Genomic DNA, 57,671 nt, shown 5'->3' on the forward strand with positions numbered 1-57,671 from the left:
CATGAAAACGGTAGTTTGTGTATGATTTTTGTTTGGCGACTAAACCATATCACTTACTACCGTTTTTGTTTTTAGTTCCCGCTAATCCGCGATGAACCTTTTTTATAGCTGGGCCACTAAAACACCTAAAAAGCCAGTACGCCTTTAGTGTCTACTTTCACGGTCACTGGCATACCAACTTCTAGCGCTTCCGACGAAGTCGCCAGTAGCTTTTGCCCATTGGCTTCAATCACATAGCGACAATGGTCACCCATGAATTGCTGCTCCAATACCGACAAATTACTGTCTGTATCGTGGCTCGCGACAATGTGCTGAGGTCGTAGTAACAGCGCACACTCAGAGCCAACATCAATCTCCGTTTGCGCTTTTGCTTCCACTAAGCCCAAGCTGGTTTCGAATTCATTATCTGAGATACGCTGAGCATTTAAGTAACTACCACCACCTAAGAAATCGGCAACAAACTTGCTCGACGGGTGGAAGTAAAGCTCAGATGCCGAACCATATTGCTCAATCACACCATGGTTCATTACGGCCATTTTATCCGCAAAGGCAAACGCTTCTTCACGACTGTGAGTAACAAAAATAGCGGTTACGCCCTGCTTCTTAAAGATCTTGCGGATCTGAGAAATCAACTCATGACGAACTTGGGTATCAATGTTCGAGAACGGTTCATCAAGTAGCAATAAATCAGGCTTATAAGCCAAAGAGCGAGCAATAGCGACACGTTGCTGCTGCCCACCAGACAACTGATGAGGATAGCGCTCACCATATTGATCAAGGTGAACCAGTTCTAGCATCTCTTTCACTTTTGCTTTCTTGTCTTGCTCTGACATATCACGCAGCCCAAATGCCACGTTCTGATTGACGGTAAGGTGCGGAAACAGCGCATAATCTTGGAAGATCATGCCGATGTTACGTTGCTCTGGTGGTAGCCAATTCTTACCATCATCAATAGTCTGACAGTTAAGATTCATTACCCCATGACTCAACGGAAGTAATCCAGCAATCGCCTTTAGTAAGGTTGTTTTACCACAGCCACTAGCGCCAAGTAGACATACGATCTCGCCATGTTCAACTTCAAGAGAAAGTGACTCGAGAACCGTTTGAGACTCATACTTACAAGTCAGATCTTTAATAGATAATGCACAGCTCATTAGTTTTTTTGCTCCAAAGAACGGTTGACGATGATCAATGGGATTAGACCCACCAGTACAAGTAACACAGCAGGCATCGCAGCCAGCTCTAGATGCTCGTCTGAGGCATAGTTATAAACATAGGTAGCTAGAGTTTCAAAGTTAAACGGACGCAGCAATAGCGCTGCATTCAACTCTTTCATCGATTCGATAAACACCAATAGTCCTGCAATCAAAGCACCACGCTTAATCAGAGGCAAATGCACTCGGCGTAACATCTGGTTAGTGTTACAACCCATGGTCTTTGAAGCCATATCCAAAGACGGCGACACTTTACTTAGGCTACTTTCCACACTGCCGATAGCAACCGCAGAAAAACGCACTACCATCGCAAAAATAAGCGCGAACATAGAGCCAGAGAAGATCAGCCCCGGACGTCCCCACTCCATCACTTTCGCAATATCATTAATTAAGTGGTCCATGAACAAAACCGGCACCATCACACCAATTGCCAACACGGTGCCAGGTACGGCATAACCCATAGAAGCAAGACGCATGTATGCCTGACTTCTCTTACCTGGGCTTACTCGCTGATTAAAGTTCACAATGAGAGCAATGATCACACCGATGATCGCAGCCACAATAGAAACATATAAGCTGTTAACCGCGTATTCTCTAAATTCTGGAGTCCAGCTTTGACCGAAGTATTTATAAGCATAAATAATTAACTGACCAAGCGGGAACAAGAATGCGACGCAGACTAGCCCCCAACACCAAAACATTGCTAGCCATTTTTTCCAACCAGACAGGTCATAACGAAAATCTTCACTACTACTGAATTGATTTTGAAATAGCTTCTGTTTACGGCGACTGTATCGCTCCGAGCTTAACAATAGAATCACGATAACCAACATGATTGCCGATATTTTCGCTGCCGCGGTCAAGCTTGAGTAGCCTAACCAGGTATCATAAACCGCCGTTGTTAAGGTGTTCACCGCAAAGTAGCTGACCGTGCCGAAGTCACCGATGGTTTCCATGGCAACAAGTGATAAACCGACAGCCATTGATGGGCGCACAAGCGGCAAAGAGATGCGGCGGAAGCTTTCCCAGGGTGAGCATTTCAATAATCTAGCGGATTGGAGTAGAGAGACGTTCTGCTCCATGAATGCAGCACGGCACAACAGGTATACATAAGGGTATAGAACAAGTGACAGAACAATAATTGCGCCAGACAAGGTTCTAATGTCCGGGAACCAATACTCCCCAGGCCCCCAGCCAGTTAGGTCGCGAAGCAGAATCTGCACAGGCCCGGCGAAGTCAAACCAATCGGTAAAGATGTATCCAACAATATAAGCTGGCATTGCGAGTGGCAAAACTAATGCCCACTGCAACACTTTCTCACCCGGCAAGCGACACATCGCCATGATCCAAGCTGAGGGGATACCAAATAGCAGCGACAAGAACATGGTTCCTATCACTAAAACGACAGTGTTATAAGCGTAAGTCGGCATCACTGTGGACATCAAATGAGAAAACAGCTCATTTGTTTCACCTACAGCGGTGGTGAATATCGCTAAGATCGGAAAAACCAGTAGTAAAGCTATCAAACCACTACTGGTGTTCCATAAATAATTCTTTTCTTTCATCGCCTAATTACAACAAGGCTTAATGAAACACAAATGCAGTTGCAAATACATCTCATGCCCTTTTAGTGGTGGGGGTTATTTATACCCATATACGGTAATGACTTCAAGGAGCTGTGCTAATAACTCTCAAGATCAAACGAGAGCTTTGTTTCAAAAAGTGACTTAACTAAAAACAAAACAACCTCAAGTACCCAAAACGGCAACTTGAGGTTGTTAAATCTAATATTGGCCGAAGCCTATATTAATAATTACAGGTCGAATTTAACTTCGTCTAGAAGCTTGATTGCAGCTTCGTGGTGATCTGCAATTTGGTCTAGAGAGATAGTATCTGCTTTGAATTCTCCCCAAGAAGCTACTAGCTCAGAAGGTTTAACATCAGCTTTAACTGGGTATTCGTAGTTTACTTCTGCGTACATACCTTGTGCTGTGTTACCAGATAGGAATTCCATTAGCTTAACTGCGTTCTCTTTGTTTGGAGAGTACTTAGCCATTGCCATACCAGAGATGTTTACGTGAGTGCCTGTCGTCTCTTGGTTAGGGAAGTTAATGTAAACAGCGTCAGCCCAAGCTTTTTGCTCTTTATCGTTAACCATCTTACCTAGGTAGTAGCTGTTACCAAGAGAAACGTCACATAGACCTTCTTTGATAGCTTTAACTTGTGCACGGTCGTTACCTTGAGGCTTACGAGCTAGGTTTGCTTTTACGCCTTCTAACCACTCTTTAGTTTCCGCTTCACCTTTGTGAGCAATCATAGAAGATACTAGAGAAACGTTGTATGGGTGCTTACCGCTACGAGTACAGATTTTACCTTTGAATTCAGGCTTCGCTAGATCAGCGTAAGTGAAGTCTTCACCTAGACGGCCAACGCGGTCACGTGAAGAGTAAACGCTACGAGTACGTGTTGTTAGAGCAAACCACTCGTTGTCTGTATCTTGGTATTGAGCCGGGATGTTCTTTTCTAGAACGTCGCTGTTTACCGCTTGAACTAAGCCTTTTTCAGTTAGCTCAGATAGACGGCTGATATCAACTGTTAATACCACGTCTGCAGGGCTGTATTCACCCTCTTGAGCTAGCTTTTCTGCCAAACCTTTCTTAGCAAACTTAACATTTACCTCAATACCCGTCTCCTTTGTGAACTCATCGAACATTGGCTCAACAAGGAAAGGTTGGCGGTAAGAGTATACGTTTACTTCTTCTGCAGCCATTGCTGCTGGTGCGATAGTGCTGCACGCAAGAGCTGAAAGAGTTAGCAGTTTTTTCATGGTAAAATCCTTTATATCGAAATGATAATCTATATCAGTTGCGTTATTATATTCATCAATAACACAATTACAATGATATCCGACAAAAAAATTGTTCGCTCTGCGCCATCAGTCTCGCACTTTTGTAACAATCTATTTCAAAGTGACCGCTTATTCTTGCGAAGAGTTGCCGGCTAGCTCGGTTTATCTAAATCAATCAAAACTACTCGACCATTAATAACAAAACCCCACAACCAATGGCTATGGGGTTTTCTTTGTCCTGCCTAACCCGTTCAGGTTAGACAAATACTATTGATTATTTTACTGATACAAACTCTGGGTAAGCGCCAACACCACAATCGTGCATGTCCATACCTTCTAGCTCTTCGTCTTCACTTACACGGATACCGATTGTTGCTTTAAGTACAGCCCATACCGCCAGGCTCGCACCGAATACCCAAGCAAAGATTACTGCTGCACCGAATAGTTGAGCACCGAATGTAGCGTCTGCATTGCTTAGTGGCACAGCCATTAGACCGAAGAAACCACACACACCGTGCACTGAGATTGCACCTACTGGATCATCAATCTTAGCTTTATCTAGAGCGATGATGCTGAATACAACCAATGCGCCAGATACCGAACCAATTGCTACTGCAAATAGAGGTGATGGTGATAGAGGGTCTGCAGTGATTGCTACTAGGCCAGCCAACGCACCGTTAAGAATCATGGTTAGGTCCGCTTTACCCCAGGTTGTCTTACATACTAGTAGTGCTGCGATTGCACCCGCTGCTGCTGCTGCGTTGGTGTTAAGGAAAATTTGACCCACTGCTGTTGCGTTCTCAAAATCTGAAACCATCAGTTGAGAGCCGCCGTTGAAACCGAACCAACCAAACCAAAGGATGAACGTACCTAATGTAGCAAGTGGCATGTTTGAACCAGGAATTGGGTAGATTTCACCATTTTTACCGTATTTACCTTTACGAGCACCAAGTAATAGAACACCCGCTAACGCTGCTGCTGCACCCGCCATGTGTACGATACCTGAGCCTGCGAAATCACTGAAGCCTGCTTCTGATAAGAAACCACCGCCCCAAGTCCAGTAACCTTCCATTGGGTAAATAAATGCAGTTAGTACTACAGAGAAGATTAGGAATGACCAAAGCTTCATACGTTCAGCTACTGCACCTGATACCACAGACATTGCGGTTGCAACGAATACTACCTGGAAGAAGAAGTCTGATTCTAAAGAGTGGTCGGCGCCTTCACCTTGAGTACCAATCAGAGTACCGAATGATGGTAACCAACCGCCTTCGCCGTTATCGACATACATAATGTTGTAACCAACGACTAAGAACGCAGTACATGCAATCGCGTACAAGCAGATGTTCTTAGTTAAAATCTCTGTGGTGTTCTTTGAACGAACTAGGCCAGCTTCTAACATTGCGAAGCCTGCTGCCATCCACATTACCAACGCACCTGAAATGAGGAAGAAAAAAGTGTCTAGTGCGTAACGTAGTTCCGTTACTGTTGTTGTAAGTTCCATATTAAAGTCTCCAGTCCTTGTAATTCTTTAAAGTGCTTCTGCATCCATTTCACCAGTACGGATTCGTACAGCTTGGCTTAGGTCATACACAAAAATCTTACCGTCACCGATTTTGCCTGTGTGTGCCGCTTGGCTGATCGCTTCAACAACTCGGTCAACGTTTTCAGCTTGAGTAGCAATCTCTAGCTTCACCTTTGGAAGGAAGTCGACTTGGTATTCCGCACCACGGTATAATTCAGTGTGTCCTTTCTGACGACCAAAGCCTTTCACTTCAGAGACCGTCATACCTTCAATACCCACATCAGACAGCGCTTCACGTACGTCATCTAATTTGAATGGCTTAACAATGGCATTTATTAGTTTCATATTCGTTCCTTAAATTCTTCACTAATTCCGTTAATTCTCTTATTACAATCCAAGTTGTGTGCCAAAAAGTTAACTTGTTGATTTTTAATAAGATGAAGATAATTAAGCACTAATAAAAAAAAGGCCGCACCAATTTGGTGCGACCTTTTCACTATCTTAATGCGTAACTCTATTATTGCTCCAGTTTTGGGCAACGGAGTCTTAAGCACTGTTATAACAACGGCTAGTACCCTAGAAACTCAACCCAGCGCTCGATTAGCAACTCGAAGTCGTCAATTCCACAGCTTGCTTGGCTCTCGCAGTTGTAAAAGTCGAACTCACTGCCCTCTTCCATTTCTTGCTCATGACCTAACACGTTTTCTTGAATCGTTACTTCATCTTCATTGATCGCTAGGCTAATCTCTTTGCCAAGCAGCGTCACTTCATTGCTCAGATCCTGTCGTGATTGCTCGATAAGCGCCATCACATGATCTAATTTCTGCTTATCTTTACCGATCTCTTCTTGTAACCAGCGGCCTACGATTTCATGTCCCATGCTGCATTTCACGTAGTACTCACCCATCAGAGTGTTTCTTGTAAATTCGAATTCCATAGTGGCTCCACGCAGTAACTGCAGACAGGGTTAAAAATGAGGCGAGAGTATATAGCGAAGTAATCAATAGATCGAGCTACTCATCCCCCAACATTCAGACATAAAAAAACGCCTTCTACGAATAGAAGGCGTTTAATCAATTATTTAGCCAGTCAGCGATTAAGCTGGTTCTTGGAAAATAACCGTGTCCGCTTTCTCCGTGTACTGACCCATTTTATGGAAGTTCAGGTAACGGTATGTGTCTGCAGCCGTTGCATTGATCTTATCCGCGTACTCTAGGTACTCTTCTTTCGTTGGAATACGACCAAGAATCGCACCAACCGCAGAAAGTTCAGCAGATGCTAGGTAAACGTTAGCACCTGTACCCAAACGGTTCGGGAAGTTACGAGTAGACGTAGACATTACTGTCGACTTGTCTGCAACACGCGCTTGGTTACCCATACATAGTGAACAACCCGGAGTTTCGATACGAACCCCAGCACGACCGAAGATACCGTAGTAGCCTTCTTCTGTTAGCTGGTCTTTATCCATCTTAGTTGGCGGAGCCACCCATAGACGAGTGCTTAGCGAGCCGTTGAACTCTTCAAGCATCTTACCTGCAGCACGGAAGTGACCAATGTTGGTCATACAAGAACCGATGAACACTTCTTGGATCTCTGTGCCTTGAACGTCAGAAAGAAGACGAGCATCATCTGGATCGTTTGGTGCACATAGGATTGGCTGATCGATGTCAGCAAGGTCGATTTCGATAACGTGAGCGTATTCCGCGTCTGAATCAGCAGACAGCAACTCAGGGTTCGCTAGCCACTCTTCCATTGCTGTAATACGACGCTCGATAGTACGAACATCACCGTAGCCTTCAGCGATCATCCACTTAAGCATAACGATGTTTGAGTTCAGATACTCTTCGATAGACTCTTGAGACAGCTTAACAGTACAACCTGCCGCTGAACGCTCAGCAGACGCATCAGAAAGCTCGAATGCTTGCTCAACAGATAGGTGTTCAACACCTTCGATTTCTAGTACGCGACCAGAGAATTCGTTGATCTTACCTGCTTTCTCTACGGTTAGCAGGCCTTGCTTAATGCCGTATAGAGGAATCGCATGTACTAGGTCACGTAGCGTGATACCTGGCTGCATTTCACCTTTAAAGCGAACCAAGATAGATTCAGGCATATCAAGAGGCATAACACCTGTTGCTGCCGCGAATGCAACTAGACCAGAACCCGCAGGGAATGAGATCCCTAGAGGGAAACGAGTATGCGAGTCACCACCTGTACCTACAGTATCAGGAAGAAGCATACGGTTTAGCCATGAGTGGATAACACCATCACCAGGACGTAGTGAAACACCGGCACGGTTCATGATGAAATCAGGTAGCGTATGGTGCGTGTTAACATCAACTGGTTTCGGGTATGCCGATGTATGACAGAAAGACTGCATCACTAGGTCAGCAGAGAAGCCAAGACAAGCAAGGTCTTTAAGCTCATCACGCGTCATAGGGCCAGTAGTATCTTGAGAACCTACTGTCGTCATCTTAGGCTCACAGTATTGACCCGCGCGAACGCCTTCAACACCACATGCTTTACCAACCATCTTCTGAGCTAGTGTGTAGCCTTTATCAGATGCAGATGGATCAACAGGCTTAGCGAATAAGTCTGTTTCTTCTAGACCAAGAGAAGCACGAGCACGACCTGTTAAACCACGACCGATGATAAGTGGGATACGACCACCAGCACGAACTTCATCCAGCAATACTTTGCTTAGTTCGAAGCTAGAGATCTCTTCACCGTTTTTACGTACAACACCTTCATATGGGAAAATATCGATAACATCGCCCATGTTCATGTTTTGAACGTCTAATTCAATCGGAAGTGCGCCTGAATCTTCCATCGTGTTGTAGAAGATTGGAGCAATTTTACCACCAAGACAAACACCGCCAGTGCGCTTGTTTGGTACGAACGGGATATCTTCACCCATGAACCAAAGTACTGAGTTTGTCGCAGACTTACGAGAAGAACCTGTACCAACAACATCACCTACGTAAGCAAGCTGAATGCCGTCTTTTTGCAGTTCTTCGATTTGAGCGATTGGGCCAACCGTACCTGGTTGATCTGGGTTGATGCCATCACGTTCCATCTTCAGCATCGCTTTTGCGTGTACTGGAATATCTGGGCGAGACCATGCATCAGGTGCTGGAGATAGGTCATCGGTGTTCGTTTCACCAGTGACTTTGAATACTTTTACAGTGATCTTATCAGCGACTTTATCTTTCGCTGTGAACCATTCTGCATCAGCCCAAGATTGAAGAACTTGTTGCGCTGATTCATTGCCAGCTTTTGCTTTCTCTTCTACGTCGTAGAACGCATCAAACATCAGTAGAGTGTGAGACAGTGCTTTCACAGCGATTGGAGCAAGCTCAGCATCATCAAGTAGAGATACTAGAGATTCGATGTTGTAACCACCTTGCATAGTACCAAGCAATTCTGCAGCTTTTGCTTTGCTTACTAGTGGAGATGCTACTTCACCTTTAGTGATAGCCGTTAGGAAGCCCGCTTTTACATAGGCAGCTTCATCTACGCCCGGTGGAATGCGGTTTTCTAGTAGGTCAAGAATGGTTTCTTCTTCACCTTGAGGTGGATTCTTCAGAAGTTCAACTAGGCCAGCTACCTGCTCAGCATCTAGTGGTTTAGGAACAACTCCTTCGGCAGCACGTTCTTCGACGTGTTTACGGTAGGCTTCAAGCACGACTTTTTTCCTCTCATTGCGGTTCACTTCTCACCTTCATAATTGTTAGTAAAATAAAGAAGTGAACATCCTTGGAAACTTGGCTCTCCATTGCCATTTTTGTCATTCAATTTGTATTGATGAGCGGCGTCATAGAGGCCAAACTGTGGGCGGTAGAATAGCAAATTTAACGTTAAATTAAAATCTTATCATTTTGACCAACATAGCAAGTTAAGACGAAAGTCCCACTATTTTTGCCTATTTAAGCAGTTAAATAACGACTCCGCGCATGATTATTTGTAAGACGTACCAACAATCAAGTAAACCGAATCGTAGTTATCTTCCGTACGTCCATAAGCTAATATGATTGGTCCTATCGGGGAATCAACACCGGCAAAAACCGAGCCTGCGGTGTACATCGGCGCTTCATTAAGCTTCAAATCATTGTTCGACCAAACGCCACCATGCTCGATAGATGCGCCCACGTAGAACGGTGATTCAAAGAGACCGAAATCATTTTCAAACCACTTATAACGATAAATCAGACTGGTGTACGCCAAGTTCTGACCGATTAAGCTGTTTCTCGGGATACCAGACAGGTTTAAGAAGCCGCCGAGCTCTCTAGGATCAATAGGAAAGACTGAGTTCTTGCTCTCTACAATGCCATAATCGACTTTTCCGACTAAAGTATGTCTTTCATAGCTTTGCGCTGCCATGAAATTGGCTGAAAACTCATAAACGGTATCACTCTCTGAGGTTAACTCTGTGTCGTTGATCTCCGTATCGTTTTGAAAATCGTCATGAGAGACAAGGTATTCCAAATCGACGAAATAACCTTCGGTTGGCAAACTGAAGTTATCTAAGGTGTCCAATCGATAACTAATAAAACCACCAATACGTGAGTAGCCGCCACTCCCCAATGAAGGTAACGAAGCGACTTCTACGTCACCGTTAGTATAGCGAGCACCAAACTTTAGCTCTTGCCACAGAGTAGGCTGATAACCTAACGCTAATTCACCGATGTATTCACTGTATGTCATTGGGAAATAATCGTTAGTTACATCGAGTGTCGGCTCTTCAATTTCATCAATATCGACAGGTAAGTTTCGATTTTGCTTACTGTAGACAATCGAAGCAGAGGTAAATAATTTCTGACTTGAGAAAAACGGCGAGTAAAGCTCCGCCTCAATTCGCTTATCTGTTCCCATCTCAACATTTGTTCTTAATTCAGCACCATGTGAGTTGATATCGGTAAAATTGGCCGAGACACCAATAGAATATTGACTTGTCGTAGAAAAATCGTCTTCGAGGAAGAATCGAAAGTTGAGGTAATTAGGTCCCCAAGACTTTTCATCCACATTAACCGTAAGTTGATCTTCACCATCTACGTTTTCGAACTCATAAGTCACCAACTCAAAACGATCCAACGCATAAAGATCTTGTACCTTTGCCTCGATTTCGCTGGTTTTGAGAACCTTGCCAGAATGAAGGTTCAAACGGTTTTCGAGCAGCTTATCTGAGTAGTGCGTATTGTTATTGATCATCACTTTATCAACCACGGTTTTATCACCATGCTTCAGCTGCCTGCGAGCTTTTTGTTTGTCTTCGATATAGTGTTGGTAATCAGCATTCGAGAGCGACAACTTAGAAAGCTCAACAGAGTGCTGCTTCGCTGCCTCGTAACCGGCTTCGTAAGCTGATGGCATTTTATCGAACTCGGTCGTTTCCATTTGCCCAACATCAGGCTGGAGGAATACATCGTTGTCTTTGAGTGTCTCGGCTTGTTCCTGGGTACTACGTTGAACAAGGTAATTGGAAAGTTGGTCTGCTGCGGCTAAAAAGGTCGTGAAGTCCTCTTTGCCTTTGTAGTTGGTACTGATATCGACTGCAATAATGATATCTGCGCCCATCGCCCTTGCGACATCAACGGGCATATTGTTGGTTACGCCACCATCAACCAGCATTCGACCATCGACTTCATAAGGAGGCAGAGCACCAGGTACCGACATACTCGCCATCATGGCATCGACAAGGTGGCCGTGGTCAATCACGACTTCTTCAAGTTCAATAATGTCGGTTGCGACGGAGCGATAAGGAATGGCAAGATCATCGAAAGAGTCGAGTGGCGACAAGTTACCTGTGGTTTCACGCAGAATACGCAGCATATTCTGGCCTTGTACCACGCCTTTTCTGGCTTTGATTTCTCCCCAACCTAAACCAAGATCGGTATTCAGTTGGTAGCGGTCTTCATACTCTTTATCTCTTACACGACGATCGCTACGATTTACACGGTCTCGGTAACCGCGATTCCAATCCACCGTATAGATAAAGCTTTCAATCTCGTCTGCGCTCATCCCTGTCGCATAAAGACCACCAACGTATGAACCCATGCTGGTACCGGTAATGTAATCAACCGGGATTTGCATCTCTTCGAGCGCTTTAAGTACGCCAATATGGGCAGCACCTTTTGCACCGCCGCCCGCTAAAACAACAGCAACCGTTGGCCTCTTATGAGCTTGTTCAAGTTCCACATGCTCGGATGAATCAATCTGTGCCGCAGTCGCTGCGAACAGTTGAAAACTGATCACAGTACCGACCATACCTAAGCAGCTCACTAACCAACGAGAAATCATTATTTAAACTGTCCTTGTCATTGTTTTCTGTTATGACTTTACCATTGAAAAAGCTTCTTTAGCCACTGTTTTGGTTGACTTTCACAGCTCTTTTTAATGTTTCCATTTTCATCCCAAACCGGCAATTTAACTGCGCCATCACAGTCAAACTCCAACGCACCGTCAGACGTACGAGTGAAGCTCGCGGTTGCGATTCCGGTTGGCCATGGCAGTAGTAGCTGTTCAGGCGTTCTCTGCTTCAAGTAATCAGCGTAGACACGCAATGCACCACTAGAACCAGTAAGCTTTGTCGGTTTATTGTCATCACGTCCAAGCCAGATGGTTGTTACTTCGCGCCCATCAACACCCACAAACCAACTATCGCGGCTGTCATTACTGGTACCTGTTTTACCGGCCAGCCCTGCCCATGCAAACTGGTTCTGTAGGAATCGCCCCGTCCCTTCCGATACACCACGTTTCATTGCGTAAGTGGTTAGCCAAGCGGCTTGCTGATCAACGCGCTGCGATACTCGAGGGATTGATTGGTATAAAACCTCACCGTCACTATCAACCACTGAGCGGAGCGCAGACAAAGGTGCGATACGGCCAGAGTTAGTGATCGTCTGGAACATCTGAGACACTTGGAATGGTGTCAGAGAGAACGCCCCCAAAAACATCGATGGTACTGGGCGAATTTCATTTTTATCGACACCCAGTTTACCTATGGTATCGGAGACCTTATCAATGCCTAACTGCATCCCTAGACGCACAGTTGGTACGTTATAAGACTTAGACAGTGCCACATATAAAGGCACTTCTCCGCGGAACTTACGGTCGAAGTTTCTCGGGCTCCATACGCTGCCCTTACTGCCTTTCAAGCTGAGTGGTGTATCCATCAAAGTCGTCGCAAGCGTGTACTTTTCTGGCTGCTCAAGTGCGGTTAAATAAACCGCCGGTTTCACCAAAGAACCGATAGGACGGCTTGCATTCAAGGCACGGTTAAAGCCGTCATAACCAGTACGCTTACCACCGACCATTGCACGGATTTCACCAGTGTTTCTATCTACCGCGATCGCTGCTGCCTCTAATTTATCACCTGCCGTTTTCGATAGTTCAGGCACCTTGCGAGCAATCGACTTCTCTAGCTTGTCTTGCGAAACCGGATCCAAAGAGGTGAAGACACGTATCCCTTTCTTAGCTTGGAACCTATCACCAACATACTTTTTCAGCTCGATATTGACCTGTTGGAAATAAGCAGGCTGACGGCTGGCAATGCGCGGATTGTCTTGGATATCCAAATCACGGCTTGCTGCTTCTTCATATTGTCTTGGGGTCAAAATATCTTGTTGCATCAACAAACGCAGAACCAGATCGCGTCGAGTTTTAGCGCGCTCAGGGTAGCGAACCGGGTTGTAATACGATGGTCCTTTCACCATGCCCACCAGCAAGGCTAACTGATCAATACGCAGTTCTTGAATCGGTTGGCCGAAGTACAAGCGCGAAGCCAAACCAAAGCCGTGAATCGCTTCACCGCCATTTTGACCAAGATAAACCTCGTTTAAGTAAGCCTCTAAAATACGGTCTTTGCTGTAGCGATGATCCAAGATAAGCGCGATATAAGCCTCACGAATCTTACGCCAAAGCGTACGTTCACTAGATAGGAACAGGTTTTTCGCGAGCTGCTGTGTCAGCGTACTACCACCTTGTACAGTGCGCCCAGCCTTGACGTTAACCACCATCGCACGAGCAATCGCTAGAGGTGAAACACCATCGTGCTGATAGAAGTTTCTATCTTCCGTCGCGAGCAAGGCATCAACCATCACCTCTGGAAATTGGTTACGTTTTAAGAACAGACGTTGTTCATCGTTACTTTTCTCAAGCATGCCCAACATCTTAGGTTCGACACGCAAATACCCCATGTCGCCTTTCTTCTCTAGCGACTGAATACGAGTTAACTCATTACCATTGAAGTGCAGCATCACGTGACGATCAGCTTCCGGCCCGTCGACAAACTCGAACGGACGACGAATCATCTCAATTTTAGTTGATGAAGATGAATACTCACCAGGATGACGAGGGGAGCTCACCTTACGATAATTCAGCACATCCAGTTCATTCTTCACCTGAACAAGGCTGACCTGAGTACCTGGAGATAAATCCAACACACGCGCATAAACAACCGTTGGTAAATCAAACAGCTGGCCTTCAAAGCGCTGCTTCACCACAGAGTCAAGATAGATACCAACAAACAATAGCAATGCAGCCAGTGCTAGGCCCGCTTTCCACGCGATGCCCCACAAGATCTTTAACCAACCTCTGTTACCTGCCTTTTTCGCTTTTGATTTACCTTTCTTGGCCGTCGCTCTCGGCTTTCTTGGTTTAGCTTTGGTCGCTGGTGACTTCTTTGCTGGCGCTTTTTTAGGTGGTGCCTTTTTTGGCGTTAACATTTTGGTCATCATCGGTTCAACTGTCGTTTGGTTTTAGTGGTTGCAACATGGTTAGCAGGGTCATCAGGCCAAGGGTGTTTTGGGTAACGACCTTTCATCTCTTTTTGCACTTCTTTGTACGCGCCAGCCCAAAAGCCAGCTAAATCCTGAGTAATTTGTAATGGGCGCTGTGCAGGAGAAAGTAATTCAAGCACAACCTTTTTACGCCCTAGGGCTATCAATGGTGAGTCTTGTTCACCAAAGACCTCTTGCATTCGAACCGAGATCACGGGTTCAGATTGATACTGGTATCGGATCGCTTTTTTACTGCCTGTAGGCATCAGATAATGTGTTGGCAGCCACTGGTCAATCTCTTGATTCAGAGGCCAACCGAGATACGCCGACAGTGCCTGCTCAATCGAAACGTTTGCCAGCCCTTTCGCAGATTTAACGCCGTTCAAATACGGCGATAACCAAGTATCAAGATGTTCTACTAGGCTCGCGTCATCCATCGCAGGCCAATCATGTTCTGGCATCCAAAGCTGAGCGCAACGCACGCGTTCAACAAGTTGCTTCGCCGTTGGCGTCCAATGTAAACGGTCCAGTCCACATCGAGCGATGTAATTCAACAGCGCTTGGCTAATCTGACTTACGTCCGGCTCAGGTAAAGTCTTAGTGCTGATAACCAGCTTACCCAAAGCAACTCGCTGCTCGGCAACTAATTTGCCACGTTTTTCATCCCAGTCGGCATAATCAGAACAAACAAAAAGCTTAGGAAACGCGTCTTCTAACTGTGCAATATCAACGGGTGTCGCTAAGAAGATCTGACTAGCACGCCCAGTACTACGCATCAAATCAATCACCACGATATACTCATTGCCTGCCAACGGATCATCATCGCGCACCTCTGCGCCGTGACCATTTGCTAGCAGAAAAGCATTGCTGTTAGCACTTCTCGCTTGAGCTATTCGATCTGGGAATGCAAAACAAAGCACCAATGGTAGCAATGATTCGTCAAGTTGTGACAAATCTAAGTGATGATTCAGTTTGCTAGCGAGATTTTTCGCTCGCTGCATCACAACGCTATTTTTCGTGTGCTTTCTCTGCTTTAGCCTATGTAGCGAATGCTGAATATCCGAGACATTGCGCTCTGGCTCTTCCAACAACGCAGCGGCAACAATAGCAACATTCAACATGGCTTGGCTGCCCTGCTGCGCTTTGATCAGCATACTGGCGATACGCGGCTCAATACCTAATCGCTGCGCTTGCTTACCTAACGAAGTAAACTGACCATGGGGGTCTAATAGCTCAAGGCTTTGCAACAATTGCCTAGCTTGCTCTATAGAGGCACGTGGCGGAATATCAAGCCATTGCAGTTCATCCGCATTTGCAGCGCCCCACTGGGTCAACTCTGCCACCAGCGAGGAGAGGTCTGAGTGGAGAATTTCAGGCTCAGGTACAGCGGGTTGCTGTATTAACTGCGTTTCGCTGTACAAGCGAACACACAGACCTTCTTCAATTCGCCCTGCACGACCTGCGCGCTGCTCAGCGGAAGACTGTGAGATTTTGACTTGCTCGAGCTTAGTGATACCAGTTTTCAAATCAAACTTAGCGACTCTTTCAAGCCCTGAGTCCACCACTAATCGAATACCTTCGATAGTCAAAGAGGTTTCAGCGATATTGGTAGCCAATACCACTTTGCGGCGTCCTTTCTCCGATGGTGCAATCGCCTTCTGTTGCTGAGAAAAGTTAAGCTGCCCGTATAGAGGGCATACATCAATGTCACTGGCTAAGTTCTCTAATTGAGCTTCTACCTGCTTTATTGCAGATACTCCAGGTAAGAACGCCAATAGTGACCCCGACTCCTTCTCCATCAGAGAACGAATCACATTAGCCATTTTAGGCGCCAAGTAATCATTAGTACCCAAGGGCTGGTAACGGAATTCAACCGGAAAGGTGCGACCTTGCGACTCAACATACTTAGCCTCTGGCAACAAGGATTGCAGAGCTTGCTGGTCTAAGGTGGCCGACATCACTATCACTTTCAGATCATCACGCAGCGCTTCTTGGATCTCCAAGCTAAACGCCAGTGCCGTATCCGCATGAATACTGCGCTCATGGAATTCATCGAAGATCACCATATCGACCCCAGTCAGTTCAGGGTCAGTTTGGATCATTCTGGTCATGATCCCTTCGGTAACGATCTCTAAGCGAGTTGCACTGCTGGTTTTAGATTCGCCACGAACTCTAAAACCGATGCTCTCCCCCACCTTCTCTCCCAATTGGCTCGCTAAGTAAGCCGCAATATTTCTTGCAGCCAACCGCCTTGGTTCAAGCATGATGATTTTGCCTTGAACGGCTTTGGTCTTAACTAACTGTAAAGGGAAGAATGTTGACTTACCCGCACCGGGAGCGGCCTTTAGAATAAGTTGAGTGTGTGTTTCTAAGCCAGCGAGAAGATCTGGCATCACAGCTTCTATGGGCAGTTGTGGCAATGGGAGAACCTTGTGGTGTAATGTTGGCAACATTGTACATAAAAACCTACCCGTCTAAATAAGTAATATGCAGTTCAATCCACCATTAGAGTCAGCGACTCTTATCAAACGCTACAAACGTTTCCTCACTGACATCAAACTTCCCGACGGCAGCGAGCGAACTATTCACTGTGCCAACACTGGAGCGATGACAGGATGCGCGACTCCGGGTAACACTGTGTGGTATTCAACCTCCGATAATGCAAAAAGAAAGTACCCAAACAGCTGGGAGATCTCAGAAACAGACAAAGGTCACCGGATTTGTGTAAATACTGCGCGAGCAAACCAGCTAGCAGTGGAAGCAATTGAAAATAAGACTATAGTTGAACTCTTAGGTTATAACGCGTTACGAACCGAAGTGAAGTATGGTAGCGAGAATAGTCGAATTGACATTCTGCTTGAAGATAACGAGAAGCCGCCTTGCTATATCGAAGTAAAAAGCGTCACCTTGCTCGATGAACAAGAGACCTCAACTGAGGGGCAAGGTTTTTTCCCTGATGCAGTGACAACCAGAGGCCAAAAACATCTGCGTGAACTCACAGAAATGGTCGAATCTGGAAATAGAGCCGTACTTTTATTCACTGTTTTACATTCAGGTATTGAAAAAGTGTCTGCGGCACACCATATAGACGCCAAATATTCGTTATTACTAAAACAAGCACAAGACGCTGGAGTTGAAGTGCTTTGCTACAAAGCAGAGCTCAGCAGTACTCAAATACAACTAAAACAATCTGTTGAATTTATCAATAACTAAACAAAGATGTTGAACAAATCACATTGATTGCAAGTTTGAATAAGAGTATTTGCCACCATTCGTTCTTTCTGCTATAGATACCCGCCTTAAAATTAGCTGCTTTGCAGTTGACTAGGTGTAAATAGGAGATGCTGTATGCCAGAATCTAAGAAAAAAGCGCTAGGCATCCTAGCCATCGCAGGTGTTGAACCGTACCAAGAAAAGCCAGGTGAAGAATACATGTCACCTGAGCAAACGGAACATTTTACAAAAATTTTAGCAGCTTGGCGCAACCAGCTCAGGGAAGAAGTTGATCGTACTGTGCACCACATGCAGGACGAAGCAGCGAATTTCCCAGACCCAGTTGACCGTGCTTCTCAAGAAGAAGAATTCAGCCTAGAGCTACGTAACCGTGACCGTGAGCGTCGTCTAATCAAGAAAATTGAGAAGACATTAGACAAGATCGAAGAAGATGATTTCGGCTTCTGTGATTCTTGCGGTATCGAGATTGGCATTCGTCGCCTTGAAGCTCGCCCAACTGCTGACCTTTGTATTGACTGTAAAACACTTGCAGAGATCAAAGAGAAACAGATGCAAGGTTAATGCTTGCGGATGTAAAGAAAGGGAGCTTTGGCTCCCTTTTTTGTTTGCTGCCCAAGCGAGATACCTTAGATAGCAATGAGCAGTGTTAAAACGAGTGCTAAGCAACAACAGTACTCACTGCATGCATTAAACCACATTAAACGTCTTAAGAATCGGCTACTGCGGTATCCTCTAGATTAGGTTGTTCACATATGAATTATATCGGGCGCTTTGCACCATCACCGTCAGGTCCTCTTCATTTTGGCTCACTGGTTGCCGCTCTTGGCAGCTACTTCCAGGCAAAATCTCATCAGGGGCAATGGTTAGTCCGTATGGAAGACCTGGATCCGCCAAGAGAGATGGCTGGCGCTGCAGACCTAATTCTTAAGACGCTTGAGGCATACCACCTATTTTGGGATGGTAAAGTCGTTTATCAGAGCCAACGTCACGACCTATACCAAGCGCAAATTGATCAATGGGTGGCTGACAACCAAGCCTACTACTGCCAATGCACGCGCAAACAGATAAAAGCCTTGGGTGGTTTCTATAATGGCCATTGTCGACAGGCAGGATTAACGGATACTGGCGAGCAAGCCGTGCGCTTATGTATGGATTTCCCTGTCGAGTCATTCGACGATGTCCGTCATGGCACCATTCAAATCCCTAAGGCACTGGCAGAAGAAGATTTCATCATCAAACGCCGCGATGGCTTATTTGCTTATAACTTGGCTGTGGTACTTGATGATATCAAGCAAGGCGTAACTGAGGTGGTGAGAGGCGCGGATCTCATCGAACCTACCGGCCGCCAAATCAGTCTTTATAAGACACTGAAACAAAACACAGTGAGCTACTTGCACTTGCCGTTAGCGACCGATGCGTCTGGCAATAAACTGTCAAAGCAAAACCACGCTACCGCTATTGACCTCGATAACCCTAAACCAACACTGCTCAATGCCATGCAGTTCTTAGGCTTTGAGGTTCCTAAAGCTGTTTGTGAGGCTTCAATCGATGAGATATTGGCATGGGGCTGCCAGCAATGGAACGTTGCTCAATTACCTGATAGTTTACAAAAACAACACTGCAATTAGCTCAAAACTAACGGCAAATAGTAAAAACGAAACACAAAAATGCCATAACCAACCACTGTGGTTAAGCAGACGATGTTCTCAAATGGCTCGCGCTAAGCTATTATTAGCCGCAATTAAACTCTGCACTACCACTTTGGACTAAGAGAAAAACAAAGTTGGCGATACCTACTTTGTTCTAAACTAATGAATACAAACGACAATACCCCAAGCGAACAACGCGGATTCCACGAACTAGCACTGAATATTTATACTCGCCAAGAGCACAATATTTCACGTAAGCAGATCAGCGATAACGCACTAAAAGTACTATATCGCCTGAATGGTGCGGGTTTTGACGCATTTTTAGTCGGTGGTGGTGTTCGTGATATCTTACTTGGCTCTCAACCAAAAGATTTCGATATTGCGACCAACGCTACGCCAGAGCAGATCAAGAACCTTTTCCGAAACTGCCGCCTAATCGGCCGTCGTTTCCGCTTGGCACACATCATGTTTGGTCGTGACATCATTGAGGTGGCAACTTTCCGAGGTCACCATCAAGAGCCATCTAAAAACGTATCTGCACAATCGAAAGAAGGCATGCTATTACGCGACAACGTGTACGGCAGTGTTGATGAAGATGCAGAGCGTCGCGATTTCACGATCAATGCGATGTACTACAACATTGCAGACTACAGCATCCACGATTACGCAGGTGGTGTAGAAGATTTAGAAGACAAGCTGATCCGCCTAATTGGCGATCCAGAGACACGCTACCGTGAAGACCCTGTACGTATGCTGCGTGCAATGCGTTTCTCAGCGAAGCTGGACTTTGACATTGAAGAAGACACCGCCGACCCAATTGAAGGTTTGGCGCACCTTCTAAAAGACATCCCAGCAGCACGTCTTTACGAAGAATCTCTAAAACTGCTTCAATCAGGCTACGGTTTAGAGACCTACCACCTGATGCGTGAATACAACCTATTCCAGCAGATGTTCCCAGCAGTAGCTGAGTACTTCACTGAAGATTACGACTCACCGACTGAGCAGATGCTTGATTTGGTGCTCGACTCTACCGACCTTCGTATCGAAGATGGTAAGCGAGTAAACCCAGCGTTCATGTTTGCCGCGATTCTTTGGTACCCAATGAACAAACTGGCAGACAAGCTTGTCTCTGAGCAAGGCATGGCACACTACGATGCGATCATGGAAGCGAGTAACATCATTCTGGATCAGCAAGTAAAATCCATTGCTATTCCTCGTCGCCACACAGCAACCATTCGCGAAGTTTGGCAACTGCAACTGCGATTACCTCGCCGTAACGGTAAGCGTGCCGTTCGCCTAATGGAGCTCAACAAGTTCCGCGCTGGCTACGACTTCTTAGAGATGCGTGGCGAGATTGAAGGTGGCGAGACAAAAGAGTTAGCTAAATGGTGGGAGCGCTATCAGACAGCTGGTCGCAATATGCGTCAAGCAATGGCTAACGACGTAGCGGCGCCATCAAAGTCAGGTCATCGTCGCCGTAAGACTTACCGAAACAAAAAGAGTAAGCAAGCCGAATGACAACTGCTTATATTGCGGTCGGCAGCAACCTTGCCGACCCAGTTAGCCAAGCAAATTTGGCTATCGAAACACTAAAAAGCCTACCGCGATCAACGTTTATTGCGACCTCTCAGCTATATAGTAGCACTCCAATGGGACCGCAAAATCAACCGGACTACATCAATGCGGTAGTCGCGATTAAAACCGAATTAACGCCTATTGAACTGCTTGATTGCACTCAAAAAATCGAGTTAGAGCAAGGGCGTGTCCGTAAAGACGAACGCTGGGGACCAAGAACCTTGGATCTCGACATCGTGCTGTACGGCAATGAGGTGATCGATTCAGAGCGCTTAACCGTTCCTCATTACGGAATGAAAGAACGAGAGTTTGTACTCTACCCGCTTGCTGAAATCGCACCAAGTTTACAACTCCCTGATGGGACTGAGCTGACAGAACTACTGAAAATTGTAGATAAAAACGGGCTCAATGTTTGGCAGCAATAGCCAGGCGCATTAAGGAAAACCAATGAAAAAAGTAACCATTAACGACCTGATCAAGTGTAAACGTGAAGGCCGTAAATTCGCGACGTCAACAGCTTACGATGCGAGCTTTGCTCAGTTATTCGAAAGCCAAGAGATGCCTGTTCTGCTTGTCGGTGATTCACTGGGTATGGTTCTACAAGGCCATAACGACACATTACCAGTAAGTGTTGAAGACATCGCCTACCACACTCGCTCTGTGCGTGCTGGTAGCCCGAACTGTCTTCTTATGGCTGACATGCCTTTCATGAGCTACGCGACTCCAGAGCAAGCTTGTGAGAGCGCAGCTACCTTGATGCGTGCTGGCGCGAACATGGTAAAAATCGAAGGCGGAAGCTGGTTGGTTGATACTGTGAAGATGCTAACAGAACGCGCAGTACCAGTATGTGCACACTTAGGCTTAACGCCGCAATCTGTGAACATCTTTGGTGGTTACAAGGTTCAAGGTCGCGATGACGACCAAGCGGATAAAATGGTTGCTGACGCACTAGCGCTACAAAACGCAGGTGCTCAAATCGTTCTACTTGAATGTGTACCTGCTTCATTGGCAAAACGAATTACAGAAGCTTGTCACGTACCAGTTATTGGTATCGGTGCAGGTAATGTTACCGATGGTCAGATCTTGGTTATGCATGACATGTTCGGTATTTCTGCGAACTACATGCCGAAGTTCTCTAAGAATTTCCTAGCAGAAACAGGTGACATGCGCAAAGCAGTAGCTCTATACAAAGAAGAAGTAGAGAGCGCACGCTTCCCTGATGATGCTCATACAATCGCTTAGGAGTAAGTATGCAAACTTTTGCTGAAATAGCGGCTCTTCGTGAGCAGATTAAACAGTTTAAGCGTGATGGACGTACGGTTGCTTTTGTTCCGACGATGGGAAACCTGCATGAAGGTCACCTTACTCTAGTAAAGAAGGCTCGTGAACTAGCAGACATCGTCGTGGTAAGCATCTTTGTTAACCCGATGCAGTTTGATCGTGCCGATGACCTGAACAACTACCCTCGCACGTTAGAAGCGGATCTAAGCAAACTAACGGGCGAAGGCGTTGAACTGGTATTTACACCGACACCAGAAGTGATGTACCCAGATGGCCTAGACAAACAGACGTTTGTTGAAGTACCAGGGTTATCTCACATGTTGGAAGGTGCGTCTCGTCCAGGTCATTTCCGTGGCGTAGCGACGATTGTCACTAAGCTGTTTAACATCGTTCAGCCAGATTTTGCATGCTTCGGCGAGAAAGACTTCCAGCAACTTGCTGTCATTCGCCAAATGACAACTGACTTAGCGTTAGACATTGAAATTGTAGGCGTTGCAACGGTTCGTGAAATGGACGGTTTAGCAATGAGCTCTCGCAATAGCAATCTGACTATTGATGAGCGCCAACGTGCCCCGGTTCTAGCGCGCACTATGCGTTGGATCAGCAGCGCAATTCGTGGTGGACGTGATGACTACGCATCAGTGATTGAAGATGCGACAGACCAGCTTCGCGCAGCAGATCTGCAACCAGATGAAATTTTCATTTGTGATGCTAAAACTCTGCAAGCCATCACTTCAGAATCGACTCAAGCTGTGATTCTTATGTCGGCTTTCTTAGGTAAGACGCGTCTTATCGACAACCAAGTTCTCGACTTGGTAGCGGAAACCAAAGAAGAAGTGAAAGAAGAAACCGCTGAGTAGCGTGCTGACTCTCAAATAAAAGAGACAAAAAAGGTCGATGTAGTATCGACCTTTTTCTTTACCTGCGATTCAGGGGCGCCGGAGTTAGCTGCGTAAACCGATGCCCTTAGTCACTAGGTAATGTGCAATGCCATACAGTACAACGATAAACACACCTAGTACGCCAAACGACGTCACAATACCCACATCAGACACACCCAAGAAGCCATATCTAAACGCATTCACCATGTAGACAATCGGGTTCAACTTCGACACACCCTGCCAAAACTCAGGCAGCAGGCTAATCGAGTAGAACACACCACCAAGATAAGTAAGCGGCGTCAGAATGAAGGTTGGGATAATTGAAATATCATCAAACGTACGTGCAAATACCGCGTTGATAAGGCCACCTAACGCAAATACCACCGATGTTAGGAAAACGGTCGCAATAATCACGCCCCAGTGATCAACCTGAAGGTCAACGAAGAACAGAGAAACAAAGGTCACGATAGTACCGACCAATAGGCCGCGCACCACACCACCCATCACGAAACCAGCAATGATCACGTAGTTTGGTACAGGGGCAACCAGCAGTTCTTCAATGTTCTTTTGGAATTTAGCACTAAAGAACGATGAAGCCACATTCGAGTACGAGTTAGTAATTACCGACATCATGATCAGACCCGGCACTATGTACTCCATGTAACTAAAGCCATTCATTTCACCGATTCGCGCACCAATCAGGTTACCGAAGATGATGAAATAGAGCGTCATAGTAATCGCAGGTGGAACCAACGTTTGCACCCAAATACGAGTAAAACGGTTGATCTCTTTGGTCAGCAAGCTGCGAAAAGCGGTCCAATATAGGCTGTACATATTATTTACTCCCCTCACGCACGATACTTACAAACAGTTCTTCTAGACGGTTAGCTTTGTTACGCATCGAGAGGACTTTCACATTCTGCTTACTCAACTGAGCAAAGATGGTGTTCAAACCTAGGTTCTTATCAATTTCGATCTCTAAAGAACCATTCACCAAGACTTGGTTGTTCACGCCTTCTAGCTTAGGTTCAGTCGCGCCCTCTTCAAGATCTAAAATAAAGGTCTCGGCGCTCAACTTACCCAGTAGCGCTTTCATGGTGGTGTTCTCAATCAACTCACCACGATTAATGATGCCGATGTTGCGACACAACATTTCCGCTTCTTCTAGGTAGTGCGTGGTCAAGATAATGGTAATGCCCTGCTTCTCGTTGATCTCTTTGAGGAATTCCCACATCGAGCGGCGCAGTTCAATATCGACACCTGCAGTTGGCTCATCAAGAATCAGCAGCTGTGGCTCATGCATCAATGCACGAGCAATCATCAAACGACGCTTCATACCACCAGACAAGTTACGTGCACGTTCGCCGCGTTTTTCCCACAAATCGAGTTGAGATAGGTATTTTTTCGCTCGCTCTTTTGCCAGAGATTTAGGCACACCGTAGTAACCCGCTTGCTGCAAAACGATCTGCTCAACCGTTTCAAACGGGTTGAAGTTAAACTCTTGAGGAACTAAGCCTAGGTTCTGCTTTGCCAGCTCAAGATCGGTATCAATGTCGTAGCCGAATACCTTAACCTTGCCAGAGGTTTTATTTACTAACGAAGAGATAACGCCAATGGTGGTGGACTTACCCGCACCATTTGGACCAAGTAGCGCGTAAAAGTCACCTTTTGCTACCTGTAAACTGATGCCTTTAAGTGCCTCGAAGCCACCAGCATAAGTTTTTCTTAATTGCTCAATTTCTAATGCATACATAGAGATGATTGCCATTTGCTATAAATAGTGTGGTTAGCCGGACAGGATGAAGAGAACGAAACCTGAAATGAACCAGTTGAACTAGCTCAAGATAATGTACGCGGCCATTTTGCAAACAAGTTTATCGTTGAATGACGATGAATACAAATGTCGATTAACGGTTTCGTTATAAAACTTAAAAGAACTAAGGCTGCATAAAGCCCTATATCGAATATCACAGACAAAAAAATACCGCTAAGACATTAACTTAGCGGTACTTTCCGTTATTAGAAATTCATGACCAATATTGATAACTATTGTTCAGGCACAGTGAATTAGTAAGAGTATTAAACCGATTCAAATTGGTGCTCGTCTCTCTCAACGTAGCTTGTTGCGGCCGTCAAGGCTTCATATCTGAAGCGATATGTGTTCGATTCCGGTACTAAATCAATTACGTGGAACTTCTCCAACTGTTGACGAGTGTTCTCATTCGGACACAACAAGTACACCTCACATTGAGCGTCTAGCGCATCTTTGATTGCATTCTCTAGCGCAAGACCAACCGTAACATCAATCATAGGTACATCGGTTAAGTCTAAAATCATTGCTTCGTAATCAGAAATACTTGAGTGCTGACGTGAAATCGCCTTTGAGACACTGAAGATCATCGGCCCTGATAGATAGAAGAACAAAACCTTGCCGTTGGCATTATCCAGTAGCTGACGTTCGCTGTCGGTCAATGGGATATCGTCTTCATCATCACCATCACTGATCGCCTTAACTTGTCTGGCTTGCTCACGGCTCAATCTTTCAATAATCAGAATGTTCGAGATAAATACGCCCAATCCAACCGCGATGATCAGGTCAACAAATACGGTTAGCAGCATTACGCCATACATGACGCCCATGCCCGCATAACTGACCTTGTGCGCACGCTGAATGAAACTCCAATCGAGAATGTTGAAGCCTACATACATCGCAATACCCGCCAGCACAGCCATAGGGATAGGTTCTGTCAACCCACCAGCGACCAAAACCACTAACGCCAATACTAATGCTCGAATCACACCTGACAGTGGAGAGCGCGCACCCACCTGAATATTGGTTACAGTGCCCATGGTAGCACCCGCACCTGGCAATGCACCAAACAAGCCGGAAAGCATATTTGCGATACCTTGACCACGCAGCTCTTTATCAGAATCATGCTCTTTACGAGTCAATGAGTCTCCAATAACAGCGGTCAAAAGCGTATCAATACAACCTAAAGTACCAAGCACTAAAGCATCAATAACCATAGTTGTGAATTGCTCAGCGCTAATAGTAGGGATAACGAGAGAAGGCAGACCTGCTGGGATTTCACCAATACGGCGAATAGAGTCGGTATCGAAGAAAATAACGGACAAAAGAGTGACGGCTACCAACGCGACCAGTTGCGCAGGCACATACTTACGGTACTTAGCTGGGAAGCCAAACAGAATACCGAGTGTCAGTGCACCTAGAAATAGCTCACTCACTTTTAAGTTTGCTAGCGTATCAGGCAAAGCAGAGAGCGTGCCCATTACACCACCGGATGGAGCGGCATGTCCTAACAATGGAGACAGCTGCAAGATAATCAGAATAACGCCAATGCCCGACATAAATCCGGAGATCACGCTATATGGCATCAAAGTGACGTATTTTCCTAGCTTTAACGTGCCAAGTAATATCTGGAATGCACCGGCCATCATCACAACAGTAAAGGTCATTGCCATACCCGTTTCAGGATACTTCGCAACCATACTCGTCATTACGGCAGTCATGATCACCGTCATCGGGCCGGTAGGTTCAGAAATCAAACTACTCGAACCACCAAACAATGCTGCAAATAGGCCAACCATAATGGCGCCCCACAAGCCAGCTTCAGCTCCCGCGCCAGAAGCAACGCCAAATGCCAATGCTAAAGGTAATGAGATGATGGCTGTAGTTACACCGCCAAACATATCCCCTTTGAGATTGATATCCGTAAAACGACTTCCAAACAAAACACACCTTCCTGATGATGAAATGACAAACCTTATCACTTTAACAAATGTATCAAGTGTTCAGAAAGTGTTAATTCAATCACATTATTCATGTCTTATAACCGGATTATTGATAGTGGGCTAAGTTTATGATTTTCCGTACTAGAACACGTCAGATGAGTACATTTTGACGCAGTTTTTACGAGATTGAATTTGTAACATTGTGTATAGTTAAGCATCTTAATTGAGGGATGTAAGAAGCAAGATGCCAGAAATAAAACAGCTTTTTGAGAACAATTCCAAATGGTCTGAAGAAATTCGCTCTGAAAGACCTGAGTATTTTACAACGCTTGAAGAGGGTCAAAGCCCTGGTTTTCTATGGATTGGCTGCTCAGATAGCCGAGTTCCAGCCGAGCGCCTTACTGGCTTATATTCTGGAGAACTGTTTGTTCACCGAAACGTGGCCAACCAAGTGGTTCATACAGACCTAAACTGCCTATCTGTCGTTCAGTACGCAGTAGATGTGCTTAAAGTGAAACACATTATTGTCTGTGGTCACTACGGTTGTGGCGGTGTTAATGCGGCAATTGATAACCCGAAACTTGGCCTTATCAACAACTGGTTACTTCACATTCGCGATAACTACCTAAAATACCGTAAAGAGATCGAAGCGCTTCCACGTGAACAGTGGGGTGACAAGCTTTGTGAGATTAACGTCGCAGAGCAGGTTTACAACCTAGGTAACTCAACCATTATGCAAAGTGCATGGGAACGTGGTCAAGAGGTCGAGATCCACGGTGTGGTGTATGGTATTGGCGATGGCAAATTACAAGACCTTGGCGTGCGCTGCTCTAGTAACGATACTTTAGAGAACAGCCACTTAGAAGCTATCAATAAAATCTTAACGACGCCTCTTCTTAGCCAACAAGGCTAATTATCTCAATCAAAATACAAAAAGCCCGCATCAAGCGGGCTTTTTAATATATTCTGTCGGCAAGCGTAATGATTACTCTTGCGGTACAACTTTGCCAATGTATGGCAGGTGACGGTATTTTTGAGCGTAGTCGATACCAACACCAACAACGAACTCATCTGGGATTTCGAAACCAATCCACTTAGTGTCCACTTCAACTTCACGTCGTGAAGGCTTGTCTAGTAGCGTACAGATCTCGATAGATTTAGGACCACGTAAGCTCAGGATCTCTTTTACCTTAGTCAGTGTGTTACCAGTATCGATAATATCTTCTACAAGCAGAACGTCTTTACCTTGGATGTCGTCATCTAGGTCTTTCAAAATACGAACATCACGTGAGCTTTCCATGCTGTTGCCGTAGCTAGACGCGGTCATGAAATCAACTTGGTGAGTTAAATCAATAGCACGAGCAAGATCCGCCATAAAGACAAACGATCCACGTAATAAGCCAACTAAAACCAGATCTTCACTGCCTTGGTAGTGTTCCGTGATCTGTTTGCCTAGTTCGTTCACTCGATCCTGAACTTCTTGCTCAGAGATCATGACTTCAACTGTATGCTTCATACTGCTCTCATTTTGTTTGGTGATTGCGACAAGTGTAGACAGTTTTGCCATTGGTGCCGCTCAATTTGTGCGTAAGTCTAGCACTGCTCAAATACCCACACCACCTTATGGTTCCAATTTACTGTCAGATTATCAATGAAATGTGCACTTGTGCTTTGTCTGATAGTCGCCTCCTTTCACATCAATGTGGATCACGCTTTATGTATCAAGTTTGATGTAACTGTCTATTAAATAAGCTCAAAGGATTGACCATTCGCATATGCACCATTACACTCATCTTGGCTTAAATAATAATAAAATCATTAATATAAAAAATCGTTGGCAAGGAAAATAAAATGGACTCAATCTCTAAGAGACCTAGAACTAGGCTTTCACCTTTAAAAAGAAAACTTCAGCTGATGGAAATCGCGCTTGAAGTATTCTCTCGTCGCGGCATTGGCCGTGGTGGTCACGCTGACATTGCAGATATCGCTCAGGTATCAGTAGCAACAGTATTTAACTACTTCCCTACTCGTGAAGATCTGGTCGATGAAGTGCTTAATCATGTTGTCCGTCAATTCTCAAACTTCCTTTCAGACAATATCGATCTAGATATTCACGCAAAACAAAACCTACATAATATTGCGACTGAAATGGTGACACTAGTCGCTCAAGACAGCCACTGGTTGAACGTATGGTTCGAATGGAGCGCATCGACGCGTGACGAAGTATGGCCACTGTTCGTAACGACAAACCGCACTAACCAAATGTTGGTACAAAACATGTTTAGTAAAGCGATTGAGCGCGGCGAAGTGTGTGACGATCACGATCCTAAGCATCTTGCGAATCTGTTCCACGGCATCTGCTACTCGCTATTTATCCAAGCGAAACGTGTCGATACCAATGAAGAGTTGTCGACTTTAACTGACAGCTACTTGAACATGTTGTGTATCTATAAGTAGATTCGAGATTCGAGATTCGAGATTCGAGATTCGAGATTCGAGATTCGAGATTCGAGATTCGGTTAAAACTATTGAAAGGGTTGGCGTTTGCGTCAATCCTTTTTTGTTACAATCAGATAGCGGTTGGTTGAAAGAGATTCCCTACTCCTTCCTTCGTCAGTCTAGGGAATGACGGATATAAAGAACTCCTGTACTTCACCGTCGAAGAAATGAATCAGTCATTCAAGTCTGAGATTACCAACTCCCTCCTTCGTCAATCTAAGGAATGATGGCTCTAAAGAGATCCTGCACTTCACCATCGAAGAAATAAACTAGCGATTCAAGCCAGAGATTGCCTCTTTTCTCCTTCGCCAGTCTCGGGAACGAGAAGGTAATAGTGAGCTGCAGCTCGTTCACACTCAAGAATAACTAAAGGACAAACTCCAACATCTCACTCCGTCATCCTCAAGGCGAGGGACGAGCGAGTTGGGGATCTCTTTTAGTAAAATGGCTCACTAATAATGACGCATAAAAAAGCCGCTGACGAATCAGCGGCTTTTACAATCTACATATACTCAAAATAATTGGAGTTGCAGCTAAGCAACAAGTAAGTTCAGCCCTATGAGCATAGGAGTTCTATGCAATTAGGGTGAACTTACGCAGTTAACAACGCTGCGGCTTCAAGTATGAAGAGTATTTACTTCTTCTTTTTCACTGCTTTCTTATTTGGAAGGTCAGTGATTGAACCTTCGAATACTTCCGCAGCAAGACCAACAGACTCGTGTAGAGTTGGGTGAGCGTGGATAGTAAGAGCGATATCTTCTGCGTCACAACCCATTTCGATTGCTAGGCCGATTTCACCAAGAAGCTCACCACCGTTAGTACCAACAACAGCACCACCGATTACACGATGAGTATCTTTATCGAAGATCATCTTAGTCATACCATCTGCACAGTCAGAAGCGATTGCACGACCAGAAGCAGCCCAAGGGAAAGTCGCCACTTCGTAGTTTAGGCCTTCCGCTTTCGCTTCTTTCTCAGTCTTACCTACCCAAGCAACTTCTGGCTCAGTGTACGCAATTGATGGGATTACTTTAGGGTCGAAGTAGTGCTTCTTACCAGAGATAACTTCAGCAGCTACGTGACCTTCATGCACACCTTTGTGAGCAAGCATTGGTTGACCAACAACGTCACCGATCGCGTGGATGTGAGGAACGTTTGTACGCATTTGCTTATCAACGTTGATGAAGCCACGCTCGTCAACTTCGATACCTGCTTTTTCAGCATCGATAAGTGCACCGTTTGGAACACGACCGATAGCAACAAGAACAGCATCGTAGCGCTCAGCTTCAGCTGGTGCTTTCTTGCCTTCCATTGAAACGTAGATACCGTCTTCTTTCGCTTCAACTGCAGTTACTTTAGTTTCAAGCATTAGCTTGAACTTGTTCTTGATGCGCTTAGTAAAGACTTTAACGATGTCTTTATCCGCAGCAGGGATAACTTGGTCGAACATCTCAACTACGTCTACTTTAGAACCTAGAGAGTGGTAAACCGTACCCATTTCAAGACCGATGATACCACCGCCCATGATAAGCAGTTTTTCAGGAACTTCTTTCAGCTCAAGTGCATCCGTAGAATCCCAAATACGTGGGTCTTCATGTGGAATGAAAGGAAGTTTGATTGGGCGAGAACCCGCAGCGATGATTGCGTTATCGAAGTTAACTGTTGTTGCTTCACCTTCGCCTTCAACTAGGATGCTGTTAGGACCAGTGAACTTACCGAAACCGTTAACAACTGTTACGTTACGCATCTTAGCCATACCGCCAAGACCGCCAGTTAGTTGGTCTACTACTTTTTCTTTCCAGATACGGATCTTGCTGATGTCCGTTTGTGGCTCGCCGAATACAACGCCGTGCTCTGCCATCGCTTTCGCTTCTTCGATTACTTTAGAAACGTGAAGAAGAGCTTTCGATGGAATACAACCAACGTTTAGACATACACCACCAAGAGTGCTGTAACGTTCAACTAGTACTGTTTCTAGACCTAAATCCGCACAACGGAATGCAGCTGAGTAACCAGCAGGACCTGAACCAAGTACAACAACTTGGGCTTTAATTTCTTTGCTCATTGTGACCTCTTGTAGTCATTATCCCTAACAGGCTGAGTAGATGTTCTTAAAATTATTGGGCTTTCAAACAGCCAACATTTTACAGAGATGTTAACAGTGTGAAAGTAGCTTTAAGTTAGCCTGTGAGCTAGACAACACTTCCCTTTCGCTTTATGAGAAAAGCGGGAACTGTTCTCTAAAAATAGTCTTTATATAAAGAATTAAGGTGACCCGAAAGCCACCTTAATAATTACTTTCTCAATTACAGTACTAGACGACGGATGTCAGATAGTGCGCTGTTTAGGAAAGTAATGAAGCGTGCACCTTCAGCACCATCGATCACACGGTGGTCGTATGATAGAGATAGTGGAAGCTGAAGACGTGGCTGGAACTCTTTACCATTCCAAACTGGCTTAATTTCAGACTTAGATACACCTAGGATACCTACTTCTGGAGCATTTACGATTGGCGTAAATGCAGTACCGCCGATGCCACCAAGGCTCGAGATTGTGAAACAACCGCCTTGCATGTCAGCTGCAGTTAGCTTACCAGCACGTGCTTTCTTAGACACAGCCATTAGCTCTTCAGATAGCTCGTAAATGCCTTTCTTGTTCACGTCTTTGAATACAGGAACAACTAGACCGTTTGGAGTATCTACCGCGATACCTACGTTTACGTACTTCTTAAGAATGATGCTTTCGCCATCTTCAGAAAGAGAAGAGTTAAACGCTGGGAACGCTTCTAGTGCTTTAGCAACAGCTTTCATGATGAACACAAGAGGAGTGATCTTCATGCCAGTGTCTTTCTTAGCTTCGATTGCGTTCTGCTCTTTACGGAATGCTTCTAGCTCAGTGATATCTGCGTTATCCCACTGTGTAACGTGAGGGATCATTACCCAGTTACGGTGTAGGTTTGCACCAGAGATCTTCTTGATCTTAGAAAGCTTCTGAACTTCAGTTTCGCCGAACTTGCTGAAGTCAACTTTTGGCCATGGTAGTAGACCAAGAGCAGAGCCGTCACCGCCTTTGCCAGATGCCGCAGCACCAGACTCTAGACGCTTAAGTGCATCTTTAACGTAAGACTGAACGTCTTCTTTTAGTACACGGCTCTTACGACCAGTACCTTTAACTTTCGCTAGGTTTACACCGAACTCACGAGCTAGACGACGAACAACTGGAGACGCGTGTGCGTACTCACCGTTTTCTTGGAAGTCGTCTGCAGCTGCAGGAGCTGCTGCCGCTGGAGCTTCAGCTTTAGGTGCAGGTGCCGCCGTAGGAGCTGCTGCTTGTGCAGGTGCTGCAACAGGAGCTGGAGCTGCGCCTTCAACTACGAAAGTCATGATTAGAGAGCCAGTTGACACTTTGTCGCCAGCTGCAATCTTGATCTCTTTAACTGTACCAGCGAATGGTGCAGGAACTTCCATTGAAGCTTTGTCGCCTTCAACAGTAATTAGAGATTGCTCTTCTTCTACTGTATCGCCAACCGCTACCATTACTTCAGTAACTTCTACTTCGTCACCGCCGATGTCTGGAACGTTTACTTCTTTTTCAGCTGACGCTGCTGGAGCCGCTGCAACTGGTGCTGCCGCCGCTGGAGCAGGAGCAGCTGCAGGTGCTGAACCCGCAACCTCGAATACCATTACTAGAGAACCAGTAGACACTGAGTCACCAGAAGCGATCTTGATTTCTTTAACTGTACCAGCGAATGGTGCAGGAACTTCCATTGAAGCCTTGTCACCTTCAACAGTTAGAAGAGATTGCTCTTCTTCTACTGAATCACCGATAGCAACCATGATTTCAGTAACTTCTACTTCGTCGCCACCGATATCTGGAACGTGAACTTCTTTAAGCTCTGCCGCTGCTGCCGCTGCAGGAGCAGCTACTGGAGCTGCCTCTGCTGCTGGAGCAGGTGCAGCTTCAGCTGCACCCGGAGCGCCGGCCGCCTCAGCTTCGAAAATCATGATAAGAGAACCAGTAGAAACTGAATCGCCTTCAGCTACTTTGATTTCTTTAACGATACCTGCTTGAGACGCTGGAACTTCCATAGAAGCTTTGTCGCCTTCAACAGTGATCAGAGACTGTTCTTCTTCAACCTTGTCGCCAACGCTTACAAGAATCTCAGTAACTTCAACCTCATCCGCACCGATGTCAGGTACATTAATTTCGATTGCCATTGCTTATTTACCTTCTAGTTAAGCGCTGTATTAAGCGTATTGTGGGTTTGTTTTTTCAGTGTCGATATCGAATTTAGCAATTGCTTCAACAACTACAGATTTCTCGATATCACCACGTTTAGCCAGTTCAGTTAGAGCTGCAACTACGATGTAGCCAGCGTTAACTTCGAAGTGACGACGTAGGTTTGCACGGCTGTCAGAGCGGCCGAAACCATCAGTACCAAGTACTTTGTAAGACTCGCTTGGCATGTAAGCACGTACTTGCTCAGCGTAGTTCTTCATGTAGTCAGTCACTGCGATTGCAGGTTCTTTACCAAGTACAGTTGTGATGTACGGTACTTTCTCTTCAGCTTCTGGGTGAAGCATGTTGTCACGCTCTACTGCTTGGCCGTCACGAGTTAGTTCGTTGAACGACGTTACAGAGAATACGTCAGATGCTACGCCGTACTCTTCGCTTAGAATTTCAGCAGCTTTACGCGCTTCGTTCATGATAGTACCAGAGCTCATTAGTTGAACTTTGCCCTTAGCACCAGCGTGAGATTCAAGCTTGTAGATACCCTTACGAATGCCTTCTTCAGCGCCTTCTGGCATTGCTGGCATTGCGTAGTTCTCGTTCATTACTGTTAGGTAGTAGTAAACGTTCTCTTGCTCAGGGCCGTACATGCGACGGATACCGTCTTGCATGATTACTGCTAGCTCGTAAGCGAATGTTGGATCGTAAGAGATACAGTTCGGGATAGTGTTCGCTTGGATGTGCGAGTGACCATCTTCGTGCTGTAGACCTTCACCGTTCAGTGTTGTACGACCAGCTGTAGCACCTAGTAGGAAGCCGCGAGCTTGTTGGTCACCTGCTAGCCATGCCATGTCACCAATACGTTGGAAACCGAACATAGAGTAGTAGATGTAGAACGGGATCATTGGTAGGTCGTTCGTGCTGTATGAAGTTGCCGCTGCAACCCATGAAGCCATAGAACCTAGCTCATTGATACCTTCTTGAAGAACTTGACCAGATGTTGCTTCTTTGTAGTAAGAAACGATGCCTTTATCTTCAGGTGTGTATTCTTGACCGTGTGGGTTGTAGATACCAACCTGACGGAATAGACCTTCCATACCGAATGTACGAGCTTCATCACAGATGATAGGAACGATGTTCTTACCGATGTTCTTGTCTTTCAGTAGGATGTTTAGCGTACGTACGTAAGCCATAGTCGTTGAAATTTCACGCTTCTGTGCACCTAGTAGAGGAGCAAACTCTTCTAGCTCTGGTACTTTGAATTCTTGAGTGAATTTTGGCAGACGTGCTGGCGTGTAACCTTGTAGGGCTTTACGACGAGCATGTAGGTATTCGTATTCAGCAGAACCTTCTTCCAGTTTCAGGTAAGGAAGCTCAGACACTTTCTCATCAGAAAGGATGTCTTGTAGGCCTAGACGGTCACGTAGGTATTGTACGTGAGTCATGTCCATCTTCTTAACACCGTGTGCGATGTTCTTACCTTCTGCAGCTTCACCCATGCCGTAACCTTTAACTGTCTTAGCTAGGATTACTGTTGGCTTGCCACCTGTCTCTTTTGCATTGTTGAATGCAGCGAACAGTTTAGAAGAATCGTGACCACCACGCTTCAGTTCGAAGATTTGGTCGTCAGTCATGTCTGCAACTAGTGCAGCTGTTTCTGGGTACTTACCAAAGAAGTGCTCACGTACGTATGCGCCATCTTTAGATTTGAATGTCTGGTAGTCACCATCGATAGTTTCGTTCATTAGTTGAAGAAGCTTACCAGTAGTGTCTTTAGCTAGTAGAGAATCCCAGTTGCTACCCCAGATAACTTTAACAACGTTCCAACCTGCACCTTTGAATAGGCCTTCAAGTTCTTGGATGATGCTACCGTTACCCATTACAGGGCCGTCTAGACGCTGTAGGTTACAGTTGATTAGGAAACATAGGTTGTCTAGTTTCTCACGCGCAGCGAAAGAGATAGCACCACGTGATTCTGGCTCATCCATCTCACCGTCGCCTAGGAAAGCGTATACACGTTGAGCAGAAGTATCTTTAAGACCACGGCCTTCTAGGTACTTAAGGAAACGAGCTTGGTAGATCGCAGAGATCGGACCTAGACCCATAGATACCGTAGGGAACTGCCAGAATTCAGGCATTAGTTTAGGGTGCGGGTATGACGGGATACCTTTACCATCAACTTCTTGACGGAAGTTATCTAGCTGCTCTTCAGTTAGACGACCTTCAACGAATGCACGAGAGTAGATACCAGGAGAGATGTGACCTTGGTAGTAAACTAGATCGCCACCGTCCGTCTCGTTTGGAGCACGGAAGAAGTGGTTGAAACAAACTTCGTAGAACGCTGCTGCTGACTGGTAAGAAGCCATGTGACCACCTAGGTCTAGGTCTTTCTTAGAAGCACGCAATACGATCATGATTGCGTTCCAGCGAATAATCGAACGAATACGACGCTCAAGAGTTACGTCACCAGGGTAAGCTGGCTCTTGCGCTGCTGGAATTGTGTTGATGTAGTTTGTGTTGATACCTGTAGCCATATCAACGCCATCTAAACGCGCTTTATCTAGAACTTGTTCTAGTAAAAACTGTGCACGTTCTACACCTTCTTCACGTACTACTGACTCAAGAGCTTCTAACCAATCTTGAGTTTCCAGAGCATCAACGTCATGCTTCATGTCAGACATGGCGATCTATCCTTTTTGTTAGTTGGATTCTACTAAACACGTAAAAAGCCGAAGTATTACGGCTATTTACCCTGTTGAATTCGACGTAGAGAACGTTCGCGGCGCGACTCTTCCTTCGTCAAATCCAGCAATGTTTCTTCGATGTAAGCTAAATGAGAGTGTGACATTTCACGCGCCTTCTCAGGCTGGCCAGAAACGATCGCATCTACGATATTAGCTCGATGTATACTCACTTTCTCCACAACGTCTTTACGACGATGCAACAGCTTTAAATTTTCTAAGACGTTTTGTTCGAGTAACGGAGCCAAACTACGAACAATGTGCAATAACACCACATTGTGCGCTGCCTCTGTTAAAGCAATAAGAAAAGCCATCACCGCTGCAGATTCGGCTTCAATATCACCCTTCTCTTGCGCGCCGTGAATTTTTTCTTGGCAGGCTTGAATACGAGCAAAGTCTTCATCGGTTCCACGCAATGCCGCGAAGTAAGCCGAAATCCCTTCCATCGCATGACGCGATTCCAACAAGTCTAGTTGGGTTTCAGAATGGGATGACAACAAATTAAGCAAAGGATCTGAAAAGCTTTTCCAGATATTTTCGCTAACAAACGTACCTCCACCTTGACGGCGAGTAAGCAAGCGTTTTGCTTCTAAACGTTGTATCGCTTCTCGGATTGAAGGACGAGACACATCGAACTGTTTCGCCAGTTCGCGCTCAGGCGGCAGCTGCTGCCCTGGAGCCAGTGTTCCTTCCACAATCAACCTTTCTAACTCTTGTTCGATAACATCGGAGAGTTTTGGCTGACGAATCCTTTGATAAGCCATAGTTTGTTGTTCTTCTTTTTCTTCGCTGACAATTGGTAATACCAATTTTAAGTTGGGCAGAAATTAACATAATTAAAACGCCACTGTCCAGCGTAAAATTGACCTGCATCATAGAACGCAGTGTGAATTAACCACGATTTAACAAATGAAATTTAAAACAGCAACCAAATTGGTCTTACCATTTACAGCGGTAATACTTTTGGGGAGTACTCGTGCTAGAAAGTTTCAGGATAAAAATGAATTGTTTCAGAAAGATTAGTCCAAGTCGGTCAAAAATCGAACCAAGCGCACATTTGAGGGGAAATTTCTGTTCATAAGCTTTAATATCTGGGTGTTTGATAAGCTCGTCACACTCTTGATTTATTGATACCCATCAACGAACCACTTTCTTTACATTGCAACAACAAAAAATCACAAGTGGTTATGCTAAGCGTTGATTAAGCAAGGCTCTGCAATTGGCAGAGCCATAAATAGGATTAGGGATTAGAAGCGCAATTTGCCTTTAAATTTTGTCCAGTCAAAGACCAACCCAGGGTCTGTTTTGCGTAACGGTGCTATGTATTGATGGCCAGTGATACGTTCATTAGTGATCTGAGGAAAACTTGAGACCAGTGTTTCCGTTAGCTCAGTCAAGGCTTGATATTGCTGCTCTGTATAGGCAATAAAGTCACTGCCCTCTAATTCAATACCAATAGAGTAATCATTACACCTTTCACGACCGGCAAAGCTCGATTGGCCGGCATGCCAAGCCCTGTCCAGAAAAGAAACGAACTGTACTACTTCACCATCACGGCGAATCAAGCAGTGCGCAGATACCCCCATTTGATGAATCACTTTGAAAAACGGGTGCTCCGCTGGATCGAGCTTGCCCGTGAAGAACTGCTCTATATAAGGTCCGCCGAATTGCCCCGGTGGCAGGCTAATATTGTGGACCACCAGCAGAGAGATATCACCGACACTTGGCCGAGTATCAAAATACGGGGACGGAACATGCCGAGCGTTTTCGTACCATCCTTTGGAGCAGATCGTCATCTTGGTCTCGCTTTCTTTTTTTGCTAGCACAGTAGATTGTGACCTTGCCCATGGAGCAGTCACGCTAGCCTCTTTAATTTGAAGTTAAGCAAGAGTATCATTCCATTCCCACTCCCTTTCAAGATTAGATTTGCGATGAAAAACACACATAACAGCCACCAACGCCTTGACTACTTAAAAGAACAACTGCCTCTCGAGATCACTCGTGCAGTCGCAGAAACAATCAAAGAAGATCTTGGCGGTACGTTAGATCCAGCGGCTGATATTACGGCAAGTCTAATCCCAGCTGACGCGATCAACAGCGCAACCATCATCACTCGTGAACACGGCGTATTCTGTGGTAAAGCATGGGCTGATGAGGTGTTTAAGCAGCTAGGCGGTGAAGTGACTATCGAGTGGAACGTAGAAGATGGCGATAAGGTTGAACCAAACCAAACGCTTTGCACCCTAACCGGTCCAGCGCGCGCACTATTAACTGGTGAGCGTAACGCAATGAACTTCATTCAAACGCTATCTGGTTGTGCGACGGCAACCGCCATCTATACTGACAAAATCAAACACACAGAGTGCCGCCTGTTAGATACTCGCAAAACCATCCCAGGCCTACGTAGTGCACTAAAATACGCTGTGGCTTGTGGTGGCGGTTTCAACCACCGTATCGGTGTTTTCGATGCCTACCTAATCAAAGAAAACCACATCATCGCATGTGGCGGTATTGAAAAAGCTATCTCAACAGCAAAAGAGCTTAACCCGGGTAAGCCTGTTGAAGTGGAAACTGAGAGCCTAGAAGAGCTAGAGCAAGCTATCAATGCGGGCGCAGACATCATCATGCTAGACAACTTCACCACTGACATGATGCGTGAAGCTGTGAAGATCAACGCTGGCCGAGCTGCACTAGAAAACTCTGGTAACGTGACGCTAGACACTATCGCTGAGTTCGCTGAAACGGGTGTTGATTACATCTCGGTAGGCGCATTGACCAAGCACCTAAAAGCAATGGACCTATCAATGAGGTTCAAAGCGTAATTTACTGAATAGTAAATAGTTTCTATAAAGGCACTGTTGATGACAGTGCCTTTTTTATTACCTTAATTATCAGTATTTCAATGCGTTATTTAAGTTGATCGCATAAATTTGCGTGCTATATGCAACAGCTATTCAATAAATTCAAAACCACTCGCGACCACACCTGAACACCATTCCACTTCCCTATCTCGACTTCTATTCTCTCTACCATCTTGTGCTTGCACTGAAACAAACTAAAGAATGGAATGAAAAGAATGAATAACAAGAACAAAAGAACAAATCAGAAAGGTTTCACACTGATTGAATTGATGATTGTGGTGGCGATTATCGGTGTATTGTCTGCGATTGCAGTACCTGCGTACAAAAATTATGTTGCCAAAAGTGAAGTTGCATCGGCAATAGCAACAATGAAAGCTCTACTGACACCAGCTGAACTAACCTATCAAGAAAGTGGAAAATTAGCGGCTAATACGGCAGTAGATACCCTAGGTATATCAGCAGGCTCCAACGTACTAGGAACTATTAGTGTTCCTGCCGATAACGATATTAAGTTCTTATTCGGTTCAAATAGTGCAATCTCAAACGCATACATCACATATTCAAGAACATCTACAGGCTGGACATGTGCAGTAACATCAGGAGGTGTTAGCAATTTACCGACAATTGATAGTTGCTCATAAATGCTCACCAACCTCCCAACAGTTCTTCGTCAGGCTGATTTAATTAGCCTGACTCAAGAGCAAGCTGTGGCGGAACATGTACAAGCTTCAGGTATTTCAACACCTGAAGCTTTACTCGTTCTTGATCTCTTCACAGGTGACTCCCTAGCAAACAATATACAAGCCATCTTTGGCTTGCCGTTAGTTCAATTGAGCAACACCGATTATGAAGCCTTATGTGATCAACTAGGGCTACGTGAACTGATCACTAAATATCGAGCTATCCCGATTTCAGTCTCTAACTCGACGCTCACACTTGCTTCCGCCGATCCGACTGACTTACAAGCGGAAGATGATTTTCGTTTTGCAACCGGGTTGCAGATAGAACTGGCAGTCGCCAATTACTCTGAACTCGAAGGTGCAATACGCAAGTTGTACGGCCGCTCGATTTCCGGGCAAGATTCTAAGCGTAAAGAGATCACCCAAGATGAACTGGCTAACCTAGTTGAAGTGTCTGACGACGAGCTCGCGTCGATTGAAGACCTTAGTCAAGACGACTCTCCAGTTAGCCGATTTATCAATCAGATACTGGTCGATGCGGTACGTAAAGGCGCATCAGATATCCATTTTGAACCTTACGAAGAGCACTACCGTGTGCGCCTGCGTTGTGACGGTATATTGGTTGAAATCCAGCAACCCGCCTCTCACTTAAGCCGTCGTTTATCAGCGCGTTTAAAAATTCTCGCCAAACTGGATATTGCCGAGCGTCGTTTACCTCAAGATGGACGAATAAAACTGCGCCTGAATGACGAGCTTGCGGTTGATATGCGCGTCTCCACATTACCAACCTTGTGGGGCGAGAAGATCGTACTGCGGCTGCTTGATAGCAGCGCGGCTAATCTCGATATCGACAAGCTCGGGTACAGCGACGATCAAAAAGCCCTCTACCTGAATGCACTCAAACGCCCACAAGGAATGATCTTAATGACAGGCCCCACTGGCAGCGGAAAAACCGTCTCGCTTTATACCGGCCTTAGAGTATTGAACACCACAGAACGCAATATCTCCACCGCAGAAGATCCGGTAGAGATTAATCTGTGTGGTATCAACCAAGTGCAAGTAATGCCAAAGATTGGCTTTGGATTCGCTGAAGCCCTGCGCTCGTTTTTACGACAAGATCCGGATGTGGTGATGGTCGGTGAGATTCGAGATTTAGAAACCGCAGAGATCGCCATCAAAGCATCGCAAACTGGTCACTTAGTGCTTTCAACGCTCCATACCAACTCTGCGGCAGAAACCGTTACCCGACTCGCTCATATGGGGATTGAGCCCTTTAACTTAGCCTCATCATTGAGCTTGATCATTGCCCAACGACTGGCAAGACGCTTGTGCAACCAATGCAAAGTCATTGACGACTCACCAGACATCTTCCTGCGTCACTCAATACCTAGCAGCAAAACCATTTATAAGGCTAACCCACAAGGGTGTAACGAGTGCAATCAAGGCTATTCTGGGCGTGTCGGAATTTATGAAGTGATGCCATTCACCGACAAACTCAAAAATAGCCTTATCAGCAAACCGAATGCGTTGGAGGTTGAAGACCTCGCTCGCCGAGAAGGGATGCGCACACTGCAAGAGTCGGGATTAGATAAGCTACTTGAAGGCACCACCAGCTATCAAGAGCTGCAACGTGTTCTGTACCTATAATCCAGAGGGAGCTTCAATGATCAGCAAAACTAAGCAATCACAATTAAAAAGCTACCACTGGAAAGGCATCAATAGCTCCGGTAAAAAAGTATCAGGGCAAACCTTAGCGCTTACCGAATTAGAAGTACGTGAAAAGCTCAAAGATCAGCATATCCAGATAAAGAAAATCAAAAAGAAAAGCATCTCGGCACTGACGCGTTTAACCCATAGAGTTAAATCTAGAGACATCACCGTGCTGACCCGCCAGCTTGCGACCATGCTAGGAACCGGAGTCCCAATTGTACAGGCGATTAAGTTGGTCTCAGATAACCACCGCAAAGCTGAAATGAAATCTATCCTGTCACACATCTGTAAAGGTGTTGAAGCTGGTACACCTATATCCAAAGCGATGCGAACCGCAAGTCGTCACTTTGATGACCTCTATACCGATTTAGTCGCAACGGGTGAGCTCTCGGGCAACCTTGCGCAAGTATTTGAACGCCTAGCGACCTATCGTGAGAAGAGTGAACAGCTCAAGTCTAAAGTCATCAAGGCGCTCATCTATCCTGCAATGGTGGTCACTGTCGCACTCACTGTCTCCTATTTAATGCTGACCATGGTGATTCCTGAGTTTGAGTCGATGTTTTCAGGCTTTGGTGCCGACCTCCCTTGGTTTACACAGCAAGTACTAGAGCTTTCTCATTGGATGCAGGCATACAGCTTTTATACATTTGTAGGTGCAGGGTTAGCAGCCTTAGTTATCTATCAACTCTGTCAGCGTTCCTACTCGATTCGATTATCGACCAGCCGCTTGGGGTTAAGGTTTCCAATTCTAGGCGGTGTCATGGCCAAAGCCTCCATTGCCAAATTCAGTCGCACACTATCAACCAGTTTCGGTTCTGGTATCCCCATTCTCATGAGTCTAAAAACCACAGCCAAAACCGCAGGTAATTTGCACTATGAATCGGCAATCATCGAAGTACATCGCGAAACCGCTGCGGGCATTCCAATGTATATCGCAATGCGAAATACCAACGCCTTTCCTGAGATGATGTTGCAGATGGTGATGATTGGCGAAGAGTCAGGCAACCTTGATGAAATGCTCAACAAAGTCGCCTCGATTTACGAGTTTGAAGTCGACAACACCGTCGATAATTTGGGCAAAATATTAGAACCGCTGATCATTGTGTTTTTAGGATCCGTCGTAGGCGGTCTTGTGGTTGCGATGTACTTACCGATCTTTAATCTTATGAGTGTGTTAGGATAGCCAAAAGCAACTAAACACCCATGAGTAGAAACCTCTACTCATCTTGATTAAGTGGTAAAGGACACTATGGAAGTATTTCACTACTATCCTTGGCTATTCCCGGTATTAGCATTCATTTTTAGTCTTCTGATTGGCAGCTTCCTTAACGTCGTCATACATCGTTTACCTATTATGATGGAACGCGAATGGCAACAAGAGTGCTCGGAGTATTTCTCCCAATATAAAATTCCTGCGCCAGAAGGTAAGTTCAACCTCAGTGTTCCTCGCTCTACTTGCCCTAAATGTAAAACTCAATTAAGAATCGTCGACAATATTCCAGTGTTAAGCTGGTTGTTCTTGAAGGGTAAGTGTCACAGCTGTGCTAATCCAATCAGCGCTCGCTACCCTTTGGTTGAACTGCTGACTGCGACACTTTGCACAGTTGTTGCCAGTCACTTTGGTTTCAGTTTTTACGCTATTGCACTGATATTTTTCACCTTTGCGTTAATTACCGCGACTTTTATCGACCTCGACACCATGCTATTGCCTGATCAAATTACCTTGCCGTTAGTTTGGTCTGGTATCGCTTTAGCCCTATTTAATATCAGTCCAGTATCGCTTCAAGACTCAGTAGTCGGCGCTATGGCTGGCTACCTCGCGTTATGGTCCGTCTACTGGCTGTTCAAACTGCTGACAGGTAAAGAAGGCATGGGTTACGGTGACTTCAAGTTACTGGCTGCACTTGGCGCATGGCTGGGTTGGCAGCATCTACCGATGATCATCCTGCTGTCTTCGCTTGTTGGCCTGGTGTTTGGTTTGATTCAGCTGCGCTTGAAACAGCAAGGCATTGATAAAGCCTTCCCATTCGGCCCTTACCTTGCGATTGCTGGTTGGGTAAGCTTGATGTGGGGTAACGACATCATGGGTTGGTATTTCACTTCAGTATTAGGAATGTAACCATGGCAATCATTATCGGATTAAGTGGCGGTATAGCCAGTGGAAAAACGACTGTCGCTAACCTATTCAACGAACATTTTGGCATTGATATTGTCGACGCCGATATCGTGGCACGTGAAGTGGTTGCGTTAGGCAGTGATGGACTAAAACAGATTACTGCTCATTTTGGTGAAACCATCTTGCTTGAAGATGGCACACTCAATCGATCTAAACTGCGCGAGCTGATCTTCTCAGACCCAGAGCAAAAACAATGGCTCAATGATCTTCTTCATCCCATGATCCGTGACAAAATTGACAGTGACCTGTCTAAAGTCACCTCTCCCTATGGTTTATTAGTCGCACCTCTATTGGTTGAAAACCAGATGCAAGGCATGACGGATCGCGTATTAATTGTTGATGTGCCTACAGAAGTGCAAATTGAACGAACGATGAGCCGTGACAATGTTTCTAGGGAACAAGTTGCATCAATTTTGAAATCACAAGCTTCAAGAGAACAACGCTTAGCAGTTGCAGATGACGTGATTAAAAACCATACTAAAAACCAAGAACTTTTGCCGCAAATCACAGATTTACATAAAAAGTATCTGGCAATCAGTACAGTAGATGGGTCAGAATAGAACTATGTTGAATGAAGGCTTGCTCGATGATCACCCACAAATTTGAACATCCTCTAAATGAGAAAACACGCATCTACCTAAGAGTGGAATCGCTCTTGAGGCAGTTACACCTGTCTTCTACATTTTCCGATGCTCAACAGTATCAACTCTTTTTCCGCTCTATCTTCGATCTGATTGAAATCTTCGAACAGATCCAACTCAAGAGCGAACTTGCAAAAGATCTTGAGAAGCAACGTGTCACCTACAAAAGCTGGTTAGACGTTGAAGGTGTCGATCAAGAGATGCTTACGTCACTGCTCAATGACATTGGCAACATCTATCGTGATTTAATGCACGCGGAGCGTTTTGGCCAATCTCTTAAAGAAGACCGCTTCCTAAGTGCCATTCGCCAGCGTTTTAATCTGCCTGGCGGTTCATGCTGCTTTGACCTACCAGCGCTGCATTATTGGTTACACCTCCCTCTTGATAAGAGAATGAGAGATGCCAAGGCGTGGATGGATAGCCTACAGCCTCTGTATGAAGCGCTAACGCTATGGTTAAAGCTAACCCGAGAGACTGGTCACTTTAAAGAGCAAATTGCTCGCGCTGGCTTCTTCCAGAGCGATGCTGAAGAAGCGAATATCCTTCGCCTATCCATTCCGATGCAATACGGTGCCTACCCTATGATCTCAGGGCACAAAAACCGCTTTGCTGTTAAATTCATGAGTTTTGAAACAGGACAAGCCTGTACTCAAGATATCGAATTTGAGCTGGCTATCTGCACCTAATTAATTTCCTTTAGCGTTTGGCTTGAGTGAACACTTGAGCCTAAACTCTTTGTTATTACACCCTCTAATTAAGAATCACTATGTCGAACAAAATCACCATCGTTAAATGCCCTCAATGTAATACTGACGTTGAATGGGGTGAACAGAGCCCACACCGTCCGTTTTGCAGTAAGCAATGTCAGATGATTGATTTCGGTGAATGGGCAGACGAAGAGAACAGTATCGCTGGCGCACCAGATATGTCTGATAGCGATGGTTGGTCGGAAGACCAGTACTAAGATTCGAGATTCGAGATTCGAGATTCGAGATTCGAGATTCGAGATTCGAGATTCGAGATTCGAGATTCGGAAAAATGATTGAAGGGTTGGCGTTTTGCGTCAATCCTTTTTTATTGCCGACAGTTTGGTGTTTGCCAAAAGAGGTTCCCTACTCCTTCGTCAGTCTAGCGAATGACGGTAACTTTAGTGCTCGGTTCACTCCGTCACTTCCATGAATAAGGAACAGGCTAGCCCGGAGCTAATATTTCCAAGCCAAATACATAACATCACAGACCAAATGCAGACCAGTGTACTTCGTCGCATACAGAATTCATGCCCCAGTCCTCTTATAGCGAGCCCTTTAGTTTTATGTACTAATTCGTACATCAAACCTCCCGTCATCCCCAAGAGTGAGGTACGAACGAGTTGGGGATCTCTTACTTTCAAAGGTCTAAATAGCAGGCACAAAAAAGCGGAGCCAAATGGCTCCGCTTTTATCGATAGAATGCAAAAAGAATTACTTCTTAGCAAGCTTCTCTTTAATACGAGCAGACTTACCAGAACGCTCACGTAGGTAGTACAACTTGGCACGACGTACTGCACCACGGCGTTTAACTTCGATGCTATCAACCATTGGAGAGTGAGTTTGGAACGCACGCTCTACACCTTCACCGTTCGAGATCTTACGAACTGTGAATGCAGAGTGAAGACCACGGTTACGAATAGCGATTACTACGCCTTCGAAAGCCTGTAGACGCTCACGGTCACCTTCTTTTACCTTAACCTGAACTACAACAGTGTCACCTGGTGCGAATTTAGGAAGGTCTGATTTTAGTTGCTCTTCTTCAAGAGCCTTAATGATGTTGCTCATTTGTATAAATTCCTAGAATAAACTGATACTAAATTTAATAGGTTACTGCTTGCTTTTCGTTAAGAGCGTTGCTCTTTAATGAATTCAGCCAGTAATTGTTCCTGTTCGTCAGTCAGAGCTAGGTTTTCCAGGAGTTCTGGTCTTCTTAGCCAAGTTCGGCCCAACGATTGTTTTAATCGCCAGCGACGAATGTCCTTATGGTTTCCAGACTTGAGTACCGAAGGCACCTCTTTGTCGTCTAGCACCTCAGGGCGCGTATAGTGAGGGCAATCTAGCAAACCATTTGCAAAAGAATCTTCTTCTGCTGATGCGAAATCTCCAAGTACACCCGGTACAAACCGAGAGACTGAATCAATCAGCGTCATGGCTGGCAGTTCACCACCCGTCATCACAAAATCCCCAATCGACCATTCTTCGTCGACTTCAGATTGAATGATGCGCTCATCTACCCCTTCGTAGCGACCACAAATAAGAAGTAAATTCTCGTTTGTTGCCAGCTCTTCAACACCTTTCTGGTCGAGTTTACGACCTTGAGGTGAAAGGTAGATAACTTTCGTCTTTCCCGGTGATGCTTGTTTGGCAGTTTGAATAGCGTCGCGCAAAGGCTGAACCATCATCAACATGCCAGGACCACCACCGTAAGGTCTATCATCAACAGTGCGATGTTTATCATGAGTGAAATCACGAGGATTCCATGTCTCAATAGATAAAAGACCTTTCTTTACCGCTTGACCCGTTACTCCAAAATCAGTAACTGAACGGAACATTTCAGGAAATAGGCTAATTACGCCAACCCACATGTGTTCTCTCGCTCTATGATTTTAAAGTTAGAATCCAGGATCCCAGTCAACTTCGATCCGTTGAGCTTCGCGATCAACTTTCTTGATCACTTGCTCTTCAAGGTACGGTACTAACCGTTCCTTTTGTCCGAAAGCATCCTTAAGATTTGCTTTGATTACTAGAACATCGTTTGAGCCAGTTTCTAGCATGTCGGTAACGACACCTAGATCGTAACCTTTAGTGGTTACAACTTGCATACCAAACAATTCACGCCAGTAGAATTCCTCTTCTGACAATTCAGGTAATGAAGCAGGGTCTATTGCGATTTCAAAGTTAGTCAGTACATGAGCGTCCTCGCGAACCTCAAAACCTTCCAGCTTACACACCATACCTTTGTTATGGCGCTTCCAGCTTTCTACTTTGAATTCAACCCACTTCCCCTTTTGGTTAACGTACCAAGGAGAGTAATCAAATATGCTTTCAGCGTTGTCTGTGTAGGAAAAAACTTTAAGCCAGCCACGAATGCCATAGGTAGCACCAAACTTGCCCATAACAATTTTTTCGTCTTGCTTGCTCATCGTTTCTTTACCCTTCATCGACATAAGCTATTTCTCTTTTAAAAAGAATTAAGCCGCTTTTTGAGCGTCTTTAACTAGCTTAGCTACACGATCAGATAGAGATGCGCCTTGACCAACCCAGTGGTTAACGCGATCTAGGTCTAGACGTAGACCTTCTTCTTGACCTTGAGCAGTAGGGTTAAAGAAACCTACTTTCTCGATGAAACGGCCAGTTGCAGCGTTACGGCTATCCGCAACTACGATTTGATAGAATGGACGCTTCTTAGCGCCGTGACGTGCCAAACGAATGGTTACCATGTCGTCCTCTTTGCTTTCTTAATAAAATAATTAACCCCAATAACCATTTATCACTAAACAGCTTGGGGTCTCGTGCCAAATTAAAGCCCCGGAATTTTACTCTTATTCCGGGGCAATGCAAGGGGTTTAGCTATTTTTTCACCAACATAGTGCCTGTATACTTTCTGTGACACAGATAACACTATGAAAAGTAAAGGTGCTACAGGTTACATTAGGCGATTATCGACCAAACGGGTTGAAGCCGCCGCCCATACCACCCATGCCACCGCCGCCCATCATGCCTTGCATGTTGCGCATCATGCCTTTCATGCCACCTTTCTGCATTTTCTTCATCATTTTCTGCATTTGAGTGAACTGCTTAAGCATACGGTTTACATCTTGTACCTGTGTACCAGAACCAGCGGCAATACGTTTTTTACGTGAGCCTTTGATTAGCTCAGGGCGTTGACGCTCTTTCATGGTCATAGAGTTGATGATCGCTTCCATCTGCTTGAACATCTTGTCATCAACTTTATCTTTCACGTTGTCTGGTAGCTGAGACATGCCTGGAAGTTTATCCATCATGCCCATCATGCCGCCCATGTTTTGCATCTGTCCTAGCTGTTCACGGAAGTCTTCAAGGTCAAAACCTTTCTTCTCTTTGAACTTCTTAGCCAGCTTCTCTGCTTTCTCGGTATCAACGTTTTTCTGTAGGTCTTCAATAAGCGACAGAACGTCACCCATACCTAAGATACGAGAAGCAACACGATCAGGGTGGAATGGTTCTAGTGCGTCAGTTTTCTCACCAACACCTAAGAATTTGATTGGCTTGCCTGTGATATGACGAACAGACAGCGCCGCACCACCACGCGCATCACCATCAACTTTCGTTAAGATAACACCGGTTAGTGGAAGCGCATCACCAAAGGCTTTTGCCGTATTCGCCGCATCTTGACCTGTCATAGCATCAACAACGAATAGAGTTTCAACTGGGTTGATTGCCGTATGAAGCTCTTGGATCTCGCCCATCATCTCTTCATCAATCGCTAAACGACCCGCGGTATCGACAAGTAGCACGTCGTAGAATTTCTTCTTCGCGTGGTCGATTGCAGCGTTAGCAATATCAATCGGCTTCTGGTCAGCCGAAGATGGGAAGAAGTCAACGCCAACATCGCTAGCTAACGTTTCAAGTTGTTTGATCGCCGCAGGACGGTAAACGTCGGCAGACACAACCAAGACTTTCTTCTTGTCACGCTCTGTCAGCAATTTAGATAGCTTACCTACCGATGTGGTTTTACCCGCACCTTGTAGACCAGCCATTAAGATAACCGCTGGCGGTTGTGCTGCTAGGTTAAGTGCTTCGTTAGACTCACCCATCACCGCTTCAAGCTCAGCTTGAACGATCTTAATGAATTCTTGGCCCGGTGTTAAAGATTTAGAAACCTCAACACCCACAGCGCCTTCTTTTACACGCTTAACAAAATCGCGGACAACTGGCAGTGCCACGTCAGCTTCAAGAAGCGCCATACGCACTTCACGTAGCGTATCTTTAATATTGTCTTCGGTCAGACGACCTTTACCGCTGATATTCTTCAGCGTTTTGGATAGACGATCCGTTAAATTATCAAACATAGTTTTCTCTTCGCTCAATCCTGCGACTATTAAGTTGAGTATACATTAGCGTGGATTAGAGTCATACCCGTTGTAGGGCGTTAATCATCCACGCTTGTGATGTGAGACGGTGTTCACTTGGAATTGAGTGAGGTTCACCATAGCCCCAAAGAGCGATGCAAGGTATAATTCGCCAATTAGTAATCATTTTAATGGATACCATGGACAGTCTTATTGCGATCGCAGCAGCCTTTCTTTATACAATGGCGATTTCCACGATCATTCCAGGTCTCGTGCACCAAACAGGAATCCGTGTAAAAACGGTGTTTATCAGCGCATTACTTGCTCTAGCTTTCCATGCTTGGTTGCTTGGCGATTTAATCTTTAATGCCAGTGGTCAAAACCTCAGTATCTTAAACGTTGCTTCACTGATCAGTTTAATCATTTCTCTAGTGATGAGCGGTGCTATGCTCAAAACCAGACTGTGGTTCATTCTTCCTGTGGTTTATAGCTTCGCAGCACTGAACTTGATGGCAGCAACTTTTCTTCCAAGTACCTTCATCAAACATTTAGAGAATGACCCAAAACTGCTGATGCACATCTCTTTGGCGCTGTTCTCTTACGCGACACTGACTATCGGAGCGCTATACGCACTACAGCTTGCGTGGCTAGATCACAAACTTAAAAAGAAGAAAGCACTGGTTATCAACCCTAACCTACCTCCATTAATGATGGTTGAAAGACAGCTTTTCAAGATCATCCTAATTGGTAATGGCTTATTAACGGGTACCTTACTGACTGGTTTCATCTTCGTACAAGACATGTTTGCTCAAGGTAAAGCACACAAAGCTGTATTGTCTTTTATTGCTTGGGTTATCTACTCCATTCTTCTTTGGGGTCATTACCAAAAAGGCTGGCGTGGACAAAAGGTGACTTGGTTCGCCCTTGCTGGTGCCAGCATGCTCACATTAGCCTACTTCGGTAGTCGCTTCGTTCAGGAAATCATCCTGAGATAACACCCAAATTAAAGGCAAGGTCACGCATACCTTGCCTTTAAAATATTGAGTCAGATAGATTCAATTGACATCTCGACCATGTTCGGTCATAAATTAATCAAGATACACAAATAGGAAAAGAATAGTTTTGGACGACATATCAACGGGTATCTTATTTGCGCTACTCGCGTGTCTCATTGTAATTTCTGGTTATTTCTCTGGTTCCGAAACGGGCATGATGTCCTTGAACCGCTACCGTTTAAAGCACTTGGCCAATACGGGTCATAAAGGTGCAAAGCGCGTAGAAAAACTTCTGAACCGCCCCGACAGGTTGATAGGCCTTATTCTCATCGGTAACAACCTTGTCAACATTCTCGCTTCTGCGATCGCAACCATTCTTGGTATGCGTATCTACGGGGACATCGGTGTGGCTGTCGCAACCGGTACCCTGACTCTCGTGATCCTCGTATTCGCTGAGGTCACACCAAAAACCATCGCTTCTCTGTTTCCTGAACGTGTCTCCTACGCTAGCAGCATCTTGCTAATGATTCTGATGAAGGTACTGTCACCACTGGTGATATTAGTGAACTTCATTACCAATGGCTTCATTCGTATTCTGGGTGTCAAAGCCAGTCACGACGCGACCGATCATTTGAGCTCTGAAGAGCTAAGAACCGTTGTAAATGAAGCGGGCAATCTAATACCTCAACGTCACCAAGATATGTTGGTGTCTATTCTAGATTTAGAGCACGTTACCGTGAACGATATCATGGTGCCTCGTAACGAGATTACCGGTATCGACATTAATGATGATTGGAAATCCATCGTTCGCCAACTGACCCACTCCCCTCATGGCCGAGTTGTTCTTTATCGTGACCAAATTGATGAAGTAGTTGGCATGCTAAGGCTACGCGAAGCGTATCGTTTGATGCTTGAAAAAAACGAATTCAACAAAGAGACTCTGCTGCGTGCCGCAGACGAAATCTACTTCATTCCTGAAGCAACCCCACTCAATATTCAGCTGCTAAAATTCCAACGCAACAAACAGCGCATCGGTCTAATCGTTGATGAGTACGGTGATATCAATGGCTTGGTGACATTAGAAGATATTCTAGAAGAGATTGTCGGTGAGTTTACCACTTCAATTGCGCCAAGTTTGTCTGATGAAATCACACCGCAGAGCGACGGCAGCTTCCTAATTGAAGGTAGTGCGAACATTCGTGATATCAACAAAGGCTTGCAGTGGGCTCTCCCAACCGATGGTCCTAGAACGTTAAATGGTTTGATACTTGAACATCTGGAAGACATTCCAGAGAGCCACCTAAGTGTTCAGGTTGCCAGTCATCCAATGGAGATTGTGGAGCTTGAAGAGAACCGCATCAAGCTAGTACGTGTGTTTCCACAGATCGTAAATGGATAACAGGTTCAAATAGTGATCTCTATTGATCTGCTACATGAGAAAACAGAAAGGCCCGGTTCAATGAACCGGGCCTTTCATATCTTACTCATCGAGAATCAACTCAAATGATTAATCGACTTTAAGCTCTTTAAGCATTGACTCAGGCAGTGCTAGTTCGTCATTCTTGTTTACTGAGATACCAGCAGCGATGATGGCATTCGCGATCTCTTTCGCTTCGTCCAAAGAGTGCATTGCTGCTGTACCACACTGGTATTCGTTCAGCTCAGGGATCTTATTCTGGTTCTCAACTTTCAGCACGTCTTGCATTGCCGCTAACCAAGCATCAGCAACTTGCTGCTCTGAAGGTGTACCAATCAGGCTCATGTAGAAACCTGTACGACAGCCCATAGGTGAAATATCGATGATCTCTACGTCTGCACCGTTCAGTTGAGCACGCATGAAACCAGCGTATAGGTGCTCTAGAGTGTGGATACCTTTCTCAGATAGGATATCTTTGTTTGGTGCCGTAAAACGCAGGTCAAATACCGTAATGGTATCCCCTTTTGGAGTTTGCATTGTTTTCGCAACACGAACTGCTGGTGCGTTCATACGAGTGTGATCTACAGTAAAACTATCTAATAAAGGCATTGCTATTCTCCGTGACGGTTGGCTTTAGAAAAACCAACTTCGATTGTCTTCTAGTTCTTTGCGGCACTGTTTCAGTTGCCAGCCATAATCTTTTGCTTGCTGTTCGACTTTACGAGCCACCTTAATTAAAGATGGTTTGCTGTTATACGACTTACGTTTATAACCACCGCGGCCTTCATGGTAAGCCAAGTACTGGTTGTACGGGTCCCATAGCGAGATACCGAGTTGACGACGCGTTTCGCTGGTGTACCAGCCTATAAACATCAGCGCATCATCAAAGTTGGTTCTTGAACCGCCATTGTTGGTCGCTTTTTGGAAATCTTCCCAAGCGGGATCCTGAGCTTGAGCATAGCCATAAGCGCTGCTTACACGTCCCCAAGGAATAAACCCAAGGATGTAGTCTTTTGGTGGGCGCGCATCATGACGGAAGCTACTCTCTTGTTTTACAAAAGCCATCGCTACGTTGATGGGAGTACCCCACTCTTCTTGCATATCTAAGGCATCTTCATACCACGATGGATGCTCTCTGAAGATACTACATAGGTTGTCTTGCTGTTTCGGCGGTGGTGTTGCACAACCAACCAAAAGGCTAGAGACAACACCGACAGTGACTACAGGTAACCATTTACTACTCGCACGAGTAGGCTTACCTAATAAGGTTTGCTTCCTTTCCACCAACGTCTCGCTATGCTTTTAAATACGAAAAATAATCCGCTAAGAAGCTATCAAAATCTTGAGTGCTCGCTTCTTCACTTTGTTGCTGAGCTACCACAGAGCGTTGAACCTCTGCTTCCATCAGCTCAGCTGAATATACTTTGTATTGATGTGCTTTGTGCTGTTGAGCGTACGTTTTGCCTAGCGCACAGCCAACTTTACCTAAACCACCTAACTTCTTAGTCTCTTCTAGCAATTGGCCAGAAATGGTTAGCTCTGGGTTATCAATCCAAGCTTCAAGCGTATCGCAGGTTTCTTGGTAAGCTCGGCCGCCTTGTTCAGCATCCATCATCTCAGCAATTGAGCGTAGGTCTTTGAAAACGCGCTTAGCCCAATCTTGAAGAGACAATCGCTCACCGTGACAACCAATTTGCAGTTCTAGACCAACTTGACGACCTTCCAAGATCACCTTGTTCCAGTTATCACGCCAGCATTCAAGCTCACAGTTATCCATTTCAGCAGAGTCAGTTAGCACACTCCACGTTAGGAATAGATCTAAGAAGCGAACTTGCTGCTCAGTGATACCAATTGAGCTGAATGGGTTTACGTCTAGAGAGCGAACCTCGATGTACTCAACACCGCCACGAGCCAGTGCTTCAGACGGTTTCTCACCACTCTTCGCCACACGCTTAGGACGAATAGGTGCGTAAAGCTCATTCTCAATTTGCAATACGTTGCTATTAAGCTGACGGTATTCGCCATCAACCTTAACACCAATCTCTGCAAACTCTTCAGATGGCGTGCGAATCGCTTGGTTTAATCCTTCAAGGTACTGACCTAGGCTGTTAAAGCCTATCTTCAATACGCTTTGTGCGCTGTTAGTGTAACCAAGATCACTCAGACGCAGCGCCGTTGCTTTTGGTAAATACAGTGTCTCGCCAACCTTTTCAAAAGGTAGGTTGGTTTCTCTTCCTTTGATGAAAGAAGAACACAATGCTGGCGAAGCACCAAAGAAGTATGGGATTAACCAACCAAAGCGGTAGTAGTTACGGATCAAACCGAAATACGCATCTGACTTAGCTTCACAACGCGCCTCTTCTGTTTGCTCTCCAAATAGGCTATCCCAGAAGCTTTCAGGGAAAGAGAAATTGAAGTGCACACCAGAAATAATCTGCATCAAGCTACCGTAACGACGTTTCAAACCTTCTCGGTATAGCGTTTTCATTTTACCGTTATTAGACGTGCCGTATTGCGCGAGCTGAATGTAATCTTCGCTACCAACGTAACAAGGCATAGAGAGCGGCCACAGCTTTTCGCCGTCTAACTTGGTTTGTGTGAAATGATGAATATCAGACAACTGATTCAAAAGAGTAGGAACGTCATTTGAAACAGGCGTGATAAATTCCAGTAACGACTCAGAGAAATCGGTTGTTACCCACTCGTTCATCAACGCAGAACCTAAAGCCTTAGGGTGCGGCCCAGTAGCAAGGTGCCCATCTTCCGTGTAGCGTAATGTTTCCCTTTCAACACCACGACCAAATTGAGAGAAGGTCTTAGGGTTGGTTGCAACTTGCTTTAGTCGCGCAGCAAAATCAGTCAAAATTCAGTTCACTTATCTTATATCGTTCTGATTAGAACTATCATAAATTAGGTTGGAGGAGAAAAGTAGAGTCTCTTCCCTCCCCCTTTAATGTGTACTCTAACGAATGATTTCAAGCTCTTCTATTGGAATATCTAACTTTTCTAATTGCGGGCGAAGCGAAGCCGCATCACCAACCACAATTATTTGATAATCATTCGGGTCAAACCATTTCTTAGATAGCTCGTTTAAGGTCTCTTTTGACACCGTTTCAACTATCTGATTACGCTGTTGTAGGTAATCTTCATCAAGGCTCAATGCAACAATATTACTCAACAACCCTGCTTTCTGACTTGGCGTTTCGTATTTGAGTGCATCTTGTTGACCGACGGCAAGGCGCATAAATTTCACCTCTTCGTCAGTTAATCCACTTTGGCTAAACTCATTCAGTTCATTAATAAACTCTTGAATCGATGCCACTGTCGCGTTAGCTCTTACCTGTGCGCTAAACACTACTGCGCCCGTTTCACGAGTACTGGCAAAGTAACCGCTCGCACCATAAGTGTATGCTTTGTCTTCACGTAGGTTCTGGTTGATGCGGCTATTAAAATTACCCGCTAGGTTAAAGTTAGCCAATTGGCTCTTATACAACTCACCCGTAGCATCAAAAGGCAGACCTTTGCGAACTAAACGAACGATACTTTGTGGTGCACCTGGCTTATCAACTAAATACAAACGCTGCTCAGTCAGGTCTTTGACAATCTGTGGGCGTGTTAGCGGTGCCGCCTCGCCTTGCCACTCCTCAAAGAATTGTAGCTGCTTTCCAACCTCTTTCTTCGAGATGTCCCCTACAATAACAATATTAGCTCCCTCTGGAGTATAGTGTTGACTGTAAAACTGTTTTACATCGTCCAGAGTTAACGATTCTAGCGAGTCTTTAGTACCATCACTTGCACGAGCAAAAATACTGTCGCCAAACAGCACTTCACGGGTTGCTTGAGATGCCATCCAACTTGGTTGTTGATGCTGATATACCACCCCTTCTAGCATCTGTTTCTTAACGCGTTCGAAGTCTTGATCATCGAACTTAGGCTCAAGCAAAACTTCTTGCACGATCGCTAAGGTTTGAGGCAGGTTTTTCTCTAGCGTAGAAATTGAAATATCTGTGGTGTAGCTACCAGCACTAATGCTCACGCTGCTCCCCAGCTTATCTAGAGTCGCCTGGAGCTCTTCAACCGTTCGCTTAGTGGAGCCTTCTTCCATCATAGCGGCAGTTAGGTTTGCTAGCCCCTCTTGTCCTTTACGAACATAACGCTCACCCGCAGGTAGTTGAATTTGCATTTGTACCGTTGGCGTTTCGCTGGTTTCAGTACCAATCAAATCAGTACCGTTTGCAAAGTGCATGCGATACAGCTCTGGCATTGTCGCTTCGACACCAAAGGTCACCTCAGGCATCACACTGCGATCAAAAGTGTCCGTTGCTCTTCTGAAGTTCAGTTGGTCTTCCGTTACTTTACTGTATTCAGGCAAAGTACGTGGTGGCGTGGTAAATGTTGCTTCTCGAACGGCTAAATCAAGCTGCTTTTTCGGAACCACACTCAAAGTCACCTTATGCTTGCCTTCGATGAAGTCTTGGTAGGCCTTGCTCACGCTTTCAGGTGTAACGGCACGGATTTGATCCAGTTGGGACTCAATGCGATCTGGCTGACCATAGAAAGTTTGGTTAGATGCCAATTGCGACACCTTACCTTTAACACTTTGCAGTGCAAAAACCGCATCCGCTTCGGCCATTCCGGTAATCTGATCTAGGCGTTCTTGTTGAATGCCCTCTTTCGAGAACTTATCTAAGGTATTCATTAACTCTTTGTTGAGAACGGTTAAGTCACCTTTTTTACCAGAATTACCCATCGCATAGACGTACATAGTACATGCCAACTCAGCACAATCGTGGAATGAGCCTGCACTCACGGCTTTTTGTGTCTTCACTAAGTTTTGGTAAAGGTAACTGTTAGTACCGGAACCTAAAACGTTAGACAGTGCATTCAGTGAAGCTTGTGTCTCTTCGCCGCGATAAGTTGTCGGCCAACCGACCAATACCATTGGTTGGCGAATGTTATCTTCTAGAGTGATGTACTTGTCTTCCGTTAGCACAGCAGGCTGTTTCTCTGCAGCTTTAACTTCTGGGCCTTTTGGGATCGGGCCAAAGTATTTATTAACCCACTCAAGCGTATCGTCGACATCGATATCACCACCGATTGTCAGTACCGCATTATTTGGGCCGTACCAACGCAAGAAGAATGCCTTGAGATCATTCACATCCACTCGGTCAAGATCTTCGACATAGCCAATTGGTTGCCATGAATATGGGTGCCCTTCAGGGTAAAGCGCTTCACCCATGCGCTCCCACATCAAACCATAAGGGCGATTTTCATAGCTTTGAGCTCGTTCATTTTTAACCGTACCTCGCTGAACCTCGAATTTCCGCTGAGAAACCGCATCAAGTAAGAAGCCCATTCGGTCTGACTCTAACCACAACATTTTTTCAAGTTGATTAGATGGGACGGTTTCAAAGTAATTAGTGCGGTCACGATTAGTGGTGCCGTTTAACGAACCACCGGCCTCAGTAATGATCTTGAAGTGCTGCTGGTCACCAACGTTCTCAGAGCCTTGGAACATCATATGCTCGAAGAAGTGCGCAAAACCAGACTTGCCTATCTCTTCACGTGCAGAGCCGACATGATAGGTAACATCCACGTGTACAAGTGGATCGGAATCATCGGGAGAAAGGATAACGGTGAGTCCATTATCTAATTGATACTTAGCATAAGGAATCACCACTTTATCTTTAGAGGGCTTAACCTCTTCTAAAAGAGTGACACCTTCTGGTAATGAGGAAAAGAAGGATGTTGAGCTAGGTACATTGTAAGAACAGCCGGCAATGGCGATAAGAGAAAATGTACCAAGTAAAACCTTTTTCATAGGTTCTCCTTAGAAAAAACCGAAGTAGATAGCAGCAAGTAAGCTATAGCGAGCAGCTTTGCCAATCGCAATCAAGATAACGC

47 protein-coding genes and 1 pseudogene (1 of these 48 running past the window's edge) are annotated in these 57,671 nt (G+C 45.3%); 19 read left to right on the forward strand and 29 right to left on the reverse strand.

What is annotated here, in order from left to right:
- Positions 1-125: 125 nt before the first annotated feature.
- The 10 genes from F0251_RS19790 to hrpB all read right to left on the reverse strand — a co-directional run bounded on the left by F0251_RS19790 (position 126) and on the right by hrpB (position 16,757).
- Positions 126-1,154, reverse strand: coding sequence for an ABC transporter ATP-binding protein (locus F0251_RS19790; RefSeq protein ID WP_061032490.1), 1,029 nt, complete (start codon positions 1,152-1,154; stop codon positions 126-128).
- On the reverse strand, positions 1,154-2,779 hold the full coding sequence (locus F0251_RS19795) for an iron ABC transporter permease (protein WP_061032489.1): 1,626 nt from the start codon (positions 2,777-2,779) through the stop codon (positions 1,154-1,156). Before F0251_RS19795 ends, F0251_RS19790 begins: the two co-directional genes overlap by 1 nt.
- A gap of 248 nt (positions 2,780-3,027) precedes the next feature.
- Positions 3,028-4,041 (reverse strand): Fe(3+) ABC transporter substrate-binding protein, encoded by a 1,014-nt coding sequence (locus F0251_RS19800; protein WP_102426158.1) that lies wholly within the window; start codon positions 4,039-4,041, stop codon positions 3,028-3,030.
- A gap of 295 nt (positions 4,042-4,336) precedes the next feature.
- Entirely contained in the window at positions 4,337-5,566 is a 1,230-nt protein-coding gene (locus F0251_RS19805) for an ammonium transporter (RefSeq protein ID WP_076655082.1), read from the reverse strand.
- 27 nt (positions 5,567-5,593) lie between these two features.
- Entirely contained in the window at positions 5,594-5,932 is a 339-nt protein-coding gene (glnK, locus tag F0251_RS19810) for a P-II family nitrogen regulator (protein ID WP_004738200.1), read from the reverse strand.
- A 223-nt stretch (positions 5,933-6,155) separates the two neighbouring features.
- Positions 6,156-6,524 carry a YacL family protein gene (locus tag F0251_RS19815; protein WP_061032487.1) on the reverse strand — a complete coding sequence of 123 codons (369 nt, stop codon included), beginning with the start codon at positions 6,522-6,524 and terminating at the stop codon, positions 6,156-6,158.
- A gap of 159 nt (positions 6,525-6,683) precedes the next feature.
- Positions 6,684-9,272 carry a bifunctional aconitate hydratase 2/2-methylisocitrate dehydratase gene (gene acnB, locus F0251_RS19820; protein ID WP_116871687.1) on the reverse strand — a complete coding sequence of 863 codons (2,589 nt, stop codon included), beginning with the start codon at positions 9,270-9,272 and terminating at the stop codon, positions 6,684-6,686.
- A 272-nt stretch (positions 9,273-9,544) separates the two neighbouring features.
- A complete protein-coding gene (locus tag F0251_RS19825) occupies positions 9,545-11,884 on the reverse strand; it encodes a patatin-like phospholipase family protein (RefSeq protein ID WP_171731665.1) in 2,340 nt (779 codons plus the stop codon).
- A 38-nt stretch (positions 11,885-11,922) separates the two neighbouring features.
- Positions 11,923-14,322 (reverse strand): penicillin-binding protein 1B, encoded by a 2,400-nt coding sequence (gene mrcB / locus F0251_RS19830; protein ID WP_061032484.1) that lies wholly within the window; start codon positions 14,320-14,322, stop codon positions 11,923-11,925.
- The gene (hrpB, locus tag F0251_RS19835) at positions 14,319-16,757 is read right to left on the reverse strand and encodes an ATP-dependent helicase HrpB (RefSeq protein ID WP_253821642.1); all 2,439 of its coding nucleotides are present in this window, start codon (positions 16,755-16,757) and stop codon (positions 14,319-14,321) included. The genes mrcB and hrpB overlap by 4 nt, the downstream gene beginning before the upstream one ends.
- A gap of 94 nt (positions 16,758-16,851) precedes the next feature.
- Between hrpB and sfsA the strand changes: the two genes are divergently transcribed.
- From sfsA to panC, 7 genes are all read left to right on the forward strand, one after another.
- The gene (gene sfsA / locus F0251_RS19840) at positions 16,852-17,577 is read left to right on the forward strand and encodes a DNA/RNA nuclease SfsA (protein WP_105057575.1); all 726 of its coding nucleotides are present in this window, start codon (positions 16,852-16,854) and stop codon (positions 17,575-17,577) included.
- A gap of 135 nt (positions 17,578-17,712) precedes the next feature.
- The gene (dksA, locus tag F0251_RS19845) at positions 17,713-18,159 is read left to right on the forward strand and encodes an RNA polymerase-binding protein DksA (protein ID WP_004738189.1); all 447 of its coding nucleotides are present in this window, start codon (positions 17,713-17,715) and stop codon (positions 18,157-18,159) included.
- 191 nt (positions 18,160-18,350) lie between these two features.
- A complete protein-coding gene (gene gluQRS, locus F0251_RS19850; RefSeq protein WP_061032481.1) occupies positions 18,351-19,226 on the forward strand; it encodes a tRNA glutamyl-Q(34) synthetase GluQRS in 876 nt (291 codons plus the stop codon).
- A 183-nt stretch (positions 19,227-19,409) separates the two neighbouring features.
- Positions 19,410-20,765: a polynucleotide adenylyltransferase PcnB gene (pcnB, locus tag F0251_RS19855; RefSeq protein WP_061032480.1), complete on the forward strand. Its 1,356-nt coding sequence runs from the start codon at positions 19,410-19,412 to the stop codon at positions 20,763-20,765.
- Positions 20,762-21,247, forward strand: a complete 486-nt coding sequence (folK, locus tag F0251_RS19860; protein ID WP_171731667.1) for a 2-amino-4-hydroxy-6-hydroxymethyldihydropteridine diphosphokinase — start codon at positions 20,762-20,764, stop codon at positions 21,245-21,247. Before pcnB ends, folK begins: the two co-directional genes overlap by 4 nt.
- A 22-nt stretch (positions 21,248-21,269) precedes the next feature.
- On the forward strand, positions 21,270-22,064 hold the full coding sequence (gene panB / locus F0251_RS19865; RefSeq protein ID WP_004738184.1) for a 3-methyl-2-oxobutanoate hydroxymethyltransferase: 795 nt from the start codon (positions 21,270-21,272) through the stop codon (positions 22,062-22,064).
- An 8-nt stretch (positions 22,065-22,072) separates the two neighbouring features.
- Positions 22,073-22,963, forward strand: a complete 891-nt coding sequence (panC, locus tag F0251_RS19870) for a pantoate--beta-alanine ligase (protein ID WP_102426163.1) — start codon at positions 22,073-22,075, stop codon at positions 22,961-22,963.
- An 84-nt stretch (positions 22,964-23,047) separates the two neighbouring features.
- Here the strand turns inward: panC and F0251_RS19875 are convergent, their stop codons facing one another.
- From F0251_RS19875 to F0251_RS19885, 3 genes are all read right to left on the reverse strand, one after another.
- Positions 23,048-23,818 carry an ABC transporter permease gene (locus F0251_RS19875; RefSeq protein WP_004738182.1) on the reverse strand — a complete coding sequence of 257 codons (771 nt, stop codon included), beginning with the start codon at positions 23,816-23,818 and terminating at the stop codon, positions 23,048-23,050.
- Between the two features lies 1 nt (position 23,819).
- On the reverse strand, positions 23,820-24,737 hold the full coding sequence (locus F0251_RS19880) for an ABC transporter ATP-binding protein (RefSeq protein ID WP_105057577.1): 918 nt from the start codon (positions 24,735-24,737) through the stop codon (positions 23,820-23,822).
- 326 nt (positions 24,738-25,063) lie between these two features.
- On the reverse strand, positions 25,064-26,695 hold the full coding sequence (locus tag F0251_RS19885) for a SulP family inorganic anion transporter (RefSeq protein WP_008222712.1): 1,632 nt from the start codon (positions 26,693-26,695) through the stop codon (positions 25,064-25,066).
- A 286-nt stretch (positions 26,696-26,981) separates the two neighbouring features.
- Between F0251_RS19885 and can the strand changes: the two genes are divergently transcribed.
- The gene (gene can / locus F0251_RS19890) at positions 26,982-27,650 is read left to right on the forward strand and encodes a carbonate dehydratase (protein ID WP_008222714.1); all 669 of its coding nucleotides are present in this window, start codon (positions 26,982-26,984) and stop codon (positions 27,648-27,650) included.
- A 72-nt stretch (positions 27,651-27,722) separates the two neighbouring features.
- On the opposite strand, the gene hpt is transcribed toward can, so the two are convergent.
- Complete coding sequence (hpt, locus tag F0251_RS19895; RefSeq protein ID WP_061032638.1) at positions 27,723-28,253, reverse strand: hypoxanthine phosphoribosyltransferase; 531 nt, start codon at positions 28,251-28,253, stop codon at positions 27,723-27,725.
- Positions 28,254-28,588: 335 nt separating this feature from the next.
- Between hpt and F0251_RS19900 the strand changes: the two genes are divergently transcribed.
- Positions 28,589-29,194, forward strand: coding sequence for a LuxR/HapR/OpaR family quorum-sensing transcriptional regulator (locus F0251_RS19900; RefSeq protein ID WP_004738173.1), 606 nt, complete (start codon positions 28,589-28,591; stop codon positions 29,192-29,194).
- Between the two features lie 676 nt (positions 29,195-29,870).
- Here the strand turns inward: F0251_RS19900 and lpdA are convergent.
- The 5 genes and pseudogenes from lpdA to ampD all read right to left on the reverse strand — a co-directional run bounded on the left by lpdA (position 29,871) and on the right by ampD (position 38,055).
- Positions 29,871-31,301, reverse strand: a complete 1,431-nt coding sequence (gene lpdA / locus F0251_RS19905; protein ID WP_004738171.1) for a dihydrolipoyl dehydrogenase — start codon at positions 31,299-31,301, stop codon at positions 29,871-29,873.
- A gap of 241 nt (positions 31,302-31,542) precedes the next feature.
- Entirely contained in the window at positions 31,543-33,453 is a 1,911-nt protein-coding gene (gene aceF, locus F0251_RS19910) for a pyruvate dehydrogenase complex dihydrolipoyllysine-residue acetyltransferase (protein ID WP_171731668.1), read from the reverse strand.
- Positions 33,454-33,483: 30 nt separating this feature from the next.
- Positions 33,484-36,147 (reverse strand): pyruvate dehydrogenase (acetyl-transferring), homodimeric type, encoded by a 2,664-nt coding sequence (gene aceE, locus F0251_RS19915; RefSeq protein ID WP_061032475.1) that lies wholly within the window; start codon positions 36,145-36,147, stop codon positions 33,484-33,486.
- A gap of 62 nt (positions 36,148-36,209) precedes the next feature.
- The gene (gene pdhR / locus F0251_RS19920) at positions 36,210-36,971 is read right to left on the reverse strand and encodes a pyruvate dehydrogenase complex transcriptional repressor PdhR (protein ID WP_008222726.1); all 762 of its coding nucleotides are present in this window, start codon (positions 36,969-36,971) and stop codon (positions 36,210-36,212) included.
- A 483-nt stretch (positions 36,972-37,454) separates the two neighbouring features.
- Positions 37,455-38,055, reverse strand: a pseudogene (gene ampD, locus F0251_RS19925) (1,6-anhydro-N-acetylmuramyl-L-alanine amidase AmpD).
- Between the two features lie 83 nt (positions 38,056-38,138).
- Here ampD and nadC point away from each other — a divergent pair.
- The 8 genes from nadC (at position 38,139) to yacG (ending at position 45,239) form a co-directional block, all read left to right on the forward strand.
- Positions 38,139-39,029 carry a carboxylating nicotinate-nucleotide diphosphorylase gene (gene nadC, locus F0251_RS19930; RefSeq protein ID WP_171731669.1) on the forward strand — a complete coding sequence of 297 codons (891 nt, stop codon included), beginning with the start codon at positions 38,139-38,141 and terminating at the stop codon, positions 39,027-39,029.
- A gap of 254 nt (positions 39,030-39,283) precedes the next feature.
- Complete coding sequence (locus F0251_RS19935; RefSeq protein WP_116871679.1) at positions 39,284-39,709, forward strand: pilin; 426 nt, start codon at positions 39,284-39,286, stop codon at positions 39,707-39,709.
- On the forward strand, positions 39,710-41,395 hold the full coding sequence (pilB, locus tag F0251_RS19940) for a type IV-A pilus assembly ATPase PilB (protein ID WP_171731670.1): 1,686 nt from the start codon (positions 39,710-39,712) through the stop codon (positions 41,393-41,395).
- A gap of 16 nt (positions 41,396-41,411) precedes the next feature.
- Entirely contained in the window at positions 41,412-42,641 is a 1,230-nt protein-coding gene (locus tag F0251_RS19945) for a type II secretion system F family protein (RefSeq protein WP_171731671.1), read from the forward strand.
- A 66-nt stretch (positions 42,642-42,707) separates the two neighbouring features.
- Positions 42,708-43,577, forward strand: coding sequence for an A24 family peptidase (locus tag F0251_RS19950; RefSeq protein WP_102426438.1), 870 nt, complete (start codon positions 42,708-42,710; stop codon positions 43,575-43,577).
- 2 nt (positions 43,578-43,579) lie between these two features.
- Positions 43,580-44,194, forward strand: a complete 615-nt coding sequence (coaE, locus tag F0251_RS19955; RefSeq protein ID WP_061032470.1) for a dephospho-CoA kinase — start codon at positions 43,580-43,582, stop codon at positions 44,192-44,194.
- A 26-nt stretch (positions 44,195-44,220) separates the two neighbouring features.
- Complete coding sequence (gene zapD / locus F0251_RS19960) at positions 44,221-44,961, forward strand: cell division protein ZapD (RefSeq protein ID WP_061032469.1); 741 nt, start codon at positions 44,221-44,223, stop codon at positions 44,959-44,961.
- Between the two features lie 80 nt (positions 44,962-45,041).
- The gene (gene yacG, locus F0251_RS19965; RefSeq protein ID WP_008222354.1) at positions 45,042-45,239 is read left to right on the forward strand and encodes a DNA gyrase inhibitor YacG; all 198 of its coding nucleotides are present in this window, start codon (positions 45,042-45,044) and stop codon (positions 45,237-45,239) included.
- 496 nt (positions 45,240-45,735) lie between these two features.
- Here the strand turns inward: yacG and rplS are convergent, their stop codons facing one another.
- The 5 genes from rplS to ffh all read right to left on the reverse strand — a co-directional run bounded on the left by rplS (position 45,736) and on the right by ffh (position 49,355).
- The gene (gene rplS / locus F0251_RS19970; protein ID WP_004738151.1) at positions 45,736-46,089 is read right to left on the reverse strand and encodes a 50S ribosomal protein L19; all 354 of its coding nucleotides are present in this window, start codon (positions 46,087-46,089) and stop codon (positions 45,736-45,738) included.
- A gap of 59 nt (positions 46,090-46,148) precedes the next feature.
- The gene (gene trmD / locus F0251_RS19975; protein ID WP_061032468.1) at positions 46,149-46,889 is read right to left on the reverse strand and encodes a tRNA (guanosine(37)-N1)-methyltransferase TrmD; all 741 of its coding nucleotides are present in this window, start codon (positions 46,887-46,889) and stop codon (positions 46,149-46,151) included.
- A gap of 27 nt (positions 46,890-46,916) precedes the next feature.
- Entirely contained in the window at positions 46,917-47,471 is a 555-nt protein-coding gene (gene rimM, locus F0251_RS19980) for a ribosome maturation factor RimM (protein ID WP_061032467.1), read from the reverse strand.
- Positions 47,472-47,495: 24 nt separating this feature from the next.
- On the reverse strand, positions 47,496-47,744 hold the full coding sequence (gene rpsP, locus F0251_RS19985; protein ID WP_004410028.1) for a 30S ribosomal protein S16: 249 nt from the start codon (positions 47,742-47,744) through the stop codon (positions 47,496-47,498).
- Positions 47,745-47,963: 219 nt separating this feature from the next.
- Positions 47,964-49,355, reverse strand: a complete 1,392-nt coding sequence (ffh, locus tag F0251_RS19990) for a signal recognition particle protein (RefSeq protein WP_061032466.1) — start codon at positions 49,353-49,355, stop codon at positions 47,964-47,966.
- A gap of 200 nt (positions 49,356-49,555) precedes the next feature.
- Here ffh and F0251_RS19995 point away from each other — a divergent pair, with 200 nt between their 5' ends.
- Together F0251_RS19995 and F0251_RS20000 are read left to right on the forward strand one after the other, a co-directional pair.
- Positions 49,556-50,350: an inner membrane protein YpjD gene (locus F0251_RS19995; RefSeq protein WP_004738143.1), complete on the forward strand. Its 795-nt coding sequence runs from the start codon at positions 49,556-49,558 to the stop codon at positions 50,348-50,350.
- Between the two features lie 127 nt (positions 50,351-50,477).
- Positions 50,478-51,749, forward strand: a complete 1,272-nt coding sequence (locus F0251_RS20000) for an HlyC/CorC family transporter (protein ID WP_008221067.1) — start codon at positions 50,478-50,480, stop codon at positions 51,747-51,749.
- 108 nt (positions 51,750-51,857) lie between these two features.
- Here F0251_RS20000 and luxS read toward each other — a convergent pair whose 3' ends face one another.
- From luxS to F0251_RS20025, 5 genes are all read right to left on the reverse strand, one after another.
- Positions 51,858-52,376: an S-ribosylhomocysteine lyase gene (gene luxS, locus F0251_RS20005; RefSeq protein WP_171731672.1), complete on the reverse strand. Its 519-nt coding sequence runs from the start codon at positions 52,374-52,376 to the stop codon at positions 51,858-51,860.
- A gap of 24 nt (positions 52,377-52,400) precedes the next feature.
- Entirely contained in the window at positions 52,401-53,051 is a 651-nt protein-coding gene (locus tag F0251_RS20010) for a hypothetical protein (RefSeq protein WP_061032463.1), read from the reverse strand.
- 10 nt (positions 53,052-53,061) lie between these two features.
- The gene (gene gshA, locus F0251_RS20015) at positions 53,062-54,630 is read right to left on the reverse strand and encodes a glutamate--cysteine ligase (protein WP_061032462.1); all 1,569 of its coding nucleotides are present in this window, start codon (positions 54,628-54,630) and stop codon (positions 53,062-53,064) included.
- Positions 54,631-54,729: 99 nt separating this feature from the next.
- On the reverse strand, positions 54,730-57,588 hold the full coding sequence (locus F0251_RS20020; protein ID WP_171731673.1) for a pitrilysin family protein: 2,859 nt from the start codon (positions 57,586-57,588) through the stop codon (positions 54,730-54,732).
- 9 nt (positions 57,589-57,597) lie between these two features.
- Positions 57,598-57,671, reverse strand: partial view of a YqaA family protein gene (locus F0251_RS20025; protein ID WP_004741880.1) — the final stretch only. 388 nt of this gene lie beyond the right edge of the window; 74 of the gene's 462 nt are visible here — the last part of the coding sequence; its start codon lies beyond the right edge, outside the window; it ends in the stop codon at positions 57,598-57,600.

The sequence above is a fragment of the Vibrio sp. 070316B genome, assembly GCF_013114115.1.
Lineage (GTDB): Bacteria > Pseudomonadota > Gammaproteobacteria > Enterobacterales > Vibrionaceae > Vibrio > Vibrio chagasii_B.

Bases quoted from the DNA above. Each gene is read 5' to 3' on its own strand.
- pcnB (WP_061032480.1), top strand. From the start codon at position 19,410: ATGAATACAAACGACAATACCCCAAGCGAACAACGCGGATTCCACGAA.
- F0251_RS19900 (WP_004738173.1), top strand. From the start codon at position 28,589: ATGGACTCAATCTCTAAGAGACCTAGAACTAGGCTTTCACCTTTAAAA.
- F0251_RS19790 (WP_061032490.1), bottom strand. From the start codon at position 1,154: ATGAGCTGTGCATTATCTATTAAAGATCTGACTTGTAAGTATGAGTCT.
- F0251_RS19800 (WP_102426158.1), bottom strand. From the start codon at position 4,041: ATGAAAAAACTGCTAACTCTTTCAGCTCTTGCGTGCAGCACTATCGCA.
- F0251_RS19880 (WP_105057577.1), bottom strand. From the start codon at position 24,737: ATGTATGCATTAGAAATTGAGCAATTAAGAAAAACTTATGCTGGTGGC.
- F0251_RS19935 (WP_116871679.1), top strand. From the start codon at position 39,284: ATGAATAACAAGAACAAAAGAACAAATCAGAAAGGTTTCACACTGATT.
- F0251_RS19875 (WP_004738182.1), bottom strand. From the start codon at position 23,818: ATGTACAGCCTATATTGGACCGCTTTTCGCAGCTTGCTGACCAAAGAG.
- panC (WP_102426163.1), top strand. From the start codon at position 22,073: ATGCAAACTTTTGCTGAAATAGCGGCTCTTCGTGAGCAGATTAAACAG.
- pdhR (WP_008222726.1), bottom strand. From the start codon at position 36,971: ATGGCTTATCAAAGGATTCGTCAGCCAAAACTCTCCGATGTTATCGAA.
- panB (WP_004738184.1), top strand. From the start codon at position 21,270: ATGAAAAAAGTAACCATTAACGACCTGATCAAGTGTAAACGTGAAGGC.
- rpsP (WP_004410028.1), bottom strand. From the start codon at position 47,744: ATGGTAACCATTCGTTTGGCACGTCACGGCGCTAAGAAGCGTCCATTC.
- lpdA (WP_004738171.1), bottom strand. From the start codon at position 31,301: ATGAGCAAAGAAATTAAAGCCCAAGTTGTTGTACTTGGTTCAGGTCCT.
- F0251_RS19885 (WP_008222712.1), bottom strand. From the start codon at position 26,695: ATGTTTGGCGGTGTAACTACAGCCATCATCTCATTACCTTTAGCATTG.
- aceE (WP_061032475.1), bottom strand. From the start codon at position 36,147: ATGTCTGACATGAAGCATGACGTTGATGCTCTGGAAACTCAAGATTGG.
- mrcB (WP_061032484.1), bottom strand. From the start codon at position 14,322: ATGATGACCAAAATGTTAACGCCAAAAAAGGCACCACCTAAAAAAGCG.
- F0251_RS19825 (WP_171731665.1), bottom strand. From the start codon at position 11,884: ATGATTTCTCGTTGGTTAGTGAGCTGCTTAGGTATGGTCGGTACTGTG.
- F0251_RS19795 (WP_061032489.1), bottom strand. From the start codon at position 2,779: ATGAAAGAAAAGAATTATTTATGGAACACCAGTAGTGGTTTGATAGCT.
- trmD (WP_061032468.1), bottom strand. From the start codon at position 46,889: ATGTGGGTTGGCGTAATTAGCCTATTTCCTGAAATGTTCCGTTCAGTT.
- yacG (WP_008222354.1), top strand. From the start codon at position 45,042: ATGTCGAACAAAATCACCATCGTTAAATGCCCTCAATGTAATACTGAC.
- F0251_RS19805 (WP_076655082.1), bottom strand. From the start codon at position 5,566: ATGGAACTTACAACAACAGTAACGGAACTACGTTACGCACTAGACACT.
- gluQRS (WP_061032481.1), top strand. From the start codon at position 18,351: ATGAATTATATCGGGCGCTTTGCACCATCACCGTCAGGTCCTCTTCAT.
- aceF (WP_171731668.1), bottom strand. From the start codon at position 33,453: ATGGCAATCGAAATTAATGTACCTGACATCGGTGCGGATGAGGTTGAA.
- pilB (WP_171731670.1), top strand. From the start codon at position 39,710: ATGCTCACCAACCTCCCAACAGTTCTTCGTCAGGCTGATTTAATTAGC.
- F0251_RS20020 (WP_171731673.1), bottom strand. From the start codon at position 57,588: ATGAAAAAGGTTTTACTTGGTACATTTTCTCTTATCGCCATTGCCGGC.
- F0251_RS19995 (WP_004738143.1), top strand. From the start codon at position 49,556: ATGGACAGTCTTATTGCGATCGCAGCAGCCTTTCTTTATACAATGGCG.
- nadC (WP_171731669.1), top strand. From the start codon at position 38,139: ATGAAAAACACACATAACAGCCACCAACGCCTTGACTACTTAAAAGAA.
- F0251_RS19815 (WP_061032487.1), bottom strand. From the start codon at position 6,524: ATGGAATTCGAATTTACAAGAAACACTCTGATGGGTGAGTACTACGTG.
- rimM (WP_061032467.1), bottom strand. From the start codon at position 47,471: ATGTCGATGAAGGGTAAAGAAACGATGAGCAAGCAAGACGAAAAAATT.
- F0251_RS19950 (WP_102426438.1), top strand. From the start codon at position 42,708: ATGGAAGTATTTCACTACTATCCTTGGCTATTCCCGGTATTAGCATTC.
- hrpB (WP_253821642.1), bottom strand. From the start codon at position 16,757: ATGCCAGATCTTCTCGCTGGCTTAGAAACACACACTCAACTTATTCTA.
- rplS (WP_004738151.1), bottom strand. From the start codon at position 46,089: ATGAGCAACATCATTAAGGCTCTTGAAGAAGAGCAACTAAAATCAGAC.
- glnK (WP_004738200.1), bottom strand. From the start codon at position 5,932: ATGAAACTAATAAATGCCATTGTTAAGCCATTCAAATTAGATGACGTA.
- luxS (WP_171731672.1), bottom strand. From the start codon at position 52,376: ATGCCTTTATTAGATAGTTTTACTGTAGATCACACTCGTATGAACGCA.
- coaE (WP_061032470.1), top strand. From the start codon at position 43,580: ATGGCAATCATTATCGGATTAAGTGGCGGTATAGCCAGTGGAAAAACG.
- hpt (WP_061032638.1), bottom strand. From the start codon at position 28,253: ATGAAGCATACAGTTGAAGTCATGATCTCTGAGCAAGAAGTTCAGGAT.
- folK (WP_171731667.1), top strand. From the start codon at position 20,762: ATGACAACTGCTTATATTGCGGTCGGCAGCAACCTTGCCGACCCAGTT.
- can (WP_008222714.1), top strand. From the start codon at position 26,982: ATGCCAGAAATAAAACAGCTTTTTGAGAACAATTCCAAATGGTCTGAA.
- sfsA (WP_105057575.1), top strand. From the start codon at position 16,852: ATGCAGTTCAATCCACCATTAGAGTCAGCGACTCTTATCAAACGCTAC.
- zapD (WP_061032469.1), top strand. From the start codon at position 44,221: ATGATCACCCACAAATTTGAACATCCTCTAAATGAGAAAACACGCATC.
- F0251_RS19945 (WP_171731671.1), top strand. From the start codon at position 41,412: ATGATCAGCAAAACTAAGCAATCACAATTAAAAAGCTACCACTGGAAA.
- dksA (WP_004738189.1), top strand. From the start codon at position 17,713: ATGCCAGAATCTAAGAAAAAAGCGCTAGGCATCCTAGCCATCGCAGGT.
- ffh (WP_061032466.1), bottom strand. From the start codon at position 49,355: ATGTTTGATAATTTAACGGATCGTCTATCCAAAACGCTGAAGAATATC.